A 43957-nucleotide genomic window follows, 5' to 3' on the forward strand; every position below is an offset into this window, starting at 1 on the left:
CTTGTTTTATGTTGTACCTTTGCAAACGTAATCAAGATAAACAATATAACAAAACAGAGGGTTAAAGCTCCTAACCTCTAATCTATTAACCAACTTGGAGCATAGTTTTATTTTATGACAAATAGACCATTAACATTTGTGCTCACAGAGCGCAAGTCTACCCTTGGTAAATTAAAGGGTAAAGTAGTTATTCAGGCACGTCCCACTGGACGTAAGCGAGTTCATCATCGCAGTTTTTGCACAGAAGTGGCGCATGGCACAACCTTTTCGGGTGCCGAAGTAGAGGCAGTTTTACGCCTTGCCGCTGAAATAGCAAAACGACACGTGGAGAACGGCGACATAGTAGATTTTGGCGATATTGGAATGCTAACACCATCGTTCAGAAGTAAACTTGTTGATAAGGAGAAAGAAACCTTTAACGCAAACCTCCACATTACTAAACCTAAGGTGCGTTTGTTGCCTTCTCGTAAGTATTTTACACTTACCGATGTAAGCTACGAACGTGTAAAGGTTGGCGACAAGAAAGACGAGAAAACCAAACCTAATTCAGGTTCTGATCCATCGCAACACCCATAAAATGTTGTAGAACCTAAACAATTGTAGTGCCGACACCGATGCGTGAAACGTTTGTTTTCACGCATCGTTTTGTTTTTGGCACTACGTAGTAGCAATATTGCCTTATGTTTATTTAAAATATTCTTTAGCAATGTCTGTATTCTGTTTCTTAGTTACATTTGGAAAAAGGCAGATTATATAAAGTCTTATCACACACCAATAATAATTAAACTTGTTTTCTTTGACAGAAGAAAAATATCTCGTACATTTGTAAGCGTATTACAATATGAACAAAATATTTCTGCTATGATACGAGAATTTTGGGTAAAAAACTATCTTTCTATTCGCAATAAACAAGGATTGAGCTTTATTGCCAAAGGAGCCTCATCGCCCCTTGTTGCAGAGGTTGTAGATGGCGTATACTTATATAAGATAGGTATTCTATATGGCTCAAATGCTTCAGGAAAATCGAATATGTTAGAGGCATTAAGCCAAGTTTTCTTTATACTGATTCTATCAAAAATCGATTCTAAATCCAAAATAACTGGTAGCAATCCTTTTGCCCTTACGAAGAACGAACCAACAGAAATGCACGTGTCGTTTTATGCTAACGGCATTAGGTACGACTATGATGTAAAATTCAATGATAAATATATTCTGAACGAGGTTCTGTATTACTATCCCAACAAATCAAGAGCATTGTTCTATGAGCGTGCATTTGTTAATGATAATGTACAAGCAGAAATAAAGTTCGGGGCAAGTTTAAAACTATCTACCAAAACGCAGGAAAGTATTCGTGAAAACACACTCAACAATCACAGTGTGCTATCAGTTTGCAATAAGGTTGCTTTTAAGGAAGACATAGAAGCATTCTCCACTCTCTTGGATTATATTTTATTTAACTATAATCCAGCTAATATTGATTTTTCAAAAGGAATTATTAGGATCCTAAAGGAAGCTTACAACGACCCTAAAAGACGTAAGTTTTATTACACAATGCTGCAAAAAGCCGATTTGAATATTTTAGAATATGAGCCAGTTATTGAAGACCGAAATATATCTAATGAAGAACACGAACTTATTTTAAAAGAGAGTTTTCCTAACGAATTGAAAGAGGAACTTCTTAAGCCAACAACAGAGTCCATAATATTTCGAAATTGTTCAAAGAGTGAGTATTTTTATGTTCCACTCAATTTCCAATCAAAAGGAACACAGAAATACATACGTGTATTAGATGCATTATTTAATATGATAACAGGTTCTCGTGTATATTTCTTAGACGAATTGGGCGAAGACCTACATTATGATTTGCTGTTCTACTATCTGAATGTGTTCATTTACAATTCGGAAAAGTCGCAGCTAATCATCACAAGCCAAGAGACAGCTCTGCTCGCTCAAGACTTAATAAATGAAAATAGAGAAGTTGTATGGTTTGTTGAGAAGAATAAAGAAACCGCCTCGTCTGAATATACGTGTGCTAATGAGTTCGGTTTAAATAAGAATTTATCGCTCTACAATTCATATCATATTGGTAGATTAGGAGCAAAACCAGAGTTAGGTAGTTTCTTTATAGATTTAGAAGATTAGTATGAGGAAGCTACGTGAATCGGCAATGATTATTGGTGAAGGTATTACAGAGTTCTATTACTTTCAATCCCTGCGCGATGTTTACAAACAGGTGGTTTTTAAACCAGACTGTCCAAAGCATACAAGTATAGAAGAATTGAAAATAAAAATCAGAGAAGCTGTGGAAAAAGGCTATACCTATGTCTTTTGTATCATAGATATGGATAATAAAGATAAGGAACCCGAACGCACACGATACAAGAAATTAAAGGAAGAGTTTGCTAAGCCAATAAATCAGCCAAAGAAAGGAATTTTCTGCAACGTAGTGTTTTTTGAAACTCATTTATGCACAGAGCTGTTCTTTCGCTATTACTTCGGCTACACTTCTCGGCCATACGAAAAACAAGATTCGTTAATAGAAGATTTAAATAAATACGTTGAATACGAAAAGACTATTGACTTCTTTCGTAAAAGTAAAGGATTGCATGGCTATTTTGAACGCAATGGAGGTAACTTTAAAAATGCAATAGCCAATGCCGATAAGTCGATGAAAGAAAAAGAAAATAACAACAGAGATTACACCTACTCTGAACTTGGACAGCTCATGAAAGCATTAGATAATTTATAAAAGTAGCGGAAAGATTAGAAACTAAAAGGGGGCTGAAACCAGCGATATGTGGTTTTAGCCCCCCTTTTGTATGTCTATTGAAAGTACTACTGACAGTGCTTTACCGAAATTTAGAATGGTAGGTCGTCGGCATCGCTACCCGATGTAGTAGGCGGGAATGGAGCCTGACTACCGCCTGCAGGTGCTTGTGTTCCTTGAGTTGGTGTAGCTGAAGCAGGTGCTCCTGCAGCTTGTACAGCCGCTGCGTCTACTCTCTGAATATTCCAAGCACGAATATTGTTGAACCATCTACCTTGATATTCGTGTGCATCGACATCGAAGCTGACGATGATTTCTTCGCCTGCTTTTATTGCGAATTGGTCTATACGGTCGGCACCAAATATATCGAATACCATCTTTTTAGGATATTGGTCGTGGGTTTCTATTACATACTGTTGTGATTTCCATGGTCCACGTGCTGATGTTCCTTCGCGTGGTTCCATTACAACGATAACTCTACCTTGTAGTTCCATGTTATATATTTTGCAGTTTTATTAATAAAATTCTTTTTTTATATCACACTATTTTAAAGTAGGCATACAACTCTGTTAGACTGTTTAACACCAACTGTTGCCCATTAGTATTATATCTGCGAAATTACTAAAATAGTTCTAAAAACAGAAACTTTTAGCTTTAAATTTTGTCTTTCACACAGTTTTTTCGTATTTTTGTACGATGAAGAGCGAATTTTGAGAATATCCATAACGTCTCTTTAGTCGTATTTGGTGCGGCAAAAGAATATGAATTACAATTAAAAATATATAGAACTAATGAGATTTACCATTTCAAGCACTGCCCTAAGTAGCAGGTTACTGTCGCTTTCGCGTGTTATTAACAGCAAGAACACGTTACCAATATTAAACTGTTTTGTATTTGAAGTACAGAACGGACAGCTTACAATTACTGCATCAGATAGCGAAAATGTTGTCTGTATGTCAATGAACCTCGATTCGCTTGAGGGTGAAGGAAAGTTTGCTGTAAACAACCAAAACATTCTTGATGCTGTAAAGGAATTGCCCGAACAGCCATTGACGATAGACGTAAATATGGACGAGCATACTATTTATGTTAGCTATCAGAACGGTTCGTATAACTTTCCTGTTATAGAAGCTGACGAGTTTCCAATACCTCAGCCGCTCTCAACCGATAAAATTACTATTACGCTGAGTGCAGAAATCTTAATTGATAACATTACACGTTCGTTATTTGCAACAGCACAAGACGAACTACACCCTGTAATGAATGGTATCTACTTTGATTTGAAGCCAGATGGATTGGCAGTAGTAGCTACCGATGGACATAAGTTGGTGCGCAACAGGGTATTCTCTGTAACGAACGAAGTTCCTGCATCATTCATATTACCAAAGAAACCAGCTACTTTGTTAAAGGGATTTGTTTCAAAAGATAGTAGCGATGTAGTTATTAGTTTTGATGCTCGCTCTGCTGAAATTTCTTTTGGTGAGGGTAATTTAATTTGCCGACTTATTGACGGGAAATATCCTAACTATAATAGTGTAATTCCAGAAAATAATCCATATCAGATTATAATAGACCGCAAATCGTTCATTGGTGCAGTTCGTCGTGTGTTACCATTTGCAAGCGATTCTTCGCAATTGGTTCGCTTCCATATTGCAAACGGACAATTAGACTTGAGTGCTGAAGATATAGACTTCTCTACAAGTGCAAAAGAAAGTATGACTTGTACGTACGAAGGAAATCCAATGAGCATAGGTTTTAAAGGTAGTTCTATCTTAGAAATCTTAAATAATTTGCAGAGCGACGAAGTAAACATACAATTGGCTGACCCCTCACGAGCAGGTATTATTGTGCCAGCCGAGCAACCAGAAGGCGAAAACGTGCTAATGCTTGTTATGCCTGTATTGCTCAACGATTAATTAAATTTGATAATAGATGTGGGCAGATTTTACATTAAGTCTGCCCACATACATTATAATATATATATCCCCCATATACATTATATAATATATAGTACAGAGAATGTCATTAAATTTAAAGAAGCCATTAGTTGTCTTCGATCTTGAAACGACTGGTCTTGACTTAGTAAAAGATCGCATTATACAATTGTCGTACATAAAGATTTCGCCCAATGGGAACGAAGAAAGAGAAAACTTTTATATTAACCCAGAAAAAGAAATACCACACGAAGTGGAAGAACTTACGGGCATAACAAACGAAGATGTAGCTAATGCACCAACATTTAAAGAGAAAGCTGCTGAACTGGCTAATAAGTTTAAGGGCTGCGATTTTGCTGGTTTTAACTCTAATCGTTTTGACATTCCTCTATTGGCAGAAGAATTTCTAAGAGCTGGCGTTGATTTCGATTTCTCAAAATGCCGCCTTATAGATGCACAAAACATTTATCACAAGATGGAACGACGCAATCTTGCTGCAGCATACGAGTATTATTGTGGGAGAAAGATGGAAGATGACTTTACGGCTCATAGGGCTGACGAAGATACCGAAGCAACATGGCGCGTTTTGCAGGGACAAGTAAATATGTACTCTGAAGAAAATCAAACTAATCCAGAGCGTATATTAAAAAACGATATGGACGAACTGGCTGAGTTTTCGCGAATGAACGATAATGTAGACTTTGCAGGACGTATTGTTTGGAAAGATGTAACCGACAAAGATGGTAACGTGTTGCTCGATGAAAATGGTAAACCTCGTCGCCACGAAGTGTTCAATTTTGGGAAGTATCGTGGTTGGGACGTTGCAGAGGTATTGCACAGAGATCCGGGCTTTTATAGTTGGATGCTTGCAAGCGACTTTACTTATAATACAAAACAAGTGCTCACACGTATTCGCCTCCGCGAATTCAACAACCGATAACTATGTTGAAAGGAAAAAGAATAGTTCTGGGCATCACAGGGTCTATTGCTGCCTACAAGAGTTGCCTTATTATTCGGCAACTTGTTAAACTAGGAGCCGAAGTTCAGGTGGTTATAACTCCCAGTGGAAAAGAATTTATTACCCCCATTACATTGTCGGCACTCACACAAAAGCCAGTCATAAGCGATTTCTTTTCTCAGCGTGATGGCACGTGGCATTCGCACGTCGATTTAGGTTTATGGGCTGATGCTATGCTGATAGCCCCTTGCACTGCAGCAACATTGGGAAAAATGTGCCATGGCATTGCCGACAATATGCTTGTTACCACCTATTTATCAATGAAAGCTCCTGTATTTGTTGCTCCAGCAATGGACCTCGATATGTACAAACACCCTGCAACGCAAGAGAACATAAATATATTGAAGAGTAGGGGAAACTACATAATAGAGGCTGCGAGTGGCTTCTTAGCAAGTGGTTTGGAAGGTAAAGGCAGAATGGAAGAGCCTGAAACTATTGTAGCTTGTTTAGAGCAATATTTTAATAATGCTATAGATGAAAAACACGATTTAAACGGAAAACATATTCTAATAACTGCAGGACCAACATACGAAAAGATAGATCCTGTGCGTTTTATAGGCAACTACTCGTCTGGAAAGATGGGCTTTGCGCTTGCTGAAGAATGTTACAAACGTGGCGCAAATGTTACACTTGTGGCTGGTCCTGTTCACATAACGTGTTCGGAAGGTATAAACCGCATAAATGTAGAGAGCTGCGAACAAATGTATGCAGCGTGCACACAAGTCTTTCCAAATGCAGATGCTGCTATCTTGTGTGCTGCTGTGTCCGATTTTAAACCAATGTGTTTCTCCGATACGAAAATAAAGCGCGAAAAGGATAATCTGCACATTGAATTACAGCCTACGCACGATATAGCTGCTACATTGGGACAACAAAAAACACCCCAGCAACGTATTGTGGCATTCGCTTTGGAAACCAACAACGAAGAGGCTAATGCATTAGCAAAATTAGAGAGAAAGAACGCCGACTTTATTGTGCTAAACTCTACACGAAATGTTGGTACAACTTTCCAGTCGGACGACAATCAGATAACGATTATTTCTAAAGGAGAAAAGAAAGAGTATGAAAAGAAATGCAAACGGTTGGTGGCTCACGACATTATTAATGAGTTGGTTTCTATTCTTTAGCAACACCACTGTAGCCCAAGAACTACAAGCCAAAATAACCATCAACCATAATCAAATACAAGGAACCGATAAGTCGGTATTCGAAAATTTGCAACAAACTCTCGAACAGTTTGTAAACGAACGTCAATGGACTAATCTTAAGTTCCAAAAGAACGAAAGAATTGTTTGTAACTTTAATATCACAGTAACTAAGTACGATCCAGGTAACAACACTTTTACTTGCACTGCACTTATACAAGCAAACCGACCTGTGTATAACTCCGCATACACATCTACTTTGTTTAATTTTAAAGACGGAGACTTCAATTTTGAGTTTGCTCAGTTCGACCAGATTGAGTTCAACGAGGAAACTATCAACAATCAGCTTACTGCTCTTTTTGCGTATTATGCCTATCTCATTATAGGGATAGACCTCGACTCGTTTTCACCAATGGGTGGCGACGACGTACTACAGCGTTGCATGAATCTTACCAACAATGCGCAGAACTTAAGTTTCACGGGTTGGAAAGCATTCGAAAATTCAAAAAACAGATTTGCCATTATCAACGATTATATTGATGGAGGAATGAAACCATTCCGACAGCTGCAATACGACTACTATCGCACAGGATTAGACGAAATGGCAAACAGTGTGGAACGAGGCAGAACCAACATAACTACTGCTTTGCAAAACGATTTGAAAAAAGCACACGAAGATAAACCTATGAGTATGTGGCCTCAAATTTGGACAGACTATAAGAAAGACGAATTGGCGAATATATACAACAAAAAAGGGACACAAAAAGAAAAAGAATCGGTCTACGACATTCTTTTTAGCATTAACGCTAGTCAGAATGCTACGTGGGACAAGATTAAACAATAATACAAAAACAATATGCTGAAGCATCTATATATAAAGAATTTTACGTTAATAGACCAATTGGATATCGACTTCTACAATGGATTTTCTGTAATAAGTGGCGAAACTGGAGCAGGAAAAAGTATTATTCTTGGAGCCATTGGATTGCTGTTGGGTAATAGGGCAGATAGCAAACAAATAAAACAAGGTGAAAAGAAATGCGTAATAGAAGCAACATTCTCTTTAACTAAAAATGCTTTCGAAGACTTCTTTGCCGAAAACAATATCGATTTCGATTCTAACGAAACTATTCTACGACGAGAAATTAGCAGCAACGGAAAGTCGCGTGCATTTATTAACGACACACCTGTGCCGCTTAACTTAATGCGCGAATTGGGCGACCAACTTGTGGATATACATTCGCAACACCAAAACTTGCTATTGCAAAAAGAAGATTTCCAGCTGAATGTTATAGATATTTTGGCAGATAACGATAAAGAACGCATTGCTTACGCAACCTCCTTTAAAGCGTATAAAGATGCCGAACGCAAATTGGCAGAAATTAAAAAACAATTGAAAGAGAGTTCGGAAAACGAAGAATTTACACGCTTCCAGTATGAAGAAATTGCAAGTGCAAACTTACAAGATGGACTACAAGAGGAGTTGGAAGCTGAGGCTAAAACTCTTACGCACGCCGAAGATATTAAGTCGTCGCTGTTTAGTGCAGACAATCTCTTGAATGGCGAGGAAACTGGTGCCGTACAACAATTAAGGTCTGCTACCGACAATTTGGCTAATATAACAGCTGTTTTCCCGAAAGCTAACGAACTGAATACACGTTTAGACACCGTGTATATTGAGATAAAAGACATTGCAGAGGAAGTTAGCAGAGCTGCTGCCGATATTGATTTCGATCCCAACAGATTAGATTTTATCAACGAACAGTTAGATAAGATATACCATCTCGAAAAGAAATTCCACGTAGAAACTATTGCCGAATTGCTCAACATACAAGCCAACTTGAAACTTAAGTTGGACAGTATAGACAATAGCGATGAATTGCTGAAAGATGCCGAACAAACTCTTGCTGCAAAACAAACCGACTGTGCAAAACAAGCGGCTATACTAACCAAAGGACGAGAAAAAACTGCAAAAACTATTCAGAAAGAAATGAAAGAGAAACTCATACCAATGGGCATTCCCAATGTGCAGTTCGATATACAGTTCGAGGCGAAGCCACTTGCTGACGATGGGGCAGACAAGGTGCAATTTCTTTTCTCTGCAAATCGCAACAGTCCGTTGCAACCCATAGCACAAGTTGCATCGGGCGGCGAAATAGCGCGTGTAATGCTGTCGCTTAAAGCTATGATAAGTGGAGCGGTTAAACTTCCTACCATTATTTTCGATGAGATAGATACTGGCGTTAGTGGAAAAATTGCACAGCAAATGGCATTTGTTATGCGCCAAATGGGTAGCAACAATAAACAAGTTATTTCTATTACCCACCTACCACAAATAGCTGCTTTGGGCACAACGCACTATAAGGTAGAGAAACACGACTCTGCTACCGGAACCACCAGCAAATTGCGCAAGCTAACAAGCGAAGAACGTGTTGCAGAAATAGCACAAATGTTGTCTGGTTCTGACGTGTCAGAGGCTGCACTACAGAATGCACGCGAACTAATAAACAGTAATCAACCATCGTAAACGAATATAAAAGTATGAAACCAATAAAAATATTCTCTATTCTTCTAATGCTCTGTTTGGGCATTGCCACTGTAGCAACAGCACAACCAGCGGCTGTAAAAAAGGCTGCAAACACAACCTTTACTCTCACCACCTTCGATGCAAAAGGTTCCATTCTCTCCACGTCTAATGGTGTTTTCGTCTCAAACAATGGCATTTGTGTTAGCGCATGGAAACCTTTTGTGGGGGCTATGAAAGCTGAAGTTACCGATAACAACGGACAAAAATATAGTGTGGAAACAATATTGGGAGCAAACGAGCTTTACGATGTGGCAAAGTTTAAGATAACAGCCAAAACTAATGCTGCTCTGTTTGCACCATCGGTTGTTGCCAATTCAGCTGCATGGATTGTTATGCCCTCACAAGCTGGCGACCCTGTAAAGGCTAATATAGATAAGGTGGAAAAATTTATGACGAAGTATAACTACTGTGTACTTTCCACAACTGCCTCTGAAAAATATAACGGGGCACCGGTGCTGAACGATAAAGGACAAATAGTAGGCATTTACAATAGCAACGGAACTCTGCAAAGTGCTACCGATGCAAAATATGCCAACGACTTTGTGCTAACTGGTCTTTCTCAAAACGATCCTACGCTCTTACAGTCTGGAATTAGAATAGCATTACCGCAACAGCCCGACGAGGCTATTATTGCATTAATGTTGTCTGCAACAAAAATAGAGTCGCTCAGAATGGCTACCATTAACGATTTTCTGCAAAAGTTTCCTACGCTGAATAATGGTTACGTTACATTGGCTACTAAACTTTTAGCGAATGGAGAGGTTGCCGAAGCTGATAAGACATTGCAACAAGCTATAGCTAAAACTACTGCTAAAGACGAAGCACACTATAACTATGGTAGACTAATTTTTCAGGGTGTAACAACGGCTGCCATCGCCGATAAGGCAAAAGCACAAGGCTGGACTTTAGATAAGGCTATGAACGAGGCTAACGAGGCTTATAAACTTAATCCTGCTCCTGTATACAAACATCTTCAGGCTCAAATTGTTTACACAAAAGGCAATTACCAACAAGCATATACCGACTTTGAAGCGCTTACAAATACGCCTATTAAAAATCCCGAACTATACTTAGAAATGGCGCAATGCCAAGAAAAACTTAATGCAAGCAACGAGGCTGTTCTTGCATTGCTGAACCAATGTGTTGAACTATGCGACACGCCTTATATGGAAACATCGTCTCCTTATTTCTTGGCGCGCGCACAGCAATTTAACAAAATGGGAAAGTATCGCGATGCTATGAAAGACCTCTATGTGTACGAATATCTTAATCAAGGCACTTTAGAGGCAGATTTCTACTATTTGCGCGAACAGATAGAAGTAAAGGGAAAGTTGTGGCAACAAGCTCTACAAGATATTCTGATAGCTGCTCGACTCGATCCGGCTGAACCTACCTACTGCGCCGAAGCAGCTAATTTGCTGCTACGACTAAACAAGTTAGACGAAGCTATTATTGCTGCCAAACAAGCAATTGCTTTAAAAGACGACTATGCAGAGGCTTATCTTGTTCTTGGCATTGCACAGTGTAAAAACAATCAGAAACAGGAGGGTATTGCCAATATCGAAAAAGCGAAGAATTTGGGAAATACGCAAGCCGACTCGTTCCTTAATCAGTTTAAGTAGAATGTGTAGACTGTTCTGTTTGTCTGCCTTTATTGTACGAAACTTAATATATAACGCGCTACACACACACCTTACTGTATGTGGCTTGCAACTTATAACTGTTGGTTTTGCCCTATACGTAAATCTGTTAATAGGTACGAATAAAGAGGCGCGAACTAAAAAACTTTACTATTCTTTTGGTGAAAACGAATAAAAGCCGTACTTTTGCAGCCGAATTGTTGGTTCCGTAGCTCAGTTGGATTAGAGCAACAGCCTTCTAAGCTGTGGGTCTTGGGTTCGAACCCCAACGGAATCACAAAACAAGGAAAGAGGATTTTGGAAACAAAATCCTCTTTTGCGTTTAAAAATACTCACTTGTAACCTAATTAGTACATTCAACGGTGTTTACGGTTAATGTTACACTCTGTGCTTAGTGCAATATACTGAGCCTTCAAAATTAGATACCATTATATTTAGTCTATTCCATAAAGCATATTCCATCAGCCTATTGGTTGCTCCATATTTAATTTCTCATGCACCCCAAAGGAATAACTTTAACACCGTCGGGACGCGAATAAGCCATTACACCGCCTGTTATCACCATAAGCAGGTCTGGCTCACGAAGTCGGATTTGCTTTTCTTTTGCATTGTATTGCTGGACCAGACGTTTAATTTCTAAAAGATGTTCAGCTCCTTCCTCTATTTCTCTGCTTCCAAGCTTAAACTCAATGAGAGCATATCTCCCATCTTCTAAATGAAGAACGGCATCTGCTTCTAAATCGTATCGGTCATGATAATAAGAGATATAGCCTCCTAATGCCTGAGAATAAGCCTTCAAGTCGCGAATACACATACACTCAAAAATAAAGCCAAAGGTCTTCAAGTCCATTAATAATGTTTCTGGAGACATAGATAGGGCTGCAACGGCAATAGACGGATCAACAAATTCTCTTTTAACACCCCGACGTATGGCAGATGCCGATCTTACCGCTGGACTCCATGCTTCTATATCTTGTATAACAAAAAGTTTGGTAAATGCGTTTATATAATCATTCAAAGTATTTTCTGAACAATTTTCTACATTTGCCCTAATATCCTTCAGCAGACTACTTTTCTTTGCCAATGTTGAAATGTTTCGTGCGTAAGTGCGCAAAATAAGCTGACTAAGTTTTTCGTTGCGTGTAATTCCATCGATGGTTGAAATATCAATTCTGCAAAGACTATTGATATAGTCTTTTGCAACCTGAAGGCGTGCTTTGTCCGTTTTGCGGATCAATGATGCTGGCCATCCACCTCTGCAAGCTGCAAAAACTAAGCCCTCCAACTGCATAGGCGATGTTATCCCATCAATATCTATAAGAGGATTATCAAATAGGTTTTTCAAAGAAACAGCACCTGATGACTCTTTCGATTCAAACAGACTCATAGGCAACATTCCCATAGTTGCAATACGCCCCGTCCCTGAATGTCGAATGGCACTTTTGTCTATAGAATTAGAGCCTGTCAAAATAAACTGACCTACGTCATTTCGTTCGTCTACCACTGTTCGCACAGAATCCCACAAGACAGGCAATTCTTGCCATTCGTCTATCAAACGAGGTGTTTTGCCTGTCAATAATAAAGATGGTTTGATAGCTGCGGTAGCAAAATATTGTTCTCGCATATCAGGGTCTTGTAATTTAAGAACACTTGCAGCTTGTTGTGTAGCTGTTGTTGTTTTTCCACACCACTTGGGACCTTCTATCAATACCGCACCTGATGAGTCAAGTAGATCGGTAAGCAAACTGTCTACCATTCTTTTGTAATACTCCATATACCAAATGTTTTTTGCAAAAGTAACGTTTTTTTTCGGCACATAAAAGTTATTGATGCTTTTTGTGCTATTTCATTGAGTGTTTTTGCGCTAAAACGTTGATGCTTTTTGCGCTGTTTTACTGAGTGTTTTTGTGGTAAAACGTTGATGCTTTTTGTGCTGTAATATGTTCTTTTGCGTGTTGTTGTTATTTACAAGCAGAACAGCTATATTTATAGTGTTATTTAGAAATACTTAGTTGTGCTATGTTTCTTACTTTCTATCTCATCTTATTCCTCAAGCGTTTCACCGTAAAAAGCTGATTGTATGGCTATTCTAATAAGTTAGAACCAACTTCAATAAAATGTATGCTAACAATTCTTGCAGAACGGTATACAAAATAAAATTCCAACAGAATTGCAAATAGGGGAGGGTGGTTTGCTCTCCTTTTTTGTTTATAATTGTCTATTTGCATTGCTTGTAAGCAGCCTTTGTTGCTCTACCAAGCAATCGAAAAGAATATCTAAATGTATAGAAAATATCTCAGATATCTGTCGTGTTCGTTTTAGATATCTGTCAGTTTCGTTTCAGATATCTGTCGTGTTCGTTTTAGATATCTGTCGCTTTCGTTTTAGATATCTGTCAGTTTTTCTCTGTATATATGTCTACGAAATTATTAAAAAATGTAAATGTATCGTGTCATAAAAAATAAATAATTAATTTTGCATTAAAATTAATGCTTATTTATAAAAATTACACAAAAAGTTGTGTATGCCACTATAAATTATGCTATTCAACACAAGATATAACTATATAATTAGAGAAAATATGAGAGAAAATGGATTAACGGTATTAGAAACTATTGTTAAAGGAAAAAAAGAAACTTACCAAACACCATCGTGTACAATTTTCAGCTTGTATCCAGAGTCTATGCTGGCGGGTAGTGTGCATGGCGAAACTAAAAATGAAGATGTTAGCGAAGACGAACACGACCCTTGGAATACAGGACAAGGTAATTAAACGAGTTTATTAACATTTAGCTTACCTTACAAATAGTTTAAATGCTACTCAAATTCATATTCAAAGTGGTTGCTTTGTATGAAGTAGAGTAAAGTTTAGCTGAAACATTTTAATAGTAATAAAGATATAAAGAATGAAAAATAGAATTCTTTTGCCACTTATTTGCATGGCAATATCAATTTTTGCAGCATCTTGTTCTTCAGAAGCTGTTGATTATCCAGAAGAGAAAGAACAAATGATAACGCTCTCTGTATCGGCTGGTACAGAAGACGATGTTGCTACATCGAGAGCCGTATTAGTAGAGAAGGAAGGCAGTCAAAGCCCATGGAAGTGGGAAACTGGCGACCAATTGATGCTTGTTATAACCGATGCTGCTGGTGGGAAAACTGTTCATAAACTCGCATTGAAGTCTACAAAGCGTGACGGTCTCAGTGGTGAGTTTGAAGGTCAGGTTCCAGCAAGCCTCATAACAAATACCAGCACTTACCGCTTTTTCTATATAGGTAAGACCGCTGATGGTAGTGCCGACAGAACAATTAGCGCAAGTGACCTCTCTGCGGGTAAATTCAATATCGACCTCACTCAGCAGACAGGCGAACTTAAGGATTTGAAGAGGAACTGTGTTTTAATGGGTACTGGCAAAGTTGTTACTAATTCTGACGGAAAGGCAGTTACCGATGGAAATGTTACATTGAAAAACTTATTTGCTGTGGCTCACTTTGCTATTACTGCAAACAACAACACACCACTTACAAAGGTTGGTCTTCGTGGTAAAGGTGTTTACGCTTCAGCTAATGTAGACTTAGGCACTGGTGCTGTAACAGGTGTTTCAGAGATTGGTACAGAGGTAGACCCAGAAACAAACATCTTCTTCCCAGCAGGTAAAACCAATTTCTATGTAACCTTCGTTCCAGGTAGTGTTGCTCCATCTTTCGATGGCTATTATTCTGAATCATATACGAGTGTAGTTACCGCTAAACCAGAGGAACGCAATTACGATGCAGACAAATCGTTTGTTTATTATAAAAATGCTAAGGCTAAGTTCTCTGTAAGTGGAACCCAGCAAGTGGCTATTACAAATGGTAATATGCAATATGTAATGCCTATAGCTACCTACACAAACGAAATGAAAGCTAAAACCCTTGAAGCTAACACACTCGTTAGATGGAAGAACTCTGTTCCACTTAAGCTTAAGGGAATTCGCACAGTACACCCAGGCTACTACCGCTTAGCACCAGAGCAGTGGGAAACGGCAATTCCAAAAACTTCAAGAACAAATGCAGATTATAATATTGAAACTATAGAGGTGGGGGGTAAAAAATATGCTTCTCCTGAAAAGTATCGAATCTTCGATTTGCCATCTTGGGGAACTCTCAATAATCCAACATTGCTTGAAAATAGTTTTTCAGCTACAAGTGATGACGTAGTAAATCAGTACGACTATGGTCACATGTTGAAAGTTGGAAACCAAGATACACGTGTTATGACTTCAGACGAGTGGGCGTATCTTATGCCTGATAAACTCATTTTGCCAAATAATAAGCGAGTATGGAGAGAATCTGGCGTAACAGCTGCTAAATGGGCAAGATGCCATATTAAAGCAACATCGGAGCGTGCTGACGATCCTGTATGGTTGCGTGGTTGTCTTATCTTCCCTGATAATATGCCAGTTTCAGAGGCTAAAGCATTGTTCAAAAGTTTTGGTGACTTTGGTCATTGGTCAAATGCAGATACTAACGAAACAACATTTGAATTGATTAGAAATAGTGGTGCCGTATTTATCCCACTCACAGCTTATAGAGAGGGTGGTAAAAGCTTGTTAAAAGAATGGGGTAGACACGGTAATTATTCAACAAGCTCACGTAGTGGACAAAATGTTCTTCATGTTAAAATTACACCTTTAGCTGCTGTTTTCATTGGGTTCTATGATTACACAGATAAAGATCAGGGTTGTGCGACCCGCTTGGTACAGAACTATTAATATTGTTATCCGATAAAGTTCGGATAGCATAAAACAAAAGTCGGTCGTTATGATTTCTTGTTTGTCTGACAACAGAAAGAAATCGTAACGACCGATTTTTGTTTAGCTCTAATACAAGCTATATAGCACAATTAGTTTCCTCTTATGATTCTGCTTTTATGCACATATCCGGTTTTGCCATCGTTTGTAGATACTTTCCACCATTCGCCATCTGCTTCTAATACACGCACGGGAGTGTCAGAAGGTATGCGCCCAATTATTCGTGCCGATATGCTGCCTTTTTCGCGCATATTGCAAAAGCCATCAGAGTCGTATATAAAGTGTGTTGCAACCTTATTGTTGCGTCCGTTTGCTGCTTCTGTTTGCTGTACAGAACGAATGGTGGCTACAAGTTCTTTCAGTTTGTTGTTATCATAAAAATTGTGCTTTTTAAGTCGGCTCTCTATATCTGGAAACTGACGAAGAAAATACTCAAGACATTCGAAAGCCTTGCTGCCACGAGGTTCAATAATAGCAGCTCGGTTGTTGTTGTCGTAGTCCATCATAAGCGTAACTAAGTAAACCAAACATTGGTCTTTCACGTTCACATCGTATTCCAATACATCAAACGTCCACGAAAACGTAGTAACAATTCGTTCAAAGTCTTTAAAATCGTCTCTGTTATTGGCACATTGGTCGTATATCTGTTTTATAAGTCGCTTTCTAATGCCTCGTTTCTTGTTGTTATAAAACAATATAGCAGAGATAGATGGAACGTCGAAATAACCAGACAGTCGTGCATTTTTCACGGCAATCTCCATAAGGTCTGGATTACCCTCGTAGTCGAATAAGAAGACAGCATCAGTTGCATCGCCTAAGTTTTCTTTAAAGTATGGCAGAGCTGTAGAGTCGTTGTTAAACAACAGTTTGTTGTATGCTGCAATTCTTTTACCAACCCCCGACTCGTTGTTGTAGAGATATTTCCTTGCGTCTTCTTTGGTTATGTCTCTATCAATCCATGGTTGGTAGAACAAATTTTCTACATCAGGGTATATATATCTGCCCAATTCGTTAATGGTATAGTCAGTATCTATCGAATTAATTGGTCTGGCAGTATTTTTTGGATTTGCAGGCAAATCTATTCCAAACAAATATAAACATTTGTCGTGGAAACTCTGTTGCGATGGTTCTTTATAGCCATTCTCTTTCAGGAACGTTCTAATAGTTTCGGTTTGCCATTTGTCTTGGTCGAAAGTCTTCTTGTTATTTGTTTTTCTAACAGTAGCTATATTGCAGCAAGTAGAACTATATGCATTGTTGCAAACACAAAGACCACAAAGCATTAGCAGTGAGTAAAATTGATTGTTCATATACAATTACACTTTAATTTCTATTCTAACGCAAAAATAAATATTAAAGTCCGTTCAACAAAAATATTAGCTAAATATTTATGTCGGCACTGCAAAAATAGCATAACGTGAATGCAACAAGCAAGTGCTATAAGCGTAAATGCTTGGTAGAATTTGTTTTCACGAAGAATCTTAAGTACTACGGTTGGTTTATCAACTCAAGAATATGATGTTTTTGAACTGATGTTTGCAAATAATTATCCCAATAAGATAAAAAGTAATATAATATTCTTAACTTTGTAGTGCTAACATAATCTGAATTACTGACCCTCGCCCAAATGCAGTTATGAGGTATTCTCTCTTTAACTCGTTGGTTCAGAAGTATGAATCTTACTTAAAGAAACTATACTATCTGATAAATGATGATGAGGTAGAAGGACAAGATGGAAGAGACGCCATGTTGGCAGATGCTGTCCATGCCTTTAGGTGTCTATGGAAATTAGTTTTCCTGTCACTTCTGTCACTCTTCTCTACCAGCTAAAGCGTTAATGCATAGTACTTTGGTGGGAAATGTTAAAATGACAGCAAACAAAATAAAATAGAATTGTAATATAGAATGGTGTAGTTGTAAGTAGAATATAGCACGCTAATCTCACAAATAAAAAAGAAAAAAGTATCTATGCAGAAAGGCTGCACTCATGTGTATTACCTTTGCACACATAACATAAATAATAACTTTAAAGAATAGAATTATGAAAGAACTAAAATGCCCTAAGTGTGGAAATATCTTCAAGGTAGATGAGGCTGACTATGCTTCTATATTGAACCAAGTTAAGACGAAGGAAATTGAAGCTGAGGTGCAGAGAAGAATGACAGAGATGGACGAGCGTAACAAGGCAGAATTGGCGTTGGTTACGACGAAGACCGAGCAGACATTCCAAAATAAGTTGTCGGAAAAAGAGAAGGAATTAGGTCAGAAGGTGGCTGAGATAGAACGACTGAAAGGTGAGAAAGAGAGTGAGCTGTCTCGACAGAAATCGGAGATGAGTGAGGAGATAACGAAACTCAAAGCAAGGTTAGAAGGAATAGAATCGCAGAAGACAAGTGAAATGAAGATTGCACTTGCCGAGAAGGAAAAGACTATTAGTGAGTTGAAATCGGAGATTAGCCAGAGTGGAGACAAACTGCAGTTGGCTGTGATGGATGAGCGTAACAAGGCGCAGCAGGCAGCACAAGAGAAAGAAAACAAGATTGTGATGCTGCAGAACGAAATAGAGCAGGAGAGGAGTAAGGCTCAGCTACATGAAGCAGACTTGCAGAAGCAACATGAGAGAGAATTGCGTATGAAGCAAGAGCAGATAGACTACTACAAAGAACTAAAGTCGAAGATGTCTACAAAGATGGTTGGTGAGACGTTAGAGCAGCATTGTAGTATTGAGTTTGAGCGTTATCTGCGTCCATTGATGCCTAATGCTTATTTTGAAAAAGACAATGATGCGAGTGATGGTACGAAGGGCGACTTCATCTTCCGAGATAGTGAGGAAGGGACAGAATACCTATCTATTATGTTTGAAATGAAGAACGAGATGGATACTACTGCCACCAAACATAAGAACGACGACTTCTTGAAGAAGTTAGATGAGGATAGAAAGAAGAAGGGATGTGAGTATGCCGTGTTGGTAAGTTTGTTGGAGGCAGACAGTGAGCTATATAATAGTGGTATCGTAAATAAGAGTCATGTCTACCCGAAGATGTATGTTATTCGTCCACAATTCTTTGTAACTTTCATCACACTGTTGGTGCAGGCATCGAAGAACTCATTAGAATATAAGAAGCAACTCATCTTAGCACAGAGTAAGGAGGTTGATGTAACGAACTTTGAAACAAAGATGGAAGACTTTAAGCAAAAATTCAGTAGACATTATGAGCTCTATACAAGAAAGTTTGATGATGCAATTAAGGATATAGATGCTACTATATCTAAACTTCAAAAGGTGCGCGCAGAGTTGGTTAGTAGTGAAAATAACCTACGTCTTGCTACTCAGGATACAGAAGATCTGACCATTCGTAAACTCACCTATAATAACCCAACGATGAAGGCGAAGTTTGATGAGGCTCGGAATACACAGGCGGCAGTAGAAATCAAAGACGAAGAGGAATAGAGTTACTATATAGAATTCTTACCTATTAAATACTTATAAAATGAAAACATTATCCGTAAGACAGCCATGGGCTTCGCTATTGGTGAGTGTGCTGAAAGACATAGAGAATAGAACGTGGGCTCCTAACTATAAGGGTCGAATCTTGATACATGCCTCATCAACGAAGGTTCCAAAGAATTTCGCTGATAGAATTATCTTTGACGTAAACAATGAAATAGAGAACGAACGACGTTAAATAATTGATAGCCCCAAACGATTAAAGAGTATAGAACATAGTAGAACGCAAGTACAAAAAAACGGTAATTTCATAATGAAATATAAACAACATATAGGACTGATTCCCAATGTTTCATATGGAGATTTCGTCCTTGGTTCAAATATCAATATGTATTTAAGCCAAGAGCATACAAAGAAAATGTATGATGAAGCTACATTTTCAAACATTTCTTATTTTTTCAAGAGAGAAGAAATTAATGTGTGGTGTGATACGGATGGTTCAATAAATACAATTATATGTTCTTCATATTGTCTATTTCATAATAAGAATCTGATAGGGATGAAGTATACAGATTTCCTTACAGAGTTCTCTAAAGAACCAGATAGTGAAGATAATATATATGTGTTAGTATCTGGGAAAGGGCAACGGCAACATGTATACGATTTTGAGAAAGATGGGTTGCAGGTTTGGGTTTGGAGAAATAGAATCCGGACTGTTCTCATTTACAAACAATTAAAAAATGGTTATACTTTAAGAAGTAATGTCCATAGCCATCCTGAAAATACTCCCTATCCTTCTGGACTTAATGGAGGAAGTGGTGATATTCCTTATGCTCAAAAGATTACAGATGAGAGCACACAAAATCCGAGTTTTAAAATATATCTGCCAGGAAAAGGCACATATGTTAAGTTTAGTCCAAATTCTTCACCTGAAGATTTTGGTTTTGGAATACCTACATACAATCTAAAAGGAGTCTCTGTTGTTGGACATAAAAAGAAAAAATAATGAAACATTTCATTTTTATAATTATAGGTTTCTTTTTATTTCTTATCCCCTGTACAGCGCAGGGGATAGGAAATACTTCATCTATAGGTTTGAGCTATTATGAGTTACACCATTCCAATCTTCGCAAGGATATATTGGATATAACAATTTCTTATTTGAAAAAGAAAAATATTCCTTCTTCAAAAAAAATGTTAGTAATGACTTTAACGCGCAGAAGTAAAGGGACTCTTATATCCATAGACTTACTGGATAAAGATGATGTTAGATATGATAATAAAATATTTGGATATACAAAAATTTTAGACTATACGTTCATTTTAAGAGGAGATGAAAAAAATTGGATTATAAAAAGGCTATGTAAACATAAAATACGATTTACTTTTTGCAAGAGGGCACCAATGGCAGATGGTGTTATTTCTTGGCTTTTTTTCCAATCAGGAAGGTCTGTGGAACTATTGTCTTTTAATGAAAATTGGTAAAAAATGGGGGTCATACTCCAAATCGGGAGTTAATGCAGTATTCCCTATTTCAATTTTTAAATAATATTGCCATAATGTTAAAACATGTCATATATATAATATCTTTGTGCTTCTGCATATCTGCAGAAGCACAAAAATTGAATAAAGAAGTTTTATATGATGATGCTATATGCAGACTACATAAAATTCTGTTGCAAGCTTCATATTTAAATACTTCTGATACTCTTTATATCATTCTAAATGACAAGAGTATTAAAGTAAAAAAAGTAAATATAATTTCTAATGACTTTCCGCAACTTAGAGTAGGAGAAAGTCGTTCTATATATATACTAGACACAATGGAATCTCATGGCAAAAAACTATGTATACATTTTAATATATGTCAGTTAATACAGGAGTCTATTTCAAAACGCCGAATAGTTTCATCAGGACGTTTCGTATTTTTTTATAAATTAAGAAAGAGCAAGTATTATTACTATACTTATAAAGAGTATGGGATTTAGTCGGCAATGCTCTAAATTGGGAGTTATCCTAATAACTACCTGATTCTTAAAGAATGAGCATTAAGGTTCAAAATATGATGTCATACACTCTAAAATATGACGTCTCAATCTGACGGATATGACGTCTAATTCTGGTAAAAATGACGTCTCATTTTAGTAAATATGACGACATAAACAAAAGAGTAAAAAACGTGGTACGAAAACGCAAGCCACAATAGCGATAGAGAACAGAATGTATAACATAGAAATAATAATCGAGGGGATAAAAACAAGGTGTACAAAAAGAAGCCTAATCCCAATAAAAGAAAGGGGAAGTAATGGAAAGAAAAATAACACTATCAAAGGATGATAGAATGAACTTTCAAAACACCTTAGATAATTTGAAAAGTAACTCAAAGTGGCAAGTTTTAAAGACATATTTGATGGAAATGAAAATAAAATACCCATCTGAATATTTTATATGTACGGAATTATCAAACACCTATCATATGCTTGGTATGTATAAAGAAAGTGAACAGGCTTCCATGGAAGCTATGCAGTTAGAACCCAATGATGTGCTTGTAGTATACAATTATGCAGTTGCTTTGTATTCAAATGAAAAATTTTCAGAAGCCATTGTACAATTAAATAGAATACTCAAAAGAAAGATAAATACTATTGCATATGGAGTTCATGGAGAAGGTATGAAATGGGCAATGTCTATTAAAAACGACTCTTTATATCTAAAGGCTATTTGTCAATTAAATCTTGGAAAATTAAAAGAAGCATATAAACTTATTGTAAAACACCTTGCACAGAGACGAAGGGGTGTATATAGTGATTTTACCAAGAAACAAGTTACACGAAAGGAACAATATATTATAAATGAGTTAAATAACAAAGTTGTGAAATAAATGTTAGAAGCATTAATTTTCAAAATATGACCAAATAGTCCCAAAAATAAAAACAAAAAATAAATTATGCAGCATCCATATATAAAATACGAACAGGATAAAACTTGGACTGTCGTGAATGATTTAATTAATGATTTAATAAATAATAATGATATTGAACTACAGACACCTATAGAGTATGTTGTAGGTTATATATGTAAAGGTTTATTGGATAGTCAAGTAATAAGCGGTGGAGGGAAAGGGCGTAATACTCCAAATCAGGAACTGTCAAAATAAAAAGGACAACAAACGTAGCACACAAACGCCAAGCCATCACAGCAATAAATAAAAGAATGTATAACATTAAGACAATAAGGCAATGGTAAACCATATATAGATTGTTTGAACTTACCCATACAAGGGTATGCTCCAACACCCATATAAGGGTAATGGGTAATACCCTTATAAGGGTGTTCATCATTACCCTTATATGAGTATCAAAAGCCGCAAGCAATAAACAGGAAAGAACGACGTTAAATAATTGATAACCATAATAAATAAAAAATTATGATTGAATTTTAAGTAAAATCAAAAAAGCAGCATATATCGGTGAACATAAGAGACAGACCCAAGACGAATACCTTATGCAGGCAATGAAGCTGATGGCTTGACTATCAATTACAAGGACAACTACAAAGCGTTTGACCAACCTTATAACGGTAAGGACAATAACGACTATGTAAATGGTAAAGATCCTTATATCTATATTCAAACTAGAAATGGAAACGTCATATTATCTGACTATAACTTTGGTAATTACAAAAGTGGGGGACTTAGAAAAATGATGAGAATAGTGTACTATTATGCAAAAAAACAGGAACAACCCAACATGCCACAGCAATAGGAGTAGATGCGTCAACTCCAAAAGGTACAGACGCAAATACTTTAGCATATACTCTCAATGATAAGACTATTCGTGTGTTGGTTAAAAAAGGATATTTCAATAAAGAATTATCACAAATATATAATATGAGTAGTACGCTATCTCACGAAAATTTCCACACACAAATACGTGGAAAATCTCGTGAGGAAGAAATTCAAGTTATAATGAGACAAATGCAAGCACCAGAGTTCAAGAAGACAACAGCTTCATTTAAGGAAGGAACGGCTGGATATCTTCAAGAGGAATTACAAAAATTATACAAAGAAAATAATCGCATATTTAATAAGTATATAGAAAAAGCATCCGAACTTTTAAAAGCAAATGGGGTAAATAGTGTTCCAACTTATTTAAATGGTGGAAATGAAATACAATTTTAAACATAAAGTGCAGTCCACTGGCAAGAAGCTAGTGGACTGTAGAATATATTACTTTTATTTTATAGGTTCTATTGTTGTTTTTTGGGGGATAATATCATGTGAATCTCATAAAAAAAGTGGTGCTGAAATTATTTGTGGAGACTCTTATTGCTTTTGGAAAACAAAGGAACATGAAGATGACAATCATTTTATTTATTATTATTTTAACAAAGATGGGCAATGGTTTATTTACGAGCATATTGATAGAAATAAAATACAAAAATATTATCTACGCGATCAATTATGGAGCGAGAAGTGGTCGCTATATAAAGATAGTCTATTAATTTTAGGAAGTGATAAATATAATATAAAAAGCATCAGTGATTCAGTAATTGTTATAAGCAGTTATGATAGTATCTATAAATTATACAAAATAGATAAAAAAAGCAAAACTTTCAGAATGTTGCAAAATACTTTGAATAACGATATTTAAAGTTTTGGTAATGCCCTAGATTGGGAGTTGTCATTATAATATATGGTAATTATAAATCTTCTATCAAAAAGAAAATGTTCCTTGGTTATAAATAGATAAAACTATGAATATAAAAAAACAAATAACTGTATGCAAAACGGATACAGAGATTTAAATTTATCCTGAATCAAAAAAATGAATTTGGATTATGGATTGCACATCTACCATGTTTTGTAGTCTCTGTAAATGATGTTCGTAGTGCCTATGAAAAGGATGGAATAGAAGCCGTACAGAAATTATTCACAAAGGATCCTAATGGAGATATGGATCATAGATCTTTAGCAAAAAAAGATAAAAAACATGTGGGTGTCTCTAATTATAATCAAGTAAAAAGAGAATTAATAAAGAGATATCCTTCCACAAAGAAAGAATTTGATAAAGAGCAAAGAAAATATGAAAGGGAATTTGGTAAATAGCAAGTGGTTTCTATTGATTATAGTGGCATCTTTATTGATACCACTATCTTCATGTAGTGAGAGGAGGGAAAGTTTATCCTCTAATACACGTCAATCTTTCGATATAACATATTCAAAAAAGGAAATAGTAATAGAATCATCAACAAAGACAGGGAAGGACCATTTTTTTAAAAAAGATGGTGAATACTTTAGCTCGTCTGATTCCATATTATTTTTTTCGGTAGTTAGAGATACTATATTAAATGCAACAAGTGGTGGAATAGACTATAAAACAATAATAAAGAAAGAAGGGAATGGGCAATTTACGACTTCTAATTATTTAGTAAGTAATACCGGATGTCTCTTTTTCTTGATTTCATATAGTTATGATTCTGATTATCATATTTCAAAAATAGTAAAATGTGCTAATGTGGTATATCAGTAATATTTTGACAATTATAAATTTGAAACGAAAGATAGTTTCGTTGGTTAGCCTATATATAATCGATTTGAACTTACCCATACAAGGGTATGCTCCAACACCCATATAAGGGTAACGGGCAATACCCTTATAAGGGTGTTCATCATTACCCTTATATGGGTATTAAAAGCCGTGAGCAATAAACAGAAAAGAACGACGTTAAATAATTGATAACCACAATTAATTAGATATTATGATTGAATTTGAAGTAAAATCAAAAAAGCAGCATATATTGGTGAACATAAGAGACAGACCCAAGGCGAATACCGTATGCAGGCAATGAAGCTGATGGCTTGACTATCAACTACAAGGACAAGTACAATCAGCAGTTACAATCCATTAAAGACAACTACAAGGCGTTTGACCTACCTTATAACGGTAAGGACAATAACGACTACGTAAATGGTCAGGGATTCTGCTGCAACGACGGCACACCGGAGGCGGCACAGGCTCGTGCTATGGCACGCACAAGGGCTGCAAACGGTAACTATAGGAGGTGTTGCTGGATATTTCACAGGAAGAACTGTTTCTGAAACAGTGTATGATAGAATTACCTAAAAAGGAATTCCTTTGGGGCACAGATAATTAGTCTACCCTTATAAACCTAAAAATCCTCTGATTCATAGTATATTATGCTATAAATTATTTGCAAATATCTGCAAGTTTTTGTACCTTTACACTATAATTCTTGCAGATATTTATGCTTAAACGTACATCCAAACAGCTCTCTATGTTCTCTTCCTTAGAGGATATGCTTAGTCATCAACATCCCCTTTTCCAACTTAGTAATAAGATTAATTGGGAGAGTTTTGAAAATGCTTTTTCTCCTTTGTATTGCAGCACTAACGGTCGCCCGGCTCATCCAATTCGCCTGATGTGTGGTCTTTTAATTTTAAAACATTTGCGTAATGTGTCGGATGAAATGGTTGTTTTTCAATGGAGCGAGAATGCTTACTACCAATATTTCTGTGGTGGACTTGAATTTATGCCAAAACAACCCTGTGACGCTTCCGAGTTAGTTCACTTCAGAAATCGTATAGGCGAGGAAGGTATGGAGTTAATATTAGCAGAAAGTATCCGCGTTAATACCGACCATGATGACGAAGATCATTTTGATACTGCTTTCATTGATTCTACTGTACAGGAGAAGAATATAACCTATCCTACAGATGCGAAGTTGCATAAAAAGATAATCAAAAACGTTCTGAAGATAGTTCATGACAAGAGTCTTCCTCTACGACAGAGTTATACGCGTACGTTGAAAGGCATTTACCGTTCCCAACGTTTTCGTAATCATCCCAAGAATCGTAAGAAAGCTCTTAAGGCAGATAGACAACTAAGAACCATAGCAGGAAGATTGGTAAGAGAGCTAGAGCGTAATCTTGGGGGAAAGAAAGGGTATGAGAATATGTTTGAGCTATATTACAAAGTTCTTTCTCAGAATAGGAAGTCAAAGAACAAAGTATATTCTCTGCACGAACCAGATGTAGTTTGTATCAGCAAAGGTAAGGAGCATAAGCAATATGAGTTTGGCAATAAAGTATCTATTCTTCGCTCATGGTCAGGACTTATTCTTGGTGCATGTTCTTTTAGGAATGAATATGATGGACATACTATTGAAAAGACATTGGAACAAACCCAAAGGATGACAGGAAAGCAGGTTGATAAGTTAGCAGGAGATAGAGGGTATAGAGGTATAAAGCAGATTGGGAAGACAAAGATACTCATTCCAGACGTTCCTAAAGCTAAAGACAGCTACTACCAAAAGAAAAAGAAACACAAACTATTTTGTAAACGAGCAGGTATAGAACCAACAATAGGACATCTTAAAGCAGACCACCGATTATCTCGCAACTTTTATAAAGGTGTGAAAGGAGATGCTATCAATGTATTATTAGCTGCGGCAGCATATAACTTCAAAAGAGCTATGAGAGTTCTTTTGTACCTTATAAAAAGAATCAGCATAGAGCTTGTCAGTACAGGCTTTATGCTGAAATATAGTTTTTAAGGGATGACTAATTAAAATTAAGATGCCCCTTTTTATGTATCAAGAGGGGCATCTTGCAAAAAGATGGATATGATAGTAAAAGACATTTTATGTAGGAACGAGGATATTGATTATGGGCTAAATGTCATCTTTAAACTAGATGATAATACATTTTTACTATTTGACTCTATTGGTTTCTCTTTTGTTGAGAAAGCCAACTTGTTGGACAATAAATGGAAACACTGTTCATATTGGAAGAACAAATCGCAAATAAATGGTATTTATGAAGATGAGTTAACTGCTTATTTTGTTGTATTCTCAAACGGTGATATACTATATATATATCAATCCATTAGTGGAGATGAAAAAATCAGACAAGAAATGCGTTTCATTTTGCCAAATGATTCGGATTATAATGACATAATTTCTTATATGAATGAGGATTGGATAGATGTATGGTATAGTAAAACTGGTTCAATTAATAGAATTATTTTTAGGTCTGGAGATAAAACTCATAAGTAATGCAATTATATGATTACAAAAACGAGCCGTCTCAAACAAAAATGTATTCTGTACTTAGTGTCTCGCAATACCTGCCAGAACCGTATCGGCAGATTGATGCTCCGTGAGGACGGCAGTGGTGCCATCGAGTACTACTACGGCAAGATGGGTGAGGTCTTGAAGACCGTGCGCACGCTGATTGTACCCAACCAGGCTGTGGCAACCTACGTAACACAGTGGAAATATGACAGCCACAATCGCCTATTGGAAATGATTTACCCCGATGAGGAGAAAGTAACCTACGGCTATAACCTCGGTGGGCAGGTAGACCACGTCCGTGGTTACAAGGCTTATTTTAATACTTGAATTATTCTATTTATGTAAAAATCAGTTATGGCAGTGTTATTCAATTTGTATACTATGAGGAAGAGCATTTTATCGACTACTTTGATAATATTAATTATAAATGCTTTGTCTTCATGTAATTGTTTTTATAAACGAAAGACTTTAAGAATTGCTAATAGTATATCTGCAGCAGAATCTCAAGGGCGAGGTGCGCTTGTATCTATATATAAAACGGATAGAACTGCAATAGTATTTGATAGTATATGTATTCACATAAAAGGATCATTTGTAGAGCATCCGTATAATTACAGAGATTACAATAGTGAAGCGTTAATAGTTGATAGAGATAGCTACCAATTTATAATTATCTTATCAGGTAGTGATAACTTGCAAAGCAAAGGTTATGGAGAAACTTGGGAAATAGATAACATTCCTGCATTTGAAGCACCGTACACGCTTAATTATTATTTTGAAAGGCAAGTTCCACCCGATACCATTGTGGTTACAATCTATGACATTCGTGATTTACCTAAGAAAAAAGTTATAAAGGAAATATCTTTTTACAAAGCACATGAGAAATAGTTGCACTGGAGAAATGTGGCGGAGCAATTACTCCTAAAAATATCTCATTAAAAAAAGGACTCTCAAGGAGACTCTAAAACTATGTTCAAGTCAGAATAAGGTGCTAAGTATTCAGAAAATCAACATTCATTATGGAAAAATTCTATTGTAGAATCTGTGGGTATAGATTAGGTTTTGAGCCATGGGGAGATGACGGAAAAACTCCAACCTATGAAATATGTCCTTGTTGTGGTGTTGAGTTTGGTAATGAAGATTGCACAATTAAATCAATTAAGGAGTATAGAGAAAGTTGGATAAAGTCTGGTTGCAAATGGTTTGACCCGAGTAAACGCGCCACAACGTGGTCATGGGAGAATCAGCAAAGACATATCCCCAAAGAGTTTAGATAATTTTTTCGGTAATGCTCCAAATCAGGAGTTGTCCCCAAAAGAATAACAAACGCCAAGCCAAAGCAGCGATAAATAACAGACTGTATAACATTAAGCAACAAGATTATAACTATATATATAGTCCACCCTTAAAAGCCTAATATTTATCTGATTCATAGTATATTATGCTTTAAATTATTTGCAAATATCTGCAAGTTTTTGTACCTTTACATTATAATTCTTGCAGATATTTATGCTTAAACGTACATCCAAACAGCTCTCTATGTTCTCTTCTTTAGAGGACATGCTTAGCCATGAACATCTCCTTTTCCAACTTAGTAATAAGATTAATTGGGAATGTTTTGAAAATGCTTTTTCTCCTTTGCATTGCAGCACTACCGGTCGTCCTGCTCATCCTATTCGCCTGATGTGTGGTCTTTTAATCTTAAAACATTTGCGCAATGTGTCAGATGAAATGGTGGTTTTTCAATGTGTAACAAAATCTACATTTTCTCTCACTATTCCATATATAAACACTCCCCCAAAACTAAATTCTATTCATGAAAGAAAATAAAATAACGTATAAGAAAACAGAAACTATACACAATAAACACTTTTTTTTCTTTCTTAGGGAAATAAAATATCATGTTGATTGCTTTCCTAAAAAATATATATATCTTTGCCTTATCTTTAGAGAAAATAAGTTGCATCATAGTATAAATTAAGCTAGAGTTTTAGATTATATATCAAGATTATAATATTATTAATGGAGTTATTAAAAGATATCTTCATAACACTGAAAAATTAGACAAATTTGATATCAAATAAGATTGTCAATTAAAATTATATATAGATTATAATAAGTAGGAGGGGTAACTTTTCTCTACTATTAAAAATTAAGAAAGTATGGGTATATTTAATGAAATCTTGAACAACCCTTTCGTTAACAAAGGAACAGCCTTTAGTATGGCTGAGCGTGAGAAATTAAATCTCGTAGGATTACTCCCTCCGGTTGTGCAGACACTTGAGGAACAGATAGAAAGAACATATCTGGAATATCAGAAAAAGGTAAATAATCTAGAGAAACGTGTATATTTGATGACACTCTTCAATACCAACCGCACTCTGTTTTATGCACTTATGGCGCAACACATCGAGGAGTTCATGCCGATTGTTTATGATCCGGTTGTTGCAGATGCTATTCGACAATACGACGAATTATTCATGAAGCCACAGGATGCAGGATTCCTCTCAATTGACCATCCTGAAGATATTGAGAAATCATTGCGCAATGCTTCAGAAGGAAGAGATATAAAACTCATTGTGGTTACTGATGCCGAGGCCATATTAGGTATAGGAGACTGGGGTGTAAATGGTGTTGCTATTGCCATTGGAAAACTAATGGTTTATACTGCAGCGGCTGGTATTAACCCTAATGAGGTATTGCCATTAGTACTTGATGTGGGAACTGATAATAAACAGTTGCTCGACAATCCTCTTTATTTAGGCAATCGTCATGAACGCGTCCGTGGTAAAAAATATCATGAATTTGTAGACAAGTTTGTTGAAACAGCAGAACGTCTCTTTCCGAACTTATACCTTCATTGGGAAGACTTTGGTCGCCCTAATGCAGCTGCCATTCTCGAACGCTACCAAAATAAGATTACAACATTCAATGATGATATACAGGGAACAGGTATAGTTGCTTTGGCGGGTATTCTCGGCGCACTGAATATCTCAAAACAGAAATTTACTAACCAATGTGTGATGGTGTTTGGTGCAGGAACAGCAGGCGCAGGTATTGCACATCAGATTTACGAAGAGTTCATGCAACAAGGACTATCTTCTGATGAGGCAAAGCAACATATTTATTTAGTAGATAAGCAGGGATTACTCACTGATGACATGACTGATTTGACAGAAGGACAGCAGTTCTTTGCACGCTCGACAAGTGATTTACAGGTACCTCAACCTACTTTACTCGCAGCAGTTCGTGCTATTCGGCCTACCATATTAATAGGAACTTCTACATGTCCAGGAGCATTTACAGAAGAAATTGTGAAGGAAATGGCTGCACATACAGAACGTCCTATTATCTTCCCACTATCAAATCCAACAGAACTTGCAGAAGCAAAGGCTTCTAATTTGATAGAATGGACCGACGGACGTGCGCTCGTCGCTACTGGTATACCAAGCTCACCTGTCAATTATAAAGGAGTAACTTACACTATCGGACAGGCAAATAACGCTCTAATGTATCCTGGATTAGGACTAGGTGTGATAGCTTCTACTGCAAAATTAGTAGATCAATCACTATTATCAGCTGCAGCGCATGCATTAGGCGGAATTGTGAATGCATCACAACCTGGTGCAGCGGTACTCCCTCCTGTGAACAAAATAACTTCTTTTTCACAACATCTTGCTGAGGTGGTAGCACAATATGCTATTGATCATCAAAATACAAGAGAGAATATTACTGATGCACGTGCTGCTGTTGAGCGTATAAAATGGTATCCTAGTTATGAATAGTCGGGATATACAAGTGATATTATATTGCTAAATATTGCTGTCCGGTAAAACTTAAATTGAATAGAAATCCTTTCGGAATTGCCTTTTTTAGGTAATTCCGAATTTTTTGAAATTCAAGCCCCCCTAATTAGTCGTCCCTTATAAACCTAATATTCCTCTGATTCATAGTATATTATGCTATAAATTATGGTTCTTCCGTTAAATGGATAGATATATCTCATAAGTTATATAAAAAAGCTGGTATTATATGTATCTTTGTAGTGACCAAACTTCAAGAATATAAATACCAGCATAATGCAAAACGCCTTAGGCGTCTTCCAACAAGAGTGTCAGAATCTGCGCTACGAAGATAATAACTTAGTTTTAGAAATCCAAACTCCAAAGGAAAAACTTTGTTGTCCTGTATGTGGAAGTCATAATATCAATCGTAACGGCAGCCATATTCGTCGCTTTGTAAGTGTTCCAATTGGTCTGAGCAAGACCTATCTGGACATGCGTGTACATCGTATTCAATGTCATGACTGCGTCTGCAAGTTCCAAAACGAAATGCAATAAAAGAGTGTCCCTCTCCGAGAGATACAGACGTTCTCGACGCGTAGCGAGAGGTTGTCTGCCTCTCTCGGAGAGGGAAAAGAAACAACCAGCAATACAAATAAAAAAAAGGAGACCGAAGTCTCCCAAAGATTAACTAACGTATTGCAAATGTATCATCAATTAATCTCGGAGCAAAGGTCGCAAATTTTTGCCTTACTCCAAAAGAAAACAGCGAGAAAAGAAATTGCCGACATCGTCGGTATTAGTCAGTCAACACTCTCACGTGAAATCAAACGCAACAGCACGCCTTCTGGAAAGTATATCTGGACGAAGGCGCATGATATGGCTATGCAGCGCAGAAAGAGCATGGTAACTAATGCCAAACTCTCCGACGAATTAGTTTGGAGAATTAAAGAATATATTACCACCGACCAGTGGTCTCCAAGACGAATATCAGGGTATCTGCGCATGAATGAGGGCATAGAGGTATCCCACCAATCCATCTATAACATCATCCACAATGACACAACAGGGACATCACCAAATACTTAGGCGTGCCAGTGTACTTCGCTGACCCATATTGTTCATGGCAAAATGGAGCTGTTGAGAATACAAACAAATTAATCAGGCAGTATATACCTAAAAAGGATTCGTTTGATAACTATACGGACAAGAGAATTATGTCCATACAAAAGAAATTGAACGAAAGACCAAGAGAAAAATTAAACTTTTCTACTCCTAAGTGCGAGTTCTTTAAACACCTTTTGTAATTTTGCACTTGCTGGTTGACTCTGCGAACTTCTAATGCATATTGAAAAGTTTATAAAAAGTATGGATATTGTTTGGAAAATTCAGAAAAAATGACTAATTTTGCAAGTTAAAATAGAACAATAATAATATTAGAATAATATAAAAGAATTGTAATTATGGATATAAACAAGACAATGGAAGCTGCTTTTAACAAGCAGATTGAAGCAGAATTATGGTCAGCAAACATTTACCTCGGTATGGCTTTTTGGTTCAAGAAAGAGGGCTGGAACGGTTTCGCAAGCTGGCTTTTCAAGCAAGCTGACGAGGAAAGAGGACATGCACTTGATATGGCTGACTACTTAATAGCACGTGGTGGAGTTCCTACAATGAGCGCTATTCCTGCAGTAAAGAACGACTGGACGGACGCTAAAGAGGTGTTCGAAGCTGTACTTAAGCACGAACAACACGTTACAGAACTTATCAACGAGTTGGCAGATGTGGCTGATGCAGAGAAAGATCGTGCTTCGCAGAACTTCGTTGCAAAGTATATTGACGAACAAGTTGAGGAAGAGAAGAACGTGAAAGATATTCTCTTGCTCTTCAAGCAAATGCCTTTACACACGCTTGCACACATCGACCGCAAGGTTGGAGAGCGTGAATAAATATTTTTCATAGTTATTTAGTTAACATTGGGGGAGATAGGTAGCGCGCCTATTCTCCCCCTTTTTGTGCATCAGAAAAATGTAAATATTTCGCAGTATAGCCTCAACGCTGTAATCGTTTGAGCTACAACACTTTGCAATACCCCTTGTTTTGCATTGCAAAAGTACCTGTTTTGCTCGGTAAAAGTGCCTATATTGCAGCGCAAAACAGGCGCTTTTAGAACGCAAAACAAACAAAAATATTACAATGAAACAAAAAAAATAAACAGAAGATCGAGACAAAAACTAAATTTTCAAACACCAAATGTGAGTTCTTTAAACACCTTTTGTAATTTTGCACTTGCTGGTTGACTCTGCGCCAAGAGAAAAATTAAACTTTTCTACTCCAAAGTGCGAGTTCTTTAAACACGTTTTGTAATTTTGCACTTGATGGTTGACTCTGTGCTCCATTCAGCATAAAAGATTTGCAACGAGGTAAGATTAAATCTAAAGAATTATAGCTATGCGTTTAATTAATTATTTATTATTAAATATAATGGCACTTCTATGTGCTATCATATTTAATTCGTGTATATCCAACTATAGGAATGTGGAATATAATCTTCCTACTTCTACGAGAAGTGCATTTATTTTAGATACAATTCATATTAATAATCCTATTATTATTGAATATAAAAATATACGATATGTTGTGGATAGCTCAATAGATTCTATCCCTATGAAGAATATAAATTACTTTATAGAAAATACGTCCCACTATGTATTAGGTGATAACATATACTACGATTTGCAATTTTCTTTACATAAAAGAATACCAAATTGTTATATAGGAGGATTTTGCAATTATATATTGGAGAAAGAACGAAAACACTATGATATTTACTCTTTTAGAGAAAAACCCATATTTTTTGTTTTGGTAGCATTGAATGTGTCTGTTTTTAATAAGAAACATACATCAATTGATGCTCCTCAATATATCAGAAGATATTCACCAATAAATACATATGTTTTATTTGTATATCCAGAATGTAAAGTTGAATAGTTGGTTGATAAATAGGATATAATACTGTTAAATGACTGATAATAATAAAGATAAAGAATTATCCTACTATGGGCTACCTTAATGGATTAAATTTAAAAGTTTCGGAAGGTAAATATGCTGGCTATTCTATAAAATTTGATTTAGAATTTAGAAGGGGAGGAACTATAGAAGAAAGCGAGCAAAAGGCACAGAAAGAAAAAATTGGTGGCTATTCTGTTGGAAATCGTTTTTCCAAAGGAAACAGTAATATATATTCACAATTTGCTACTAAAGAAATTGATAATGGGGATGGAACTACGACCACGTCAACTGTTGGTGGTATCACAGTAGGTAACAATGATATAATGATGAATACAACTCAGGATACTAAGATGAATAGAGTACATGAGATTTTCCATACTTTTGGATTTACCCATCCAAAAGGTATTGGAGGAAAAGAGGGTATTATGCAATATCCACCTCAGAAGCCAAATCAAAATGATGCAGATCAGTTGATAAACAATGACTTCCGCATAAAAGTAATAGGAGCGAATGTAATCGGCTGATTACAAAAGGAAAACATAATATAGAATAATAAAAGGTGAACGATTTGGAAACGAGCGTGTTTCTTTTCCTCTCTTTATTCTGCAATGCCTCAAAGACCACTTACCTAACATTGCAAAGGTAGTCTTTATTTTCGATGAAAACAAGAGAAAGCCACACTTTTTTATCAGTCCGTTTCATTTTTCCGCACTTGAATTGCCGTTTTATGCCCAAAGCCCATCTCATCGTGAATTTGCTGTCTAATACTTCCTTTTTATTGTCTTCATTATCCTTTTGTGTGTTTAAAATAAAATTTTTCTGTGCAATTCCTTGCAAATTAAAGAAGAATAACCTATATTTGCGCTTAGGAAAAACAACTTAAACGTTCATGCTTATGAAGACAACGTTGATTTTACCAATTTCAGCCCCCTTGACATAACGAACGCCACTTTCGGCAGTCAAGGGAGATATGCAGGACTCTACGAAAAGGCTTTGCATTAATCAATTTTCGCACACACGATACAATCCATCCCACTTTTATTTTACGGATTTTCTCTCTTTACCGTTTTTATTGCGGATATCTTATCAGACTGAAAAGAACATAGACAGTATTAACTTATGGGACGACATTTACACGAAACAGCATTTCTAATAGTTACAGCCTTATTCATTCCCGTGCAATCCCGCGCGCAGTCACCCGGTCAGGTCAGCGGTGCCGAGGCATGGTTGAAGACCGTCCCCCTGACGACGGACCTGCAGGGGTACTATCATTGGTGCGACTTTTCGGGCGACTCCGTTAGAACCAACCTCTACGATGCCAAGGGCGCAGCCTACGGTGGTGAGTTCACGCAGCGGCACACATGGATACGGACTTTCAACTTCAACCCCGCCCTGAACTTCTCCGAGGGGAATCAGCCGAAGGAGAGTCTGCTGAAATACTCCAACCTCGCGCAGATGACCGTCATCGGGGTGTTTGCCCCGACGACTACCGCCTATAACAAGGACGAGGTGCTATATGCCGTCAGCGGACGCAAGGGTGCGGGAAGCCTCGTGAGCAGGGACAAGGCGGTCGGGCAGCAGGGCATAGAACCGCTCGACTACGGAAGCACGGCCGGCGAGGACCTTCTTTATTCGGGGAGCGAGAGGCAGATCGCAGAGGAATTCAAGTCCACGAGTCCCCGCATCGTCTCATACATCAGGGCATACGCCCCCGTGCATTCCGTGTGGGGAGAAGGCAGACGTGCGACCATCACCACGGGAACATACAGGGACGGAGACGTCAATTTCACGACAGCCTTTGACAAGTCCCTGTTCGGGGGCGGTGCGCTCAATGGCTACACGCCCGAGCTCATCGCATACGGCAGGACGCTCACGCCGCTGGAGCGCAGGCAGGTGGAGACCTATCTCGCCATCAGATACGGCATCACGCTCAACGGCTCATACTATACGGGGACTGGCAACCTTTCATGGGACAGGGACGAAAGTGCTGCCTACCATCACAGGGTGACGGGCATCGGGCGCGACGATGCGGGCGACCTCTTCCAGCCTCTCTCCACGACGAGCTACGAGGAAGCACCAAGATACTCTACTGAAAAGACATACGACAGCTTCAGAGACGCAGACCCATACGGCCTGCCGACGAGCCAACGCCTTCTCGTCATGGGGCGTGAGGACAGCTCGCCCATACCCGACGGTGGCTATATGCTATGGGGCGATGACAACGGCTCCACGACTACCGAAGAGACAGAAGGCAAGACGCCGTGGCACGTCATGAGTCGCAGGTGGCTCGTCAGGACGAACATCGACTCCACCGAATATAGGAGGGACGTCTGGACACGGAACGGCATCACCGTCACCTCCGACGGTTTTATGGATGCAGTGTCGCAGAATGAGCCCAAGGAGGGCGCATACATCGTCAGCTCCCCGCTCGACACGGGAAACGGCACGATGGAATACACCAACCCGAGGCTCCATCCCGCCTACAACGTGGGCTTCACCGAGGCATCGGGTACGAAGTGCGCATACGGCTTCAACGTCAGCGCACGGGGTGAGATCCGAATCGTAGAGGACGGAACAATACGGAATCGTGTCTTAACAGGCAATACGGGCGGAAAGAGTTTCATCGTACGCAGGAAAGGAAACAGCGTAACCTTACTCATCGACGGCAGGGGCAGCAAGGACCTGCAGATAACCATACCCGTTGAAAGCACGGCAAAGGCAGCCTGCATGATTTTCGAGATCGCAAGCGGCGAGACAGCATTAAATATTCCCAAGCTGCGCAGAAACGGCTTTGGAGACAGCGGCAACATGGTTGAGCTCGGATACGGAGTCCTCGCCAAAGGCAACAAGTTCGCAGGTGCGGACTACCGCAACGTCTTCATGCTCATAGACAGAAACGCAGGCGACAAGACCGATATACAGGAAAACACCATCATCAGATGCTCGCGCAAGGACGCGAGCCGTGAAAAACTCATCTTCGACAACATCTTCATGGACACCGATGGCAGCGGATTCGACACGTTCACCTTCGCCAGCTTCGACGGCATACTGGCACGGCTGACACCGCACGATGCGAGCTGCACGGGCGGAAAGCCGCGAAAGGACGGCAGCCTTGACATCAGCATGGTGGTCGGCCTGCCGAGTTTTTCATACAACTTGCTGGCGGACTCCGTGGAGAATATGGAGAAAGGTGCCGTAGCTTCACGGGGAAACTTCACCACGAAGACATACACGGTGAAGAACCTGCTCCCGGGAAACTACAGTCTGCTCATTAAGCAGAACGCGGGCATCGACATCACGGCGGAGAGCACGGGAGGCGTCGAGTATGCCCATGCGGTCGGTCGCCGAAAGCAGGGAGAGGTCACATGGACTATTCCCTCGCTCACTTCCGACTACAGGGCGGGACTCTGCACCACGCTCGGACTGGGAAAGAACATCCTCCACGGCTTCGACGTGAAGAATGCCACGGCACAAGTCGTGGTCGAGGGTAAGCCCATGGGTGCTGCCGTCACCCTGAATGGAGGTGACGCACTCGGCATCATCTTCACCCCCGACACGGTAAGCTATACGGTAAACGGCATCGTTGTCCACCGTGCGGCCAAGAAAGCTGGTCTCGGCTGGCTCTTCGGCATGGGCTTCAACAAGGGACTCTCGACCATCGACGGGCTGAGCATCGATGGTGGAGACTTCGCCCTGACGAGCGTTTCGAGGGGCGTGGCCTACGAGACGAAGAAGGCGGTCGAGGACAGCATGGCGGTAATGATCGGCAGCGAGTGCAGCTCGAGCGTGCCCAAGGCACAGACAAGGTCGGCAGAAAACACCTCCTTCATCGAGAGGCAAGCCCATTCTGCCCTCACTGTGACAAGGAAGGACGGGACCGGTATGGCGTTCAGTGCCGAGCTGAAACTCGCCAAGGAGACCGATGCCGAACTGCTCGTCTATGACACATCAGGAAGGCTGCTGAGCCGGACGGACATGGCGGGAGGCACCATCAAGCGTGCCGACTTCACCGTACCGCAGACGGGCATGTACGTCGTCAAAGCACTCACCTTAGAAGAGGAATTTACAAGGAAGATAATGGCAAACTACTAAACCCCAACGGCTATGAAGACAAAGCATTACCTCATATCGGCGGCATTACTGACAGCCATCACCGCAGCCATCGCTGCGACGCATATATACAAGGGACAGGACAGTGCACGTGAAAACAACGGCACGAGTATATCACAGGAGACAGCACAGACCGAGACGTCCACGAAGAACGTCCATAATGCAGAAAAAGCTACGCAGGGAATATCACGGATGGCAAGGAAGGAGGATAAGTCAAAGACGACAGCAGCAGCAACTTCTTCCGTTATGGAGACCACCTACACGGCAGACCATGCCTCGGGCATCATAGGACAGTCCGACGGACGGGTTTCGGACAACCCCGAGGACAACATCTTCGAGATAACAGTCGAGAAAGTCTCTCCAAATATGCGCGCATGGTTGGTCTATGACCTCAAGGGCGTAAGCTCTGGTCAGGGCATCAGCAGGAGCATCAACGACCGCATGGCTGTCGGCGGCTACCTTACGATTCTCTCCAAGGACTGGAAGACCGTCAGGGAGGAAATAAGTCCAGAGTGGCTGAAGGACGGCAGGAACACCGTCCTCTTCACCATTCCGACGGATGCTTCCTACGCCTATTCGGTCAGGAACGTACATATCGAGACCGTAGCGGATGCTAAGACAAAGACTAATACCAATAAGCAGGAAGAAATAATCCTTTCCTCCGCCCCCATAGCCTATGACGGTCAGACCTACCTCCACGGCTTCGTGCGAGGGAAGGCAAGCCGTGTCTCAGTGAACGGCACAATCCTCACCGTCCATGACGGAGAATTCGAGGGCATCGTGCCATCGACGGGCAGACACCTCACGCTCACGGCAACCATTGCGGGCAGGAACATCAACAGGACAATAACATCCATACAGGAAAGCAGGGCGGACTATGCCCGTGCCTTCGTGTCCGTCGGTGGAAAGGCAGAGAAGCGGTTCCTTGCGCACAGGGCAGACAGCATCGCCATCGGCGGCAACGTCCTTTCCGTGAAGGCTGCGGACATCGCAAGGAACGGCAGATACTCCGTCACGGCACTCCGTGAGACGGACATCCCAGCTTTGGACTATGGCATGACCAACGTCACCGCCAAGGGAGACGGCTACCGCTTTCTGCCCCACGGCAACCACTTCGAGGGCAAGGGTGCGACGGTGAAGATAAAATACGACCGCACGCGAATCCCGAGCGGTTTTACAGAAGACGATATCAATACCTATTACTTCGACAAGAATACCAAGCACTGGGTGGCACTGGAAAGAGTCAGGGTGGATAAGAAGGAGACCTGCGTCGTGTCACGCACCACGCACTTCACCGATATGATCAACGGTGTCATCAAGGCACCGGAGTCACCCCAGACCGACGGATTTACCCCGACGATGATGAACGACATCAAAGCGGCAGACCCGACGGCGAATATCAACCTCATCACCCCTCCGACGGCGAACAACCGAGGTTCTGCCAGCTTGCAGTATGGCTTCGAGATGCCACCTGCCCGCAATGGTATGGCTCCATCTTTGGGCATACAGTACAGTAGTGAGGGTGGCAGCGGATGGCTTGGAGAGGGTTGGAATCTCTCTGTTCCTTCTATTACGTTGGATACTCGCTGGGGTGTTCCAAGATACGATACAAGTAAAGAAACCGAAACTTATTTGATGTCGGGTTCTATGCTTTCCACGATGGGTGACGACGGCAAGATGGGTGTGGCTCACCGTGGTGAGAAGATGAACCGAAAAGCGGACAGACAGTTCTACACTCGGCAGGGAGGAGACTTCAGCCGTATTATCCGAAAGGGTAATTCTCCTGCCGACTATACTTGGGAAGTAACTGACAAACAAGGAATCAAATATATTTATGGTGGAGAAGGTGCCATTCTCAAAGGTACCATCACCGATGCAAGTGGTCAAAGCCGTGAGGTGATTACCGAATGGAAGCTCAAACGTGTGGAAGAAACACACGGTGATTATATCGAATACGTCTATGAGACAGCCGACGAACCTGTTCGTGGTGGACTTGTGGCAAAAGCCATTTATCTTAAGGAAGTACGTGCTGGTAATAGCGGACAATCACCCCACACAGTGGTTGTCTTAGAAGGCAGTAAACAGAAACGACTCAAAAACAACAATGCAAGATATGGCTTCCTAACCTCATCGAATCGTTTGTTAGAGAAGCTAACGGTGCACTTCCAAGGAAGTACGCTCCGCAGTTATGCCTTTACCTATAGCGAGGGTGCGTTCAACAAAGATGTGCTTACGGGTGTAAAGCAACTCGACGACAAAGGTGCAGAAGTGTCTTATCAGAATTTTGACTATTACGATGATGTGCAGGCTGCTAAGGGGTATGTGCCTTTTAAGGAAAAACAGGAAATATGGAATACGCACGATGACGGCCTTGACGCAGGATTTATAAGTCCTCTCAAAGAAGTTGGTGGCATATTCAGCGACAAACCTACTGCCTTAGGAGGAACAACAAGCCTTTCTTATGGTGGCTCTTTCTATGCTGGAGCAGGAGTTGATGATCAAAGTTCTTCAACAAGTGGCACTATTGGTGGTTCTTTTAATTACTCTCATGATAATTCTAAGGGATTATTGACTTTTGCAGACCTTAACGGAGATGGATTACCCGACAAGATATATCAGGATGGAGGTTCTGTGTACTATCGTCCGCAAATATGCACAGACGAAAAGAAAATAACCTATGGAGAACCTATCAAAGTTATTGGTATCTCTAAATTTTCTGCTTCATCCAGTAATACTTTCTCTGGAGGACCTGCCATCAAGGCTGGGTGGCAGTATATTATGGCTACTGTTGCTACAAGTACCTCCCGCACAACTACTAAAACCTCTGTATATTTCAGCGATGTTAATGGTGATGGGCTTGTAGATATAGTTTCTAGTGGTAAGGTTTATTTTAATCATATAGAATTTGATGCGCAAGGTCATGCCATTCCTCATTTTACGCTTAGCAGCGCCGATACACCAAGCCCTATCATCTATGATGCCAAGAAAATAGATAAAACTATTGGGGAGATTGATCCTGCCGAGCAAGCAGAACTGATTAAATCCTCTCCGATGGAAGATATGGTACGTGTATGGCAGGCACCTAAAGATGGAATCATCAGCATCTCGGGTACAGTTAGTTTGATTACTCCAACAGGCGAATACGATACCGATGAGTATGCTCATGCTGACGGTGTGCGCGTAGCCATTCAGAAAGGCAGTACAGAACTCTGGAGTAAGAAAATTGCCAAGGGAGATGCAACGGCTTATAATGCTACGGCACAGAATATCACTGTCAAGAAAGGCGACCGCATTTATTTCCGTGTCCAGTCTGGTACGGAGGAAACAAGCAACGGTGCCTTTGACAACGTGAAATGGGCGCCTGTCATTACCTATACAGGTGCGGCAGAAACACTCCCCGGCGGATTATCTACCACTGTTTATCAACCTCAGGAGGGTGCCGTTTATGATGCCAATACACTGACCAATGTGGCAGAGAGCGCTTCTTTGAACCTGTCAGGCAAGTTCGCCAAACCCGTCACAACAGATGACGTTACGCTCAGAATTGTCGCATCTAATGAGTTAAAAGACAGCTTGGGTAATAATAATCCGAATTATAAAAAAAGAGAAATCTATACCCGTACCTTAGCATGGAATGAAGCGTTTGACGGAGAAATTAAACAGACGATTCCTAATCCGGATGGCTTGACAAATCTAAACTTTGAAATCAGTTCTTCTTCTAATGTGGATTGGTCGAAAATAAAGTGGACCCCACAAATAGAGACCATAGGCAAGGATGGTAGCAGGCAGCGTACGGCAGGGGCAACCCATTATGTTCTCTTTGCTGACATGGTTAGTGAAGGTAAGCCTGTAGTACTTGCTTCCAATGTTTCAACCCTGACAGTTACTCCGAGTATCACGATGCTACCACCAACGGTAAACGGAATGGTGACGATGACAGTCAAGACTGTAGACAAACTGCTGGGTAAAAAGACTTACACTTTCAGTGGTGGCAGTCTTTTAGGGGATCCTCTGATAATCACCGGTATCAGTGCAGGCAAGATATGGATAGATTACTTCTATTCAGGTAACATCTCAGGTCAGATAGTAACTTCTGCAGCTACTGTCAGTGGCATAGGAACAGCACAGGCAGGCTTCTATGCCCAGACAGAGAACAAAGGCTTCGGCACAATGTATCGTGGTTGGGGTGGTTTTGTTTATAATGCTTCCGAAGGTAGGTATAGCAAACCTATTGATGAATCACTGCTGAAGCTCCCCGATAGCAAGGATGCCAAGATGGATCCTTTGACAATGGCATTTGTACCAATAGGAACAGACCAAAGTTCATTTGATAGATGGATAGGACAACGAGCAGAATTGTACCTTACAGCTGAAGAAGCTGGGGCTTCAAGACTAACTGAACAAAATGTATATTAACTAACCCATTCGAACATATTGATGATATAACAGGAGTTTCCGGTACGTGTCTACAAGGAACCGGTGCTGTAGCTATAACACAGGAAATGGTTGCAACAAGTGATGTCAATCAGGCAGGCATTGCTTTTACATACAATGATGCAAGTGGTAAGAGTGTAACTCGCTCCACTATGATGGATTTCAATGGGGATGGTTTCCCGGATATTTTTCAAAAAGGAATCATACAATATACAATTCGCAAGGAGGTATCAGTGGCGAAAAGTATAGTGGATCGGAACCATTGGCCAGTGAAAATAATCTGAAGGATGGGCATTGGGAAGTGACCCTATTATTTCGATAAGTTCTACGATTGCTCCATATTGCAAAGGAAAGGATCATTCCAGCAACCAAGGCTCCAGCAACAAGGCAAAAGCTCGTATGTCTGGATCTGTCAGTATTCCTCCCTCTAACAAGGATTGGAGCACAGAAACATTCATGGATGTGAATGGAGACGGTCTACCTGATAAAATTATTAAGGGAAATAAAGTTCGACTTAATTTAGGGTACAACTTCACAGAACCAATTGATTGGGGGAATTGATCGAATACAAGGAGGTAAGGGAATTACTTATAACGCCAATATAGGTGGTAGCTTCAATAGGGGTCATCAAGCTTGCCCGGGGATACAATGTTGTAACCTCTAAGAATGGAGAAGAGTATAATCTCTCTGATGTAAATTCTGACGGATTACCAGATAAGGTATGGCGCAAATGGCAAGACTATTATGGTGGCGCTTAATATCGGTAATGGCTTTATGGATGCCATTCAGTGGAAAGGGCTTTCTTCTCTTAGCGAATCTGCCTCAACCTCAGAGGGTGCTGAGGTTGCATTTACTGTCAATTTTACTCCAAAGTTAATCCCTGTCAAAATTTCCATAAATCCAGTTGTTTCTGTCAGTCACAGTATAAATCGTAACAACTATGCTTTGCAAGATGTAGACGGCGACGGCTACCTCGACATCGTAGAATCCGATAAGGAAGTGAACCTGAAAGTAACCCGCTCCGCCATCGGCAGAACGAACATGCTCAAGAGCGTGACCAACTCCTTGGCGGAACCTTTACACTGGACTACGAACACCAGCATGCCTACTTACGGTTCCCGGTGGTAAATGGGTAATGTCGTCCGTAACCATTGACGATGGTATCCGTGATGATGGACCGATGATGAAGACGA

At 39.3% G+C, this 43957-nt stretch carries 37 protein-coding genes, 1 tRNA gene and 4 pseudogenes; 39 read left to right on the plus strand and 3 right to left on the minus strand.

From position 1 onward, the window contains the following. Window positions 1–114 precede the first annotated feature (114 nt). The 3 genes from DX009_RS11880 to DX009_RS11890 all read left to right on the plus strand — a co-directional run bounded on the left by DX009_RS11880 (window position 115) and on the right by DX009_RS11890 (window position 2749). Window positions 115–576 (plus strand): HU family DNA-binding protein, encoded by a 462-nt coding sequence (locus DX009_RS11880; protein ID WP_006046026.1) that lies wholly within the window; start codon window positions 115–117, stop codon window positions 574–576. Between the two features lie 285 nt (window positions 577–861). Next, window positions 862–2142 carry an AAA family ATPase gene (locus DX009_RS11885; RefSeq protein ID WP_115084266.1) on the plus strand — a complete coding sequence of 427 codons (1281 nt, stop codon included), beginning with the start codon at window positions 862–864 and terminating at the stop codon, window positions 2140–2142. 1 nt (window position 2143) lies between these two features. Then, window positions 2144–2749, plus strand: coding sequence for an RloB family protein (locus DX009_RS11890; protein WP_115084235.1), 606 nt, complete (start codon window positions 2144–2146; stop codon window positions 2747–2749). Between the two features lie 110 nt (window positions 2750–2859). Here the strand turns inward: DX009_RS11890 and DX009_RS11895 are convergent, their stop codons facing one another. Further along, the gene (locus DX009_RS11895) at window positions 2860–3261 is read right to left on the minus strand and encodes a DUF3127 domain-containing protein (RefSeq protein ID WP_115084236.1); all 402 of its coding nucleotides are present in this window, start codon (window positions 3259–3261) and stop codon (window positions 2860–2862) included. Window positions 3262–3558: 297 nt separating this feature from the next. On the opposite strand from DX009_RS11895, the gene dnaN reads away from it, so the two are divergent. From dnaN to DX009_RS11930, 7 genes are all read left to right on the plus strand, one after another. Beyond that, the gene (gene dnaN / locus DX009_RS11900) at window positions 3559–4683 is read left to right on the plus strand and encodes a DNA polymerase III subunit beta (protein WP_115084237.1); all 1125 of its coding nucleotides are present in this window, start codon (window positions 3559–3561) and stop codon (window positions 4681–4683) included. Window positions 4684–4786: 103 nt separating this feature from the next. Next, complete coding sequence (locus DX009_RS11905; protein ID WP_115084238.1) at window positions 4787–5641, plus strand: 3'-5' exonuclease; 855 nt, start codon at window positions 4787–4789, stop codon at window positions 5639–5641. Window positions 5642–5643: 2 nt separating this feature from the next. After that, complete coding sequence (coaBC, locus tag DX009_RS11910) at window positions 5644–6846, plus strand: bifunctional phosphopantothenoylcysteine decarboxylase/phosphopantothenate--cysteine ligase CoaBC (RefSeq protein WP_115084239.1); 1203 nt, start codon at window positions 5644–5646, stop codon at window positions 6844–6846. Further along, the gene (porD, locus tag DX009_RS11915) at window positions 6782–7708 is read left to right on the plus strand and encodes a type IX secretion system protein PorD (RefSeq protein ID WP_446250273.1); all 927 of its coding nucleotides are present in this window, start codon (window positions 6782–6784) and stop codon (window positions 7706–7708) included. The genes coaBC and porD overlap by 65 nt, the downstream gene beginning before the upstream one ends. 12 nt (window positions 7709–7720) lie before the next feature. Beyond that, complete coding sequence (gene recN, locus DX009_RS11920) at window positions 7721–9391, plus strand: DNA repair protein RecN (protein ID WP_115084241.1); 1671 nt, start codon at window positions 7721–7723, stop codon at window positions 9389–9391. A 14-nt stretch (window positions 9392–9405) separates the two neighbouring features. Then, window positions 9406–11073 carry a serine protease family protein gene (locus DX009_RS11925; RefSeq protein ID WP_115084242.1) on the plus strand — a complete coding sequence of 556 codons (1668 nt, stop codon included), beginning with the start codon at window positions 9406–9408 and terminating at the stop codon, window positions 11071–11073. Window positions 11074–11293: 220 nt separating this feature from the next. After that, window positions 11294–11368: transfer RNA gene (locus DX009_RS11930), tRNA-Arg, on the plus strand. Window positions 11369–11575: 207 nt separating this feature from the next. Here the strand turns inward: DX009_RS11930 and DX009_RS11935 are convergent. Next, on the minus strand, window positions 11576–12865 hold the full coding sequence (locus tag DX009_RS11935; RefSeq protein WP_115084243.1) for an ATP-binding protein: 1290 nt from the start codon (window positions 12863–12865) through the stop codon (window positions 11576–11578). A gap of 807 nt (window positions 12866–13672) precedes the next feature. Between DX009_RS11935 and DX009_RS11940 the strand changes: the two genes are divergently transcribed. Together DX009_RS11940 and DX009_RS11945 are read left to right on the plus strand one after the other, a co-directional pair. After that, a complete protein-coding gene (locus tag DX009_RS11940) occupies window positions 13673–13864 on the plus strand; it encodes a hypothetical protein (RefSeq protein WP_147278692.1) in 192 nt (63 codons plus the stop codon). 133 nt (window positions 13865–13997) lie between these two features. Continuing rightward, window positions 13998–15845: a hypothetical protein gene (locus DX009_RS11945; RefSeq protein WP_115084245.1), complete on the plus strand. Its 1848-nt coding sequence runs from the start codon at window positions 13998–14000 to the stop codon at window positions 15843–15845. A 131-nt stretch (window positions 15846–15976) separates the two neighbouring features. Here DX009_RS11945 and DX009_RS11950 read toward each other — a convergent pair whose 3' ends face one another. Beyond that, window positions 15977–17194: an SH3 domain-containing protein gene (locus DX009_RS11950; protein WP_115084246.1), complete on the minus strand. Its 1218-nt coding sequence runs from the start codon at window positions 17192–17194 to the stop codon at window positions 15977–15979. A 325-nt stretch (window positions 17195–17519) separates the two neighbouring features. Between DX009_RS11950 and DX009_RS13205 the strand changes: the two genes are divergently transcribed. From DX009_RS13205 to DX009_RS13640, 27 genes and pseudogenes are all read left to right on the plus strand, one after another. Next, window positions 17520–17714 carry a hypothetical protein gene (locus DX009_RS13205; RefSeq protein WP_147278693.1) on the plus strand — a complete coding sequence of 65 codons (195 nt, stop codon included), beginning with the start codon at window positions 17520–17522 and terminating at the stop codon, window positions 17712–17714. 211 nt (window positions 17715–17925) lie between these two features. Beyond that, window positions 17926–19335: a DUF2130 domain-containing protein gene (locus DX009_RS11955; protein WP_115084247.1), complete on the plus strand. Its 1410-nt coding sequence runs from the start codon at window positions 17926–17928 to the stop codon at window positions 19333–19335. A 40-nt stretch (window positions 19336–19375) separates the two neighbouring features. Next, on the plus strand, window positions 19376–19570 hold the full coding sequence (locus tag DX009_RS11960) for an ASCH domain-containing protein (protein ID WP_115084248.1): 195 nt from the start codon (window positions 19376–19378) through the stop codon (window positions 19568–19570). A 75-nt stretch (window positions 19571–19645) separates the two neighbouring features. Next, the gene (locus DX009_RS13610) at window positions 19646–20338 is read left to right on the plus strand and encodes a hypothetical protein (protein ID WP_245944648.1); all 693 of its coding nucleotides are present in this window, start codon (window positions 19646–19648) and stop codon (window positions 20336–20338) included. Beyond that, window positions 20338–20817, plus strand: a complete 480-nt coding sequence (locus DX009_RS11970; RefSeq protein ID WP_115084249.1) for a hypothetical protein — start codon at window positions 20338–20340, stop codon at window positions 20815–20817. The genes DX009_RS13610 and DX009_RS11970 overlap by 1 nt, the downstream gene beginning before the upstream one ends. An 820-nt stretch (window positions 20818–21637) precedes the next feature. Then, window positions 21638–22213, plus strand: coding sequence for a tetratricopeptide repeat protein (locus DX009_RS11980; protein ID WP_115084250.1), 576 nt, complete (start codon window positions 21638–21640; stop codon window positions 22211–22213). Window positions 22214–22279: 66 nt separating this feature from the next. Further along, the gene (locus DX009_RS13430; protein ID WP_025817870.1) at window positions 22280–22489 is read left to right on the plus strand and encodes a hypothetical protein; all 210 of its coding nucleotides are present in this window, start codon (window positions 22280–22282) and stop codon (window positions 22487–22489) included. A 328-nt stretch (window positions 22490–22817) separates the two neighbouring features. After that, window positions 22818–23512 (plus strand): annotated as a pseudogene (locus DX009_RS13615) (RHS repeat-associated core domain-containing protein); the annotation flags it as partial. Further along, window positions 23487–23984, plus strand: coding sequence for a hypothetical protein (locus DX009_RS11995; RefSeq protein WP_245944649.1), 498 nt, complete (start codon window positions 23487–23489; stop codon window positions 23982–23984). The pseudogene DX009_RS13615 and the gene DX009_RS11995, both read left to right, overlap by 26 nt. Window positions 23985–24286: 302 nt before the next feature. After that, window positions 24287–24439 carry a hypothetical protein gene (locus DX009_RS13435; RefSeq protein ID WP_181792369.1) on the plus strand — a complete coding sequence of 51 codons (153 nt, stop codon included), beginning with the start codon at window positions 24287–24289 and terminating at the stop codon, window positions 24437–24439. Next, on the plus strand, window positions 24417–24863 hold the full coding sequence (locus DX009_RS12000) for a hypothetical protein (RefSeq protein WP_115084254.1): 447 nt from the start codon (window positions 24417–24419) through the stop codon (window positions 24861–24863). Before DX009_RS13435 ends, DX009_RS12000 begins: the two co-directional genes overlap by 23 nt. Before the next feature lie 287 nt (window positions 24864–25150). Beyond that, window positions 25151–25393: pseudogene (locus DX009_RS12005) on the plus strand (peptidoglycan DD-metalloendopeptidase family protein); the annotation flags it as partial. Between the two features lie 206 nt (window positions 25394–25599). Next, window positions 25600–26907: an IS5 family transposase gene (locus DX009_RS12010; protein WP_115082696.1), complete on the plus strand. Its 1308-nt coding sequence runs from the start codon at window positions 25600–25602 to the stop codon at window positions 26905–26907. 63 nt (window positions 26908–26970) lie between these two features. Next, on the plus strand, window positions 26971–27408 hold the full coding sequence (locus tag DX009_RS12015) for a hypothetical protein (protein ID WP_115084255.1): 438 nt from the start codon (window positions 26971–26973) through the stop codon (window positions 27406–27408). Window positions 27409–27552: 144 nt separating this feature from the next. Then, complete coding sequence (locus DX009_RS12020) at window positions 27553–27753, plus strand: hypothetical protein (RefSeq protein WP_245944650.1); 201 nt, start codon at window positions 27553–27555, stop codon at window positions 27751–27753. A 54-nt stretch (window positions 27754–27807) separates the two neighbouring features. Then, window positions 27808–28314: a hypothetical protein gene (locus DX009_RS12025; RefSeq protein ID WP_245944651.1), complete on the plus strand. Its 507-nt coding sequence runs from the start codon at window positions 27808–27810 to the stop codon at window positions 28312–28314. 131 nt (window positions 28315–28445) lie between these two features. Further along, window positions 28446–28703: a hypothetical protein gene (locus tag DX009_RS12030; RefSeq protein WP_115084257.1), complete on the plus strand. Its 258-nt coding sequence runs from the start codon at window positions 28446–28448 to the stop codon at window positions 28701–28703. 232 nt (window positions 28704–28935) lie between these two features. Next, complete coding sequence (locus tag DX009_RS12035; protein ID WP_262510434.1) at window positions 28936–29256, plus strand: transposase; 321 nt, start codon at window positions 28936–28938, stop codon at window positions 29254–29256. A gap of 332 nt (window positions 29257–29588) precedes the next feature. Continuing rightward, window positions 29589–31211 (plus strand): malolactic enzyme, encoded by a 1623-nt coding sequence (locus tag DX009_RS12040; protein WP_115084258.1) that lies wholly within the window; start codon window positions 29589–29591, stop codon window positions 31209–31211. A 279-nt stretch (window positions 31212–31490) separates the two neighbouring features. Next, a pseudogene (locus DX009_RS12045) lies at window positions 31491–31760 on the plus strand (transposase family protein); the annotation flags it as partial. A gap of 153 nt (window positions 31761–31913) precedes the next feature. After that, window positions 31914–32515: pseudogene (locus DX009_RS13790) on the plus strand (IS30 family transposase). Window positions 32516–32671: 156 nt separating this feature from the next. Further along, the gene (locus tag DX009_RS12055; protein ID WP_006046514.1) at window positions 32672–33157 is read left to right on the plus strand and encodes a ferritin; all 486 of its coding nucleotides are present in this window, start codon (window positions 32672–32674) and stop codon (window positions 33155–33157) included. A gap of 1110 nt (window positions 33158–34267) precedes the next feature. Continuing rightward, a complete protein-coding gene (locus DX009_RS12065) occupies window positions 34268–34744 on the plus strand; it encodes a hypothetical protein (RefSeq protein ID WP_115084260.1) in 477 nt (158 codons plus the stop codon). Between the two features lie 595 nt (window positions 34745–35339). Then, on the plus strand, window positions 35340–38312 hold the full coding sequence (locus DX009_RS12075) for a hypothetical protein (RefSeq protein WP_115084262.1): 2973 nt from the start codon (window positions 35340–35342) through the stop codon (window positions 38310–38312). 1074 nt (window positions 38313–39386) lie between these two features. Further along, complete coding sequence (locus DX009_RS13630) at window positions 39387–42746, plus strand: SpvB/TcaC N-terminal domain-containing protein (RefSeq protein ID WP_245944654.1); 3360 nt, start codon at window positions 39387–39389, stop codon at window positions 42744–42746. Window positions 42747–43058: 312 nt separating this feature from the next. Then, window positions 43059–43325 carry a hypothetical protein gene (locus DX009_RS13635; RefSeq protein WP_245944655.1) on the plus strand — a complete coding sequence of 89 codons (267 nt, stop codon included), beginning with the start codon at window positions 43059–43061 and terminating at the stop codon, window positions 43323–43325. A 44-nt stretch (window positions 43326–43369) separates the two neighbouring features. After that, the gene (locus DX009_RS13640) at window positions 43370–43522 is read left to right on the plus strand and encodes a hypothetical protein (protein WP_245944656.1); all 153 of its coding nucleotides are present in this window, start codon (window positions 43370–43372) and stop codon (window positions 43520–43522) included. The last annotated feature ends 435 nt before the right edge of the window (window positions 43523–43957 follow it).

The organism is Prevotella pallens (assembly GCF_900454935.1).
GTDB classification, from domain to species: Bacteria; Bacteroidota; Bacteroidia; order Bacteroidales; family Bacteroidaceae; genus Prevotella; species Prevotella pallens.

Bases quoted from the DNA above. Each gene is read 5' to 3' on its own strand.
- DX009_RS11885 (WP_115084266.1), top strand. From the start codon at position 862: ATGATACGAGAATTTTGGGTAAAAAACTATCTTTCTATTCGCAATAAA.
- DX009_RS11955 (WP_115084247.1), top strand. From the start codon at position 17,926: ATGAAAGAACTAAAATGCCCTAAGTGTGGAAATATCTTCAAGGTAGAT.
- DX009_RS12040 (WP_115084258.1), top strand. From the start codon at position 29,589: ATGGGTATATTTAATGAAATCTTGAACAACCCTTTCGTTAACAAAGGA.
- DX009_RS12065 (WP_115084260.1), top strand. From the start codon at position 34,268: ATGGGCTACCTTAATGGATTAAATTTAAAAGTTTCGGAAGGTAAATAT.
- DX009_RS11980 (WP_115084250.1), top strand. From the start codon at position 21,638: ATGGAAAGAAAAATAACACTATCAAAGGATGATAGAATGAACTTTCAA.
- DX009_RS11935 (WP_115084243.1), bottom strand. From the start codon at position 12,865: ATGGAGTATTACAAAAGAATGGTAGACAGTTTGCTTACCGATCTACTT.
- dnaN (WP_115084237.1), top strand. From the start codon at position 3,559: ATGAGATTTACCATTTCAAGCACTGCCCTAAGTAGCAGGTTACTGTCG.
- DX009_RS11945 (WP_115084245.1), top strand. From the start codon at position 13,998: ATGAAAAATAGAATTCTTTTGCCACTTATTTGCATGGCAATATCAATT.
- DX009_RS11970 (WP_115084249.1), top strand. From the start codon at position 20,338: ATGAAACATTTCATTTTTATAATTATAGGTTTCTTTTTATTTCTTATC.
- DX009_RS12025 (WP_245944651.1), top strand. From the start codon at position 27,808: ATGAGGAAGAGCATTTTATCGACTACTTTGATAATATTAATTATAAAT.
- coaBC (WP_115084239.1), top strand. From the start codon at position 5,644: ATGTTGAAAGGAAAAAGAATAGTTCTGGGCATCACAGGGTCTATTGCT.
- DX009_RS12020 (WP_245944650.1), top strand. From the start codon at position 27,553: ATGGGTGAGGTCTTGAAGACCGTGCGCACGCTGATTGTACCCAACCAG.
- DX009_RS11905 (WP_115084238.1), top strand. From the start codon at position 4,787: ATGTCATTAAATTTAAAGAAGCCATTAGTTGTCTTCGATCTTGAAACG.
- DX009_RS11925 (WP_115084242.1), top strand. From the start codon at position 9,406: ATGAAACCAATAAAAATATTCTCTATTCTTCTAATGCTCTGTTTGGGC.
- DX009_RS11960 (WP_115084248.1), top strand. From the start codon at position 19,376: ATGAAAACATTATCCGTAAGACAGCCATGGGCTTCGCTATTGGTGAGT.
- DX009_RS12055 (WP_006046514.1), top strand. From the start codon at position 32,672: ATGGATATAAACAAGACAATGGAAGCTGCTTTTAACAAGCAGATTGAA.
- DX009_RS11950 (WP_115084246.1), bottom strand. From the start codon at position 17,194: ATGAACAATCAATTTTACTCACTGCTAATGCTTTGTGGTCTTTGTGTT.
- DX009_RS11995 (WP_245944649.1), top strand. From the start codon at position 23,487: ATGGTGGAAATGAAATACAATTTTAAACATAAAGTGCAGTCCACTGGC.
- DX009_RS13430 (WP_025817870.1), top strand. From the start codon at position 22,280: ATGCAGCATCCATATATAAAATACGAACAGGATAAAACTTGGACTGTC.
- porD (WP_446250273.1), top strand. From the start codon at position 6,782: ATGAAAAGAAATGCAAACGGTTGGTGGCTCACGACATTATTAATGAGT.
- recN (WP_115084241.1), top strand. From the start codon at position 7,721: ATGCTGAAGCATCTATATATAAAGAATTTTACGTTAATAGACCAATTG.
- DX009_RS12000 (WP_115084254.1), top strand. From the start codon at position 24,417: ATGAAAGGGAATTTGGTAAATAGCAAGTGGTTTCTATTGATTATAGTG.
- DX009_RS13630 (WP_245944654.1), top strand. From the start codon at position 39,387: ATGACCAACGTCACCGCCAAGGGAGACGGCTACCGCTTTCTGCCCCAC.
- DX009_RS11940 (WP_147278692.1), top strand. From the start codon at position 13,673: ATGAGAGAAAATGGATTAACGGTATTAGAAACTATTGTTAAAGGAAAA.
- DX009_RS12035 (WP_262510434.1), top strand. From the start codon at position 28,936: ATGCTTAAACGTACATCCAAACAGCTCTCTATGTTCTCTTCTTTAGAG.
- DX009_RS11890 (WP_115084235.1), top strand. From the start codon at position 2,144: ATGAGGAAGCTACGTGAATCGGCAATGATTATTGGTGAAGGTATTACA.
- DX009_RS11895 (WP_115084236.1), bottom strand. From the start codon at position 3,261: ATGGAACTACAAGGTAGAGTTATCGTTGTAATGGAACCACGCGAAGGA.
- DX009_RS11880 (WP_006046026.1), top strand. From the start codon at position 115: ATGACAAATAGACCATTAACATTTGTGCTCACAGAGCGCAAGTCTACC.
- DX009_RS13435 (WP_181792369.1), top strand. From the start codon at position 24,287: ATGGATCATAGATCTTTAGCAAAAAAAGATAAAAAACATGTGGGTGTC.
- DX009_RS12075 (WP_115084262.1), top strand. From the start codon at position 35,340: ATGGGACGACATTTACACGAAACAGCATTTCTAATAGTTACAGCCTTA.
- DX009_RS12030 (WP_115084257.1), top strand. From the start codon at position 28,446: ATGGAAAAATTCTATTGTAGAATCTGTGGGTATAGATTAGGTTTTGAG.
- DX009_RS12010 (WP_115082696.1), top strand. From the start codon at position 25,600: ATGCTTAAACGTACATCCAAACAGCTCTCTATGTTCTCTTCCTTAGAG.
- DX009_RS13610 (WP_245944648.1), top strand. From the start codon at position 19,646: ATGAAATATAAACAACATATAGGACTGATTCCCAATGTTTCATATGGA.
- DX009_RS12015 (WP_115084255.1), top strand. From the start codon at position 26,971: ATGGATATGATAGTAAAAGACATTTTATGTAGGAACGAGGATATTGAT.
- DX009_RS13205 (WP_147278693.1), top strand. From the start codon at position 17,520: ATGAGGTATTCTCTCTTTAACTCGTTGGTTCAGAAGTATGAATCTTAC.